This window comes from Streptomyces sp. NPDC052114 (assembly GCF_040680155.1).
Lineage (GTDB): Bacteria > Actinomycetota > Actinomycetes > Streptomycetales > Streptomycetaceae > Streptomyces.
In genome coordinates, this window is the sequence record NZ_JBFAWC010000015.1 from 111405 (window position 1) to 168467 (window position 57063).

General features: G+C 72.7%; 49 protein-coding genes (2 of these 49 running past the window's edge). 21 read left to right on the plus strand and 28 right to left on the minus strand.

The features are described from left to right. Positions 1 to 853, minus strand: the 5' portion of a protein-coding gene (locus tag AB0L89_RS29890; RefSeq protein WP_365147547.1) for a DUF418 domain-containing protein. 380 nt of this gene lie to the left of the window's left edge; 853 of the gene's 1233 nt are visible here — the first part of the coding sequence; the start codon lies at positions 851 to 853; its stop codon lies off the left edge, out of view. Between the two features lie 138 nt (positions 854 to 991). Between AB0L89_RS29890 and AB0L89_RS29895 the strand changes: the two genes are divergently transcribed. Next, positions 992 to 1756, plus strand: a complete 765-nt coding sequence (locus AB0L89_RS29895) for a TetR/AcrR family transcriptional regulator (protein WP_365147550.1) — start codon at positions 992 to 994, stop codon at positions 1754 to 1756. Positions 1757 to 1813: 57 nt separating this feature from the next. Here AB0L89_RS29895 and AB0L89_RS29900 read toward each other — a convergent pair whose 3' ends face one another. Together AB0L89_RS29900 and AB0L89_RS29905 are read right to left on the minus strand one after the other, a co-directional pair. Next, on the minus strand, positions 1814 to 2431 hold the full coding sequence (locus AB0L89_RS29900) for a VTT domain-containing protein (RefSeq protein ID WP_365147553.1): 618 nt from the start codon (positions 2429 to 2431) through the stop codon (positions 1814 to 1816). After that, positions 2428 to 3207, minus strand: coding sequence for an MBL fold metallo-hydrolase (locus tag AB0L89_RS29905; protein ID WP_365147556.1), 780 nt, complete (start codon positions 3205 to 3207; stop codon positions 2428 to 2430). Before AB0L89_RS29905 ends, AB0L89_RS29900 begins: the two co-directional genes overlap by 4 nt. An 84-nt stretch (positions 3208 to 3291) precedes the next feature. Between AB0L89_RS29905 and AB0L89_RS29910 the strand changes: the two genes are divergently transcribed. From AB0L89_RS29910 to AB0L89_RS29920, 3 genes are all read left to right on the plus strand, one after another. Continuing rightward, positions 3292 to 3720 (plus strand): hypothetical protein, encoded by a 429-nt coding sequence (locus tag AB0L89_RS29910; protein ID WP_365147559.1) that lies wholly within the window; start codon positions 3292 to 3294, stop codon positions 3718 to 3720. A gap of 553 nt (positions 3721 to 4273) precedes the next feature. Beyond that, positions 4274 to 6397 (plus strand): phage holin family protein, encoded by a 2124-nt coding sequence (locus AB0L89_RS29915; protein ID WP_365147562.1) that lies wholly within the window; start codon positions 4274 to 4276, stop codon positions 6395 to 6397. A gap of 83 nt (positions 6398 to 6480) precedes the next feature. After that, the gene (locus tag AB0L89_RS29920; RefSeq protein ID WP_365147565.1) at positions 6481 to 7875 is read left to right on the plus strand and encodes an amino acid permease; all 1395 of its coding nucleotides are present in this window, start codon (positions 6481 to 6483) and stop codon (positions 7873 to 7875) included. 72 nt (positions 7876 to 7947) lie between these two features. Here AB0L89_RS29920 and AB0L89_RS29925 read toward each other — a convergent pair whose 3' ends face one another. The 5 genes from AB0L89_RS29925 to AB0L89_RS29945 form a co-directional block, all read right to left on the minus strand. Next, positions 7948 to 9582 carry a DUF6345 domain-containing protein gene (locus tag AB0L89_RS29925; protein ID WP_365147568.1) on the minus strand — a complete coding sequence of 545 codons (1635 nt, stop codon included), beginning with the start codon at positions 9580 to 9582 and terminating at the stop codon, positions 7948 to 7950. A 312-nt stretch (positions 9583 to 9894) separates the two neighbouring features. Beyond that, complete coding sequence (locus tag AB0L89_RS29930) at positions 9895 to 10521, minus strand: hypothetical protein (protein WP_365147571.1); 627 nt, start codon at positions 10519 to 10521, stop codon at positions 9895 to 9897. After that, positions 10506 to 11786 (minus strand): ABC transporter permease, encoded by a 1281-nt coding sequence (locus AB0L89_RS29935; RefSeq protein WP_365147574.1) that lies wholly within the window; start codon positions 11784 to 11786, stop codon positions 10506 to 10508. The genes AB0L89_RS29930 and AB0L89_RS29935 overlap by 16 nt, the downstream gene beginning before the upstream one ends. A 10-nt stretch (positions 11787 to 11796) precedes the next feature. Continuing rightward, on the minus strand, positions 11797 to 12564 hold the full coding sequence (locus tag AB0L89_RS29940; protein WP_365147577.1) for an ATP-binding cassette domain-containing protein: 768 nt from the start codon (positions 12562 to 12564) through the stop codon (positions 11797 to 11799). A 91-nt stretch (positions 12565 to 12655) separates the two neighbouring features. Continuing rightward, on the minus strand, positions 12656 to 12934 hold the full coding sequence (locus AB0L89_RS29945) for a hypothetical protein (RefSeq protein ID WP_365147580.1): 279 nt from the start codon (positions 12932 to 12934) through the stop codon (positions 12656 to 12658). 387 nt (positions 12935 to 13321) lie between these two features. On the opposite strand from AB0L89_RS29945, the gene AB0L89_RS29950 reads away from it, so the two are divergent. Together AB0L89_RS29950 and dnaK are read left to right on the plus strand one after the other, a co-directional pair. Next, on the plus strand, positions 13322 to 13747 hold the full coding sequence (locus AB0L89_RS29950) for an OsmC family protein (RefSeq protein WP_365147583.1): 426 nt from the start codon (positions 13322 to 13324) through the stop codon (positions 13745 to 13747). Positions 13748 to 13896: 149 nt separating this feature from the next. Further along, a complete protein-coding gene (gene dnaK, locus AB0L89_RS29955; protein WP_365147586.1) occupies positions 13897 to 15786 on the plus strand; it encodes a molecular chaperone DnaK in 1890 nt (629 codons plus the stop codon). Positions 15787 to 15813: 27 nt separating this feature from the next. Here the strand turns inward: dnaK and narI are convergent, their stop codons facing one another. From narI to AB0L89_RS29975, 4 genes are read right to left on the minus strand one after another with little or no spacing between them, the layout of a single operon-like run. Next, a complete protein-coding gene (gene narI / locus AB0L89_RS29960) occupies positions 15814 to 16536 on the minus strand; it encodes a respiratory nitrate reductase subunit gamma (protein WP_365147589.1) in 723 nt (240 codons plus the stop codon). Further along, entirely contained in the window at positions 16533 to 17108 is a 576-nt protein-coding gene (narJ, locus tag AB0L89_RS29965) for a nitrate reductase molybdenum cofactor assembly chaperone (protein ID WP_365147592.1), read from the minus strand. Before narJ ends, narI begins: the two co-directional genes overlap by 4 nt. Next, entirely contained in the window at positions 17105 to 18778 is a 1674-nt protein-coding gene (gene narH / locus AB0L89_RS29970; RefSeq protein WP_365147595.1) for a nitrate reductase subunit beta, read from the minus strand. Before narH ends, narJ begins: the two co-directional genes overlap by 4 nt. Then, positions 18778 to 22461 carry a nitrate reductase subunit alpha gene (locus AB0L89_RS29975; RefSeq protein WP_365147598.1) on the minus strand — a complete coding sequence of 1228 codons (3684 nt, stop codon included), beginning with the start codon at positions 22459 to 22461 and terminating at the stop codon, positions 18778 to 18780. Before AB0L89_RS29975 ends, narH begins: the two co-directional genes overlap by 1 nt. 231 nt (positions 22462 to 22692) lie before the next feature. Here AB0L89_RS29975 and AB0L89_RS29980 point away from each other — a divergent pair, with 231 nt between their 5' ends. Beyond that, entirely contained in the window at positions 22693 to 23121 is a 429-nt protein-coding gene (locus tag AB0L89_RS29980) for a hypothetical protein (protein WP_365147601.1), read from the plus strand. Positions 23122 to 23148: 27 nt separating this feature from the next. Here the strand turns inward: AB0L89_RS29980 and AB0L89_RS29985 are convergent, their stop codons facing one another. Then, positions 23149 to 24018, minus strand: coding sequence for a helix-turn-helix transcriptional regulator (locus AB0L89_RS29985; protein ID WP_365147604.1), 870 nt, complete (start codon positions 24016 to 24018; stop codon positions 23149 to 23151). A 95-nt stretch (positions 24019 to 24113) separates the two neighbouring features. Between AB0L89_RS29985 and AB0L89_RS29990 the strand changes: the two genes are divergently transcribed. The 4 genes from AB0L89_RS29990 (at position 24114) to AB0L89_RS30005 (ending at position 26765) form a co-directional block, all read left to right on the plus strand. Next, the gene (locus AB0L89_RS29990) at positions 24114 to 24422 is read left to right on the plus strand and encodes a 4a-hydroxytetrahydrobiopterin dehydratase (protein ID WP_365147607.1); all 309 of its coding nucleotides are present in this window, start codon (positions 24114 to 24116) and stop codon (positions 24420 to 24422) included. 8 nt (positions 24423 to 24430) lie between these two features. Then, positions 24431 to 25171 (plus strand): class I SAM-dependent methyltransferase, encoded by a 741-nt coding sequence (locus AB0L89_RS29995; RefSeq protein WP_365147610.1) that lies wholly within the window; start codon positions 24431 to 24433, stop codon positions 25169 to 25171. A 186-nt stretch (positions 25172 to 25357) separates the two neighbouring features. Further along, complete coding sequence (locus AB0L89_RS30000) at positions 25358 to 26281, plus strand: class I SAM-dependent methyltransferase (protein ID WP_365147613.1); 924 nt, start codon at positions 25358 to 25360, stop codon at positions 26279 to 26281. Positions 26282 to 26393: 112 nt separating this feature from the next. Continuing rightward, positions 26394 to 26765 (plus strand): CU044_2847 family protein, encoded by a 372-nt coding sequence (locus AB0L89_RS30005; RefSeq protein WP_365147616.1) that lies wholly within the window; start codon positions 26394 to 26396, stop codon positions 26763 to 26765. A 99-nt stretch (positions 26766 to 26864) separates the two neighbouring features. Here AB0L89_RS30005 and AB0L89_RS30010 read toward each other — a convergent pair whose 3' ends face one another. Continuing rightward, positions 26865 to 27656: an aldo/keto reductase gene (locus AB0L89_RS30010; RefSeq protein ID WP_365147894.1), complete on the minus strand. Its 792-nt coding sequence runs from the start codon at positions 27654 to 27656 to the stop codon at positions 26865 to 26867. Between the two features lie 400 nt (positions 27657 to 28056). On the opposite strand from AB0L89_RS30010, the gene pqqA reads away from it, so the two are divergent. The 7 genes from pqqA (at position 28057) to AB0L89_RS30045 (ending at position 33540) form a co-directional block, all read left to right on the plus strand. Further along, on the plus strand, positions 28057 to 28197 hold the full coding sequence (gene pqqA, locus AB0L89_RS30015) for a pyrroloquinoline quinone precursor peptide PqqA (RefSeq protein WP_365147619.1): 141 nt from the start codon (positions 28057 to 28059) through the stop codon (positions 28195 to 28197). A gap of 10 nt (positions 28198 to 28207) precedes the next feature. Next, entirely contained in the window at positions 28208 to 29116 is a 909-nt protein-coding gene (pqqB, locus tag AB0L89_RS30020; RefSeq protein WP_365147622.1) for a pyrroloquinoline quinone biosynthesis protein PqqB, read from the plus strand. Beyond that, a complete protein-coding gene (pqqC, locus tag AB0L89_RS30025) occupies positions 29113 to 29859 on the plus strand; it encodes a pyrroloquinoline-quinone synthase PqqC (protein WP_365147625.1) in 747 nt (248 codons plus the stop codon). Before pqqB ends, pqqC begins: the two co-directional genes overlap by 4 nt. Continuing rightward, on the plus strand, positions 29856 to 30146 hold the full coding sequence (pqqD, locus tag AB0L89_RS30030; protein WP_365147628.1) for a pyrroloquinoline quinone biosynthesis peptide chaperone PqqD: 291 nt from the start codon (positions 29856 to 29858) through the stop codon (positions 30144 to 30146). The genes pqqC and pqqD overlap by 4 nt, the downstream gene beginning before the upstream one ends. Further along, a complete protein-coding gene (gene pqqE / locus AB0L89_RS30035; RefSeq protein ID WP_365147630.1) occupies positions 30143 to 31270 on the plus strand; it encodes a pyrroloquinoline quinone biosynthesis protein PqqE in 1128 nt (375 codons plus the stop codon). The genes pqqD and pqqE overlap by 4 nt, the downstream gene beginning before the upstream one ends. Positions 31271 to 31358: 88 nt before the next feature. Next, the gene (locus AB0L89_RS30040; RefSeq protein WP_365147633.1) at positions 31359 to 32375 is read left to right on the plus strand and encodes a chitinase; all 1017 of its coding nucleotides are present in this window, start codon (positions 31359 to 31361) and stop codon (positions 32373 to 32375) included. A gap of 1 nt (position 32376) precedes the next feature. Beyond that, the gene (locus tag AB0L89_RS30045) at positions 32377 to 33540 is read left to right on the plus strand and encodes a PQQ-dependent sugar dehydrogenase (RefSeq protein ID WP_365147636.1); all 1164 of its coding nucleotides are present in this window, start codon (positions 32377 to 32379) and stop codon (positions 33538 to 33540) included. Here AB0L89_RS30045 and AB0L89_RS30050 read toward each other — a convergent pair. The 5 genes from AB0L89_RS30050 to AB0L89_RS30070 form a co-directional block, all read right to left on the minus strand. Then, positions 33537 to 34349 (minus strand): ABC transporter ATP-binding protein, encoded by an 813-nt coding sequence (locus AB0L89_RS30050; protein ID WP_365147639.1) that lies wholly within the window; start codon positions 34347 to 34349, stop codon positions 33537 to 33539. The genes AB0L89_RS30045 and AB0L89_RS30050 overlap by 4 nt on opposite strands. After that, complete coding sequence (locus AB0L89_RS30055; RefSeq protein ID WP_365147642.1) at positions 34346 to 37267, minus strand: ATP-binding cassette domain-containing protein; 2922 nt, start codon at positions 37265 to 37267, stop codon at positions 34346 to 34348. The genes AB0L89_RS30050 and AB0L89_RS30055 overlap by 4 nt, the downstream gene beginning before the upstream one ends. Next, positions 37240 to 38547, minus strand: a complete 1308-nt coding sequence (locus AB0L89_RS30060; protein ID WP_365147645.1) for an ABC transporter substrate-binding protein — start codon at positions 38545 to 38547, stop codon at positions 37240 to 37242. The genes AB0L89_RS30055 and AB0L89_RS30060 overlap by 28 nt, the downstream gene beginning before the upstream one ends. A gap of 135 nt (positions 38548 to 38682) precedes the next feature. Further along, positions 38683 to 40485, minus strand: a complete 1803-nt coding sequence (locus AB0L89_RS30065; protein ID WP_365147897.1) for an AMP-dependent synthetase/ligase — start codon at positions 40483 to 40485, stop codon at positions 38683 to 38685. A 299-nt stretch (positions 40486 to 40784) separates the two neighbouring features. After that, entirely contained in the window at positions 40785 to 42293 is a 1509-nt protein-coding gene (locus AB0L89_RS30070; protein WP_365147648.1) for an MFS transporter, read from the minus strand. 132 nt (positions 42294 to 42425) lie between these two features. On the opposite strand from AB0L89_RS30070, the gene AB0L89_RS30075 reads away from it, so the two are divergent. Further along, the gene (locus AB0L89_RS30075; protein ID WP_365147651.1) at positions 42426 to 43406 is read left to right on the plus strand and encodes an AsnC family transcriptional regulator; all 981 of its coding nucleotides are present in this window, start codon (positions 42426 to 42428) and stop codon (positions 43404 to 43406) included. Between the two features lie 10 nt (positions 43407 to 43416). Here the strand turns inward: AB0L89_RS30075 and AB0L89_RS30080 are convergent, their stop codons facing one another. After that, positions 43417 to 44292, minus strand: a complete 876-nt coding sequence (locus AB0L89_RS30080) for a LysR substrate-binding domain-containing protein (RefSeq protein ID WP_365147900.1) — start codon at positions 44290 to 44292, stop codon at positions 43417 to 43419. 126 nt (positions 44293 to 44418) lie between these two features. Here AB0L89_RS30080 and AB0L89_RS30085 point away from each other — a divergent pair, with 126 nt between their 5' ends. Beyond that, positions 44419 to 45459, plus strand: coding sequence for a bile acid:sodium symporter family protein (locus tag AB0L89_RS30085; RefSeq protein WP_365147654.1), 1041 nt, complete (start codon positions 44419 to 44421; stop codon positions 45457 to 45459). On the opposite strand, the gene AB0L89_RS30090 is transcribed toward AB0L89_RS30085, so the two are convergent. From AB0L89_RS30090 to AB0L89_RS30100, 3 genes are all read right to left on the minus strand, one after another. Further along, positions 45395 to 46645 carry a DUF4185 domain-containing protein gene (locus AB0L89_RS30090; protein WP_365147657.1) on the minus strand — a complete coding sequence of 417 codons (1251 nt, stop codon included), beginning with the start codon at positions 46643 to 46645 and terminating at the stop codon, positions 45395 to 45397. The two genes, AB0L89_RS30085 and AB0L89_RS30090, sit on opposite strands and share 65 nt — an antisense overlap. Positions 46646 to 46655: 10 nt before the next feature. Continuing rightward, positions 46656 to 48545, minus strand: a complete 1890-nt coding sequence (locus AB0L89_RS30095) for a sialidase family protein (RefSeq protein WP_365147660.1) — start codon at positions 48543 to 48545, stop codon at positions 46656 to 46658. Between the two features lie 143 nt (positions 48546 to 48688). After that, positions 48689 to 49612, minus strand: a complete 924-nt coding sequence (locus tag AB0L89_RS30100; protein ID WP_365147663.1) for a zinc-binding dehydrogenase — start codon at positions 49610 to 49612, stop codon at positions 48689 to 48691. Between the two features lie 142 nt (positions 49613 to 49754). Between AB0L89_RS30100 and AB0L89_RS30105 the strand changes: the two genes are divergently transcribed. Further along, on the plus strand, positions 49755 to 50210 hold the full coding sequence (locus AB0L89_RS30105) for a MarR family winged helix-turn-helix transcriptional regulator (protein ID WP_365147666.1): 456 nt from the start codon (positions 49755 to 49757) through the stop codon (positions 50208 to 50210). Between the two features lie 99 nt (positions 50211 to 50309). Here the strand turns inward: AB0L89_RS30105 and fdhD are convergent, their stop codons facing one another. From fdhD to AB0L89_RS30130, 5 genes are all read right to left on the minus strand, one after another. Next, positions 50310 to 51158, minus strand: a complete 849-nt coding sequence (fdhD, locus tag AB0L89_RS30110; RefSeq protein ID WP_365147669.1) for a formate dehydrogenase accessory sulfurtransferase FdhD — start codon at positions 51156 to 51158, stop codon at positions 50310 to 50312. 7 nt (positions 51159 to 51165) lie between these two features. Further along, entirely contained in the window at positions 51166 to 52026 is an 861-nt protein-coding gene (locus tag AB0L89_RS30115) for a 2Fe-2S iron-sulfur cluster-binding protein (RefSeq protein ID WP_365147671.1), read from the minus strand. A gap of 103 nt (positions 52027 to 52129) precedes the next feature. Next, positions 52130 to 54121 (minus strand): NADH-ubiquinone oxidoreductase-F iron-sulfur binding region domain-containing protein, encoded by a 1992-nt coding sequence (locus tag AB0L89_RS30120; protein WP_365147674.1) that lies wholly within the window; start codon positions 54119 to 54121, stop codon positions 52130 to 52132. A 6-nt stretch (positions 54122 to 54127) separates the two neighbouring features. Next, entirely contained in the window at positions 54128 to 56047 is a 1920-nt protein-coding gene (locus tag AB0L89_RS30125) for a molybdopterin-dependent oxidoreductase (RefSeq protein ID WP_365147677.1), read from the minus strand. A gap of 66 nt (positions 56048 to 56113) precedes the next feature. Continuing rightward, positions 56114 to 57063 carry the 3' portion of a 2-dehydropantoate 2-reductase gene (locus AB0L89_RS30130; RefSeq protein WP_365147680.1) on the minus strand. Its footprint extends 22 nt past the window's final position, so only the last 950 of its 972 coding nucleotides appear in the window; its start codon lies beyond the right edge, outside the window; its stop codon occupies positions 56114 to 56116.

Genomic DNA, 57063 nt, shown 5'->3' on the forward strand with positions numbered 1-57063 from the left:
CGTCCGCGGTCCCTTCGTCGACGTGGACGAAGCCCGCGCTGACCAGGCCGATCGGCACGCCGCCCGCGAAGGCGACGCCGAGCGCGACCACGGCGGTGCGGCGCAGCAGCGTCCGGTGCCCGGCCGGATCCTCCAGGACCCGCCGCCGCGCGGCCCACGCGCCCAGCCAGACGATCACCACGAACGGCACGACGGAGAGCGTGTGCAGCGGCCACTCGGCGAGCCGGTCGGCGACGGAGGTGACGTAGTCGGGCGCGGAGAGGGAGGCGACGTCCTCCGAGGGCACGGGAGCGTCGCCCGGACCACCGCGTAGGGCGTGGTGGACGGCGACGCCGGCCAGGGCCACGGCGTACACGGTCGTGCAGGCCCACAGCCACAGCGCGACGCGCTGCACGCGCTCGCCGCGGTGCAGCAGGAAGAGCGTGAAGAGGATGCCGGCGAGGCCGTAGGCCCCCAGGAAGTCGCCGAAGTTGAGCAGGGCGGCGTGGACGGCGCCGAAGGCGAGCAGCCACGCGTTGCGCCGGATCAGCACCGCGCGTGCCGCGCCGGGCCCGGCGCCCGCGGCTTCCTGGCGCCGGGCGAGCTGCACCAGTCCGTAGCCGAACATGACGGCGAACATCGGATACGCGCGGGCGTGCACCAGCACGAACATGACGAGGTTGAAGGGGCGTTCCCAGCCCTGCGGGGAGGCCTCGGCGCCGGGCTGGTCGCCGAAGGTGAACACCGCCGCGTTCGCGAGGGCTATGAGCAGCAGCATCGAGCCGCGGGCCAGATCGGGGGCCAGAGCCCGTTCCGTCCGGAGGACGGGACCCCGCGCGGGGCTCGGACCGTGGGCATGCGTGAGGGCTGTCACCTGGTTCTCTTTCCGCCGGGAGCGCTGACGTCATTAGCGTAAGCCATAATCTATATCTCATATACTAAGTCTGCGTAGGAGATGATGCCCACGAACACATCGGGAAACCGAGGCATCGAGGAACGGAGAGGAGCGCCCATGCCGGCCGACCAGGAGGACGCCCCGGCCGAGCTCGCCCGGCTGTGGAGGCTGCGGCCCTCCGTCTCGGGCCTCGGCCGCCCCGCGGCGCTCGACACGGAGCGCGTCGTGCGCACGGGCGTGGAGCTCGCGGACCGCGACGGGCTGCCGGGCGCGACGCTGCCGAAGATCGCCAAAGAGCTCGACGTCACGCCGATGTCCCTCTACCGCCACGTGGGCTCCAAGGACGAACTGCTCGTCCTGATGCGGGACCTCGCGCTCGGACTGCCGCCCCGGTCGGTGACGGAACCCGAGGGGTGGCGTGCGGGCCTGCGGGAGTGGGCCGTCGCGCAGCGCCTCCTCAACCACCGGCGCCCCTGGCTCCCGCGGCTTCCCCTGTCCGGGCCGCCGCTGGGACCGCACGAGGTCGCCTGGATGGAGGCGGGCCTCGCCGCGCTGACCGGCACGGCGCTGGACTGGGCGGGAAAGGTCGGCTCCCTGACCCTGCTCAGCGGCTACGTGCGCCAGGTCTCGCTGCTCTCCCAGGAACAGGAGCGGGGCAGGAGCGGCACGGGCCTGGGCCAGGCCGAGAGCGAACGGGCCTATGCCAGGACCCTGGCCCGCCTCATCACCCCCGAGCGCTATCCGCAGACGGCCCGGCTGCTGTCCTCGGGCACGTTCGAGGCGGTCCCCGACGACGCCTACGACGACCCGTCGGCCGACCCGGACTTCACCTTCGGCCTCGAACGCGTCCTGGACGGCATCGCGGTGGCGGCAGGGGAGTAGCGCCGGGGCCGGCGCCCGCGAGCGCCGCGCCCGGCAGCCGGGCGCGCCGCGCGGGCCCTACGCGGTGGCGCGCCGCACCCTGCGCCACACCATCGGCGCCAGGCTGATTAGCAGCGTCAGCGCGACCGCCACCGCGACGCCCTCCCACGGCTCCTTGAAGAGGGAGCCGCCGAGAATGCCGATCAACTGGTACGTCACCGCCCACGCCAGACACGCCGGCACGTCCCCGCGGGCGAACCGGCGCAGCGGCATCTTCGCCATCAGGCACGCCAGCATCACCGGGATCCGTCCGGCCGGGACGAGCCGGGAGAGCACCAGGACCAGCACGCCGTGGTCCTTGAGCTTCTCCTGCGCCTGCGCGAGCCGCTCCTCGGGCGCCCGGTCGCGGATCGCCTCCAGCCAGCGCGAGCCGTTCTTCGACCGCATGCCGCGCTGCCCCAGCCAGTACAGGGCGACGTCGCCCACGAACGCCGCGAGCGCCGCGACCCCGAAGACGACGAGCAGCGAGAACGGCGCCGTCTGATGGAAGGCGACCACCGCCGCCGAGCTGACCAGCGCGCCCGTCGGCACCACCGGCACCAGCGCGCCGATCACCACCAGCAGGAACAGCGACGGATAGCCGACCGCCTGCTGGGTGCTCTCCGGCGGCACCTGGGCCGCCACGGCGGGAATCACCGGGCCACCTCCGGCAGCACGCTCTGGCCGTGCGCCAGCCGGTGCACGGTCACGTCGGGGGCGAGCCGGGCCGCCTGGCGCACGAACTCCGGGCCCGGCGCGTGGAACTCGTGGGGGCGCACGGCGTCCAGGCCGATCGGCCAGTACGTTCCGTAGTGCACCGGGACCGCGCTGCGCGGCGCGATCCGGGCGAGCGCCTCGGCGGCACGGCCCGCGTCCAGATGCCCGTGGCCCAGATAAGGGCCCCAGCCGCCGACCGGGAGCAGTGCCACGTCGACGTCGCCGACCTCCTCGGCCATCCCGTCGAAGAGTCCGGTGTCCCCGGCGAAGTACGTACGCGCCTCGCCGCACACCACATAACCGAGGGCCGGCGACCGGTGCGGGCCCACGGGCAGCCGCCGCCCGTCGTGCAGCGCGCGCACCACGCGTACGACGAGGCCGTCGCCGACCGGGACCTCGTCGCCCGGCGCCACCTCGGTGAAGCGCAGATGGGGCAGCCTGCGGGTCAGACCGGGCACCGAACGCGCCGCCCCGCGCGGGACCAGCGCACGGGTGCCGGGCGTGAGCCGGGCGAGCGACGGCACGTGCAGATGGTCGGCGTGCAGATGGGAAAGGAGCACGACGTCGGCGACCGCTGCATCGGGCGGCGGCAGTGCGCCCCTGCGGCGCCGCAGATGCGCGAGGCGGCGGGCGAAGAGGGGGTCGGTCAGTACGCGGACGCCCGAATCCTCGACCGTGCAAGTGGCGTGGCCCCACCATGTGACCTCGACGGGCACCCGGTTCCTCCTTCGTGCGACTGTCTCCGAGCCTACGGCCAGGAGTAGGGTCTTCGGCTGACGCCAGTGGGTGAGGGGGACGCCATGGGAGATGCCGCGGGCACCGGCACCGTCGTGGTGCGTGTGGCGGCGATCGCCAGCCTGACGCCCCTGGAGGAACTGGACGCCGACCCCTTCCTCGTCGATTCCCGCAGCCAGCACGCGATGTGCGCGCGGTGGGCGGCCGCACAGGGGTACGTGATCACGCGCGAGCTCGTCGTACGCGGTCTGCGCACCGACCACGCCCTCCTGTGGGGCGACGTCGAGGCGGGGCTCGTGGACCTGTTCGTCGTGCCGAGCCGCAGGGTCCTGGAGCGGGCGCTGCGGTCCGCGGACGAGTTCACCGCGGAGTGCGCGCGCCGGGGCGTGCGGATCGAGACGGCGGGGCTCGCCGAGCCGGCGTACGACTCGGAGATGAAGGCCCATGTCCATCGTCGGCTCTCCATGCCCACGGCGGGATACGACGGCCGCTGAGCGTTGCGGCGCCGCTCGGACCCTCTCCCTCCGCTGCTCCACGACAGACCTCGGCGCCGCGCGCGGCTGCTCGCCCCGGTCGGTGGCGGGGCCACGTGGAGGTCCCCCTCGCCTGCCGCGCCGCCCGGCGAGGGGGTGTCGCGGTGGTGCGCCCGGCCTTTTCCACCGGCCCACGGTGGGTTGGGGTGATGCCGGGTGCGTCTTTCCCCCGCCGGACGGCGGAGGGCTGTCATGGCGTCGCGTGCGGCTTTCTGTGCCGGTCGGCGGGTCGGTGCGGTGCGGTGCGCGGCTTTCCCTGGGGGCTCTCGGTGGGCCGTCATGGCGCCGCGCGTGGCCGTCGCCGCCGTCGGCGCGGTGCCGTGTGCCGCCTCCTCCGCCGCCCGCCGGTGGTGGTTCGGAGTCCTCCGTGGCGCCGCCTCCTGCGAGCCGCAGCGCGGCAGTCCGCACTCCGCGGGTCGGCGCCCCGCCCCCGTCCGCCGGTCCGCGGCGGGGGCCCGGCGGTTCGTGTGACAGGCTGGTGTCCGGTTCGGGGTGAAACGTGAAGGGGCGCGGTGTGGGGCGAGGGCGATGGCGGCGGGTCGGCAGCGCTCTGTGGCGTGTGGTCGCCGTATGGGCCGTCTCCACACTGACCATGCTGGCCCTCGCCGGCATCCTCCCGGACTTCAAGCTCCAGTCCGACGACGGCGACAGCGCCACCCAGATCGCGGTCACCGCGGCCTTCGGCGCCGGCGCCTTCGGTCTGCTCTCCGCCCTGGTGTGGCCGCTGCTCGTGCGCGCCCTGCTGCTCGTGCCCGCCCTCGTCCTCGGACTGCTCGCCTTCTTCCTCAACGGCTCACTGCTCCTGCTCGCCCTCAGCCTCATCCCGGAGGGGCGCGGGGAAGCCGGTGCCGAGACCGCCGTCGTGGTCGCCGCCGTGATGTCCGCCGTCGCCTCCGCCACCGGAGGCGCCCTCGCCGTCCGGGACGACGACGCCTACCGCCGCCGCCTGTACCGCCTCGCCGACCGCCGCCGGCGGCGCGGCACGGCCGGGCTGCCCGGCCCCACCACCCCCGGCACCGTCTTCATCCAGCTCGACGGCGTGGGCCACGACGTGCTCACCTCCGCCGTCGGCAAGGGCCTCATGCCCACCGTCGCCCGCTGGCTCGGGCACGAGGGCGACCCCACCCACCGCCTCACCCCCTGGCGCACCGACTGGTCCAGCCAGACCGGCGCCAGCCAGCTCGGCATCCTGCACGGCTCCAACCACGACGTGCCCGCCTTCCGGTGGTACGAGAAGGACACCGGCGAGGTGATGGTCAGCAACCGGCCCGCCTCCGCCGCCGAACTGCAGCGCCGCGCCGTCGAGCGCACCGGCGACGGCGGCCTCCTCACCGTCGACGGCGCCAGCCGAGGCAACCTCTTCAGCGGCGGCGCCGACCAGCTCGCCCTGGTCCTCTCCATCGCCGCGCGGCGCGGCAAGGAGAACCGGTCGCGCGCCGGGTACTTCGCCTACTTCTCGGACCCCGCCAACGCCGTCCGCACCGCGCTCTCCTTCGTCGCCGAGGTCTTCCGGGAGATCGGCGAGTCCACCCGCGCCCGCCTCAAGCGGCGCCGCCCCCGCGTCGGACGCGGCGGGCTCTACCCGTTCATCCGCGCCTTCGCCACCGTCGTCGAGCGCGACGTCGTGGTCGCCGCCGTCATAGGGGACATGCTCGCCGGGCGCAGCGCGGTCTACGCCGACCTCGTCGCGTACGACGAGGTGGCCCACCACTCCGGCCCGTCCGGCGGCGACGTGGAGAAGGTCCTCCGGCGCCTGGACCGCTCGCTCGCGCTGCTCGACCAGGTCGCCGACCACGCGCCGCGCGCCTACCGGATCGTGGTCCTCTCCGACCACGGGCAGAGCCCCGGCGAGACCTTCCGCACCCGCTACGGCCTCACCCTCGGCGACCTCGTCCGGGCCGGCTGCGGCCTGCCGGTACCGCGCAGGGCGCAGCGCACGCACAGCGGCGCCGAGGCCCGCTCGGCCGTGCGGGCCGCGCTGCGCAGGCCCGTCGAGGAGGGCGCCGACGAGCACCGCCCGGCCCGCCGCGCCGAACCGGTCGTGCTGGCCTCCGGCAACCTGGGGCTCGTCTCGTTCCCCGATGTACCGCACCGCATGACCCGCGAGGAGATCGACCGCCGCCATCCGGCGCTGCTGCCCACCCTCGCCAACCACCCGGGCATCGGCTTCCTCCTCGTCCGCAGCGCGGAGCGGGGACCGCTCGTGCTCGGGGCGCGCGGCGCCGAGGTGTACCTGGACGAGGACCCGGCCGACCTCGGTCCGCTCGCCGACTTCGGCCCCGGCGCCGCGGACGCCGTGCGCCGCACCGACGGCTTCCCGCACACCGCCGACATCATGGTCAACTCCTGGTACGACCCGCGGGAGGGCGAGGTCCTGGCCTTCGAGGAACAGATCGGCTCGCACGGCGGTCTCGGCGGCGCGCAGTCCCGCCCCTTCCTCCTGTCGCCGCTCGCGCTCTCCGAGCCGGTCGCGGAGGGGGCGGAGCTGGTCGGCGCCGAGCAGGTCCACCGGGTGCTGCGGTGCTGGCTGGACGAGGGCCCGGGGCCGCAGGTTCCGGTGGATGATTCCCCGTCCGAAGTCCCCGGCGGCACAGCATTTGCGGTGCCCGAGGGCGTCGTACAGGACAAAACCCACTGATTTTGAGCAGCGTCCGCCGTGCCCGACCATGGCTTCCGCCCGGCGATCCCGGGCACCTGGCACGACGAGAGGCGCACCACCCCATGCACGACTCCGGAACCGCGGCCGCGCGGCCGGCTCCGGCCCCTGACCAGGGAGAACCGGCCGAGGCGGGGAGCCGGCACTCCCGGCGCTTCGGGCTTCCGATCGCGACCTGTCTCGTCATGGGCAACATCATCGGCGGCGGCATCTTCCTGCTGCCGGCCTCCGTCGCGCCGTTCGGCACCATCAGCCTCGTCGCCTTCGGCGTCCTGACCGCCGGCGCCATCGCCCTCGCGCTCGTCTTCGGGCGGCTCGCCGAGCGCGACCCGCGCACCGGGGGACCCTACGTCTACGCCCGCGCGGCCTTCGGCGACTTCGCCGGATTCCTGGCCGCCTGGTCGTACTGGATCACCACCTGGGTGTCCAACGCCGCCCTGGCCGTCGCCGCCGTCGGCTATCTCGACGTCCTGATCCCGGTCAACGACCACAAGTGGACGGCCTGCCTCGCCGCGCTGGTCATCCAACTGCTGCCCGCGCTCGCGAACTTCGCGGGCACGCGGTACGTGGGCGCCGTCCAGCTGGTCGCCACCGTCCTGAAGTTCCTGCCGCTGCTGCTCGTCGCCGTCGGCGGGCTCTTCTTCTTCGACAGCGCCAACCTCGGGCCCTTCCAGGCGAGCGACGACAGCCCGATGGGCGCCGTCTCCGCGGCCGCCGCGATCCTGCTCTTCTCCTACCTCGGCGTCGAGTCGGCCGCCGTCAGCGCCGGTGAGGTGCGCGACCCGCGGCGCAACGTCGGGCGCGCCACCATCCTCGGCACCCTCGGCGCCGCCGTGGTCTACCTGCTCGGCACGCTCGCCGTCTTCGGCACGGTCGCGCACGACAAGCTGGTCGCGTCCACCGCGCCCTTCTCCGACGCCGTCGACGTCATGTTCGGCGGGTCCTGGGGCGGCACCGCGGTCGCGTTCGCCGCGCTGATCTCGATGGTCGGCGCGCTGAACGGCTGGACCCTGCTCAGTGCCCAGACGCCCTACGCGGCCGCCAAGGACGGGCTCTTCCCGAGCGCGTTCGGCCGCAAGCGGCGCGGGGTGCCCACCGTCGGCGTCCTCGTCACCGTCGTCCTCGCCGGGCTCCTGACCGTCTACAACTACACGGCTGGTGCCGGCGGCGTCTTCGAGTCCCTCGTCCTGATCACCACGTTCACGGCGACCGTGCCCTATCTCCTGGCCACCGTCGCGCAGATCTACTTCCTGGTCTCCGGGCAGCGCGAGCGCGTCCACCGCGGGCGCCTGGTGCGCGACGCGGTCCTCGCGGGCGTCGCGTTCGCCTTCTCCATGTGGCTGGTGGCCGGGTCCGGCTACGCGGCCGTCTACCAGGGCGTGCTGTTCCTGTTCGCGGGCGTGCTCGTGTACGCGTGGATGGCGGCCCGCAAGCAGCGGGCCGCCGGTTCGAACGGCTGACCTTTCCCCGTCCTCCGTCCGAGTGCGGGCCGTCCCCGCCGCCCCCAACGGCGGGGACGGTCCGCGTCGCGCCTACCTCGCCAGAGGCGCGACGACCCAGCGCTGTGTCTTGAACATGCCGTCCTGCGGGCCGATCTCGATGAGCTTGCGGGCCGCGGGGTAGGCCTCGTTGCCCTCCATCTCGTAGCCGACCTCGAAGGTGCCGGGGACGTCCCGCACCTCGGGGGCGCGCTGCGCCGCCGCGCCCCTGCCGCCCTCGTCGCCCGCGGTCGACGCCATGAGGTGGGCGATCAGCCGCTTCTGCGCCGCGTCGAGCGCCTTGCGCGGGTCGCGCTCCAGCGGCGCCGCCGTCGCCTTGCCGCCCTTGGGCGGAGGCGGCGAGATCTCCGTGCTCGGCTCGCGGGTGACGCCGGTGGCCTGCCGGGTCGAGATCTGCGACTGGACGACCGTGCCGTCGTTGTCGAGGCCGACGCGGATCAGGCCGCGGCCCGGGGTGATGACGGGTACGCCGTCGAAGACCTGGCGGAACGTCACGTGCGTCTCCAGGGAGACCGGACGCCCGACCTCGGAACCGTCCTTGGTCCCGGAGTTCTGCATCAGGTCGTGCACGCCGTCGACGACCAGTTCGGCGCCGTCCGCGTACTGCTCGGCGAAGGCGCGCGCCGCCTCGACCGCGCGGTCGGTGGCCAGTTGCTGGGTGTTGCGGTGGTTGGCCTCGGCGAGCCTGACCCAGCGCACGCCCTGCGGCGCGGTGGAGATGACGCGGTCGCCGGAGCCGGCGCTGAGCACGCCCTGCCGCTCGACCTGCACCTCTTGCAGCGCCGCCGACGGGAAGTCGGCCAGCTGCCCGAGCCGGGTGAGTTCGGCGCTCGGGTCGCGGGGCGCGAGCTGCACGATCTGGTGCTGCCCGGGGAGCTGGGTGAGCGGCTCCCTGACGCCCTCGCGGGCGTAGTACCAGCGCCACGCGTACCAGTTGTCCGGCACGTGGTCGCGGACGAAGTTGCGCTCGGTGTTGAGGCGGTTGGTGGCCTCGGCCTGGGTGGCGCCGACGGCGGCGACCGAAGGGGCCTGCCCGTGGTAGATGTCCCAGCTGGCGTTCAGCCACGCGTCGCAGAACGTCTGGCCCGCCCGCCACTTCTCCCAGAACTTCTTGCCGTAGTCCGGGCTGTCGATGCTGACGGTCTCGAAGCCGAAGATCATCCGGAAGCCGATGTTGGGTCCGGCCCAGGTGCGGATGGGGGAGTGGCCGCCGAGGACGCGCAGCGAGGTGCACGTCGACCAGAAGACGTAGTTGGCCTTCTCGTTGCCCAGCGCCATCCGGTTGGAGACGGCGTCGCTGCGGCCGTCCCAGACGGCGCCGAGCGGCGCGAAGAAGACGCCGTTGCCGTCCATGCCGCCGTGGCCCGAGTGGTACACGGCGCAGACCGCGTCCATGCCGTAGCGGTCCTGCCAGTTGTCGTACGTCTCCTCGTACGCCCACACCTGCGCGCCGCCGTCGGCGAACCAGAAGTTGCGGTCGTAGAACTGCTGGAGGTACGCCAGCCAGCCGGTCGCGTCGGCGTGCGTGTGCGAGAGCGGTGACTGGTTGACGAACTTCTGGATGCTGAACGCACCCCACCAGCCGAAGGTCGAGTCGCGGGTGCCCGCCGCTCCGGGCTTCTCCGGTTCGAGCGGGGACGGACCGTGGTCCGAGTAGTTGATGCGCATGGCCATACCCCCTGGGAGGATCTCCTCGTTCCGTGCGCGAGGGGGCCTCAAAGTGTCACCGCGGAAGCGGGTTGCCCAGTTGCCATTCCGGTCATATGGCCCCTGCCACGCCGCTGTTCCCCCACCTCAGCCGCCCCTGTGGCGCGGTCCCGCACACAATGTGTTCGCATCGGGCGACGCTTACCTGCGGGGGATGCTCGAACGTTTCCGGCCACCGAGCGGGAACCGCACGGCCCGTTTTCGCCTGGAGGGCGGAGCGACGGGTGCCGGCGGTGCGCGTTCTGCCCCCGCCCCGGCGCCGTCGGGGCCTCGTCAGGGCAGCCGGTGCTTCAGGGCGTGGGACCGCCACGGCGTCCGGGCCAGGCTCGCGGCGCCCAGGACGAGGGAGGCCGCCGCGAGTCCCCAGAATCCGGCGTCGCCCGCTCCGGCGGCCGTCCAGTCCAGAGCGCCGCCGGTGAACCAGACCAGGGGGAAGGCGGAGCCCAGCGGGAGCACCCAGGCAAGCCGGGAGCCCAACAGCCCCATGGACAGCATGGCAAGTCCCCACCAGATCGCGAAGGACCGGACGAAGACCAGTCCCATCGGCCATCCCACGGCCAGCGCCTCGGTCAGCAGGGAGACGGCGGCCGAGGCGAGGGTCGCCAGCGCCAGGAGGCGTGCGCGCGTGCGGTGGAAGGTGTCCGAACCGCCCTGCTCGTGGGCGGACATCGGCCCCGACCACAGGGCGGTGAGGAACACGGCCGACAGGAGGGGCAGTTCACGCCGGAACGGCACTCCGACGGTCCCGGCACCGCTCTCCAGAGAAGGCACGGGGAAGCGGACCCCTCCCAGGACGGCGGACAGCACCGCGACACCGGTCACGCCCAGCAGCACGGGCCCGACGCGGTGGACCCGCGCGCACCGCAGCACATCACCGTTCAGGATCACCGCCTGCACCACTTGCCCAGCCGATCGCGCTGCTCGGCGGTCCACGCCTCCTGCGCGCGTTCCGACAGGGCGGTCGCCCGGGCCGCGGCCCGCTGCTCCTTGGCCACGCCGACCATGTGGAGCCCGGCGTCGGCGGTCTTCGGGTCGGTGCCCATGGCGCGGTACTCCAGCCACAGATCGAGGCGGTTGGAGGCTTCCCAGGCGCGCCGCTCGTTCTCGGGAGGGGAGCAGCGCCCCATGGACGTGGCCGAGACCTGGGCCGCCATGCCCATGGCGGCGGGACGGACGTGTCCTTCGGCGATGTCGAAGCCGATGTCGCCGAAGGGGGTGGGGCGCAGACCGTACTCGTAGAACGCCGCGGGCTGCTCGACCCAGTCCTGGGGGACCTTGGAGAGGCGATCCGCCATGGCCGCCAGTTCCGGGAGGTACTTGCGGTGCTCGGGCCACACACAGACCCGGGCGGCACGCTCGTGGGGGCGCTCGCACACGGGCGTGACCGCCCCCGGCGGACGCAGGACCCGCACGGGGCCGCTCAGGACGATGAGCGGGACCAGGGCGAAGACGGTGACGGTGGAGGCGGCCATCATCGCGCGGGCGCCGCGGGGCGTGTAGAAGCGGGTCCGGCGGTCGGACTTGGCCACGCGCGTCAGGAACACCGCCATGGCCGACAGGGCCAGCGCCAGGAGGACGCGCAGCCGAAGGGCGCCGGTGTCGATCATCCGGGTGGGATCGCCGCTGAGCACGTAGAGGCCGTAGCCCTTCCCCACGCCCACGTAGGCGACGAAGCCGACCAGGGCGCAGAGCGCCGGGGTGAAGGCGGCCGAGGGCCACAGCCGTCCGGCGAAGTGCCCGAGCGCGGCGAACGTCACCAGGGACGCGAGACCCAGCAACAGGTACGAGGGCCACAGGAACCCCGGCCCCGCGTCACGGAAGGAGACCGCGGCGGCGGTGAGGCAGCCGGCCAGATAGGCGGCGCAGCCCAGCGTCAGCGTGGCCGCGAGGCGGGCGGCCTCGGCGTGCCACGGGGGCCGGGCCGCCCCCTGGAGGAACTCCGGCATCCCGGAACGGGCGCCGCGCCCGGCCTGCCACGCGGAGACGGCGGCCAGGGCGGGGCCCAGGAAGAGGGTGACCACCTGCGCCGCCGCGCTGGCCTCGGGCCACACGCCGATCCAGTGACGGGTGCGGCCGAACAGCACGAGGAGGTCGATGACCACGAGGGCCGGGAGGGTCGGCAGGAGCGGGGAGCGCCGCAGCTCGATGGCGTAGATCTTCAGCATGGGGATGAGGTCACCAAGTGGACGTGGAGCCGTTGTCGAGGACGGTCATGTAGCCGCGTTCCAGGGGGCTGTCGCCCGGCGCGTCCTTCGCCGCGGACAGCGCCAGTTCCTGCGGTGTGCCCCGGTGCACGATGCTCCCGTCCTGAAGGACGAGCACGGTGTCGCACGCGACGCTCACGTCCTCGACGAGGTGGGTGCTCAGGAGAACCGCGGCGCCGTCCTCGGCCAGAGAACGGATCAACTTGCGGAAGTCGAGCCGCTGCGCGGGGTCCAGGCCGACGGTCGGCTCGTCCAGGAGCACGAGCGACGGTTCGCCGACGATGGCCGCGGCGATCCCGGCCCGCCGCAGCATGCCCCCGGACAGGGACTTCATCCTGCTCTCGGCACGGTCGGCCAGTCCTACGGCTGCGAGCGCGTCGCGGGTGGCTTCTCGTGCCGTGCGGCCCGGCACCTCGCGAAGCCACGCGCAGTACCGGACGAAGTCCTGCACGGAGAACGACGGGTAATAGCCGAAGTCCTGCGGCAGATAGCCGATGTGACGGCGTGCGCGTCGGGCGTCCCGCTCGCCGCGGATCCTCTCCCCGAAGAGTTCCACACTGCCGGACCTCGGCGCCGCGATCGTGCTGAGCGTCCGGAGAAGTGTCGTTTTTCCCGCCCCGTTGGGGCCCAGCAGGCCGGTGACGCCCGTGGAGACCGTCAGGTCCAGGTGTTCGATGATCCGGTCGCGTCCATAGCCCTGGGTCAGGGCGGTGAGCCGCGCGGCGGGGGTGGGGGGCATTTCTCTCCTGGAGGGCGTGGGGGAGCCGACATCGATGCGGGGCGGCTCCCCCACGTTCACGACGTACGAACGCCGGCGGCGTATTTCGGTGCTAGTGGCGCACCTTGGTGCTGCGAATGCTGAAAGTGCATTCGTCGCTGTCCCACTTTCCCTTGTAGCCGCCTCTGAGGTGGGCGGATCCGAATCCGTCGACCTCGGCGCTGCAGTCGTACAGGGCGTCGTAGTAGCCGCCCGTCGCGGACTTGCAGTAGGCGTGTCCGGTCGTGCTGTACCAGTAGCCGCGGCAGCCGGCGGTCCAGTGGTCCTCGGCGGAGGCGAACGCCGACGGGACCGCGACGCCGATCGCTGCCGCGGCAGCCGCCGCGATCACGGCACTCTTGCCTGGATTCCCCAGGGCTAATCGCTTGAGGGTCATTCCTGTTGCCCCCCTGCATTGTTGAATTGTGTCCCTTGGGTTCCCGATCGTATCCGAAGGGATTGGTTCGGACGATACGGATCAATCGGATGGAAAAGGGGCGCGAGAGAGGGAATTCGTCTGGTGGGGCCGGGATGCCGTCGTATTCCCGGGTGGTGTCTCCGGCCCTCACGAAGTCCGGATTCCGGCGGACCGTGGCGCGTCCGTGTCGCCGTGGGGCCGCTCCGCGGGCGTGGGTCCGGCCTGTCGTGAGAGGGCCCGCGGCCCGTTTTCGTCCGGAGTGTGATCGGATGGTGGCCACGCAACTTCCGATCACGGAAACGCACTGAAGGGAACTGCATCGTGGCAACCACGCGCTCCGCACACACGGTCTGGGAAGGCTCTCTGACGGAGGGGGCGGGCACCGTCACCTTCGACTCCTCCGGCATCGGGGAGCAGGCTGTCTCCTGGCCGTCGCGCGCCGAGCAGGCGAACGGCAAGACCAGCCCGGAGGAGCTGATCGCCGCCGCGCACTCCAGCTGCTTCTCGATGGCCCTCTCGCACGGCCTGACCGGCGCGGGCACCCCGCCCACCCGGCTCACCACGTCCGCCGACGTGACCTTCCAGCCCGGCACCGGCATCACCGGCATCCACCTCACCGTCGAGGGCGAGGTGCCGGGTCTCGACGAGGCCGCGTTCGTCTCGGCCGCCGAGGACGCCAAGGCGAACTGCCCGGTGAGCCAGGCGCTGACGGGCACGACGATCACGCTTTCGGCCAAGCTGGCCTGACCGAGCGCCTGTTGACGATGCCGTCGTCCCTCCGGGGCGGCGGCATTGTCGCGTCCGGGCATTGACAAGATGCCACTCAAGTTTTGTGATGGAGCATGGAATAGACCTGGAATCGGGGGACTTGGGCTCGCGGCGGAAGGGGCTGGACCATGGCACGTGCGGTCGGGATCGATCTCGGTACGACGAACTCAGTGGTGGCCGTGCTGGAGGGCGGTGACCCCACCGTCGTCGCCAACGCCGAGGGCGCGCGCACCACGCCCTCGGTCGTCGCCTTCGCCAAGAGCGGCGACGTCCTGGTGGGCGAGGTCGCCAAGCGGCAGGCCGTCACGAACGTGGAGCGCACCGCACGCTCCGTCAAACGCCACATGGGCGACGGCAGTTGGCGCTTCCCGGACAGCGGTTCCGTGAACGGCACGCGGTACACCGCGCAGGAGCTGTCCGCGCGCGTCCTGCAGAAGCTCAAGCGCGACGCCGAGTCCTACCTCGGCGAGGACGTCACCGACGCGGTGGTCACCGTGCCCGCCTACTTCGACGACACCCAGCGCCAGGCCACCAAGGAGGCCGGCGAGATCGCGGGCCTGAACGTCCTGCGCATCATCAACGAACCCACCGCGGCGGCCCTCGCGTACGGCCTCGACAAGGGCGACGACCAGACCGTCCTCGTCTTCGACCTCGGCGGCGGCACCTTCGACGTCTCCCTCCTGGAGATGGGCGAGGGCGTCATCGAGGTGAAGGCCACCAACGGCGACACCCAGCTGGGCGGCGACGACTGGGACCAGCGGATCGTCGAGTACCTGGTGCGGCAGTTCAAGAACGCGCACGGAGTGGACCTCGGCAAGGACAAGATGGCGCTCCAACGGCTGCGCGAGGGCGCCGAGAAGGCGAAGATCGAGCTGTCCTCGTCCAGCGAGAGCGACATCAACCTGCCCTACATCACCGCCTCGGCGGAGGGACCGCTGCACCTCGCCGAGAAGCTGACGCGCGCCCAGTTCCAGGAGCTGACCGCCGACCTCCTCGACCGCTGCAAGGAACCCTTCCACCAGGCGGTCAAGGACGCGGGCATCAAGCTTTCCGCCGTCGACCACGTGATCCTCGTCGGCGGCTCCACCCGGATGCCCGCGGTGACGGAGCTGGTCAGGGAGCTCACCGGCAAGGACCCCCACAAGGGCGTCAACCCCGACGAGGTCGTGGCGCTCGGCGCGGCCCTCCAGGCCGGCGTGATCCGCGGCGACGTCAAGGACGTGCTGCTGCTCGACGTGACCCCGCTGTCCCTCGGCATCGAGACCAAGGGCGGCATCATGACCAAGCTCATCGAGCGCAACACCACGATTCCCACGAAGCGTTCGGAGACCTTCTCCACCGCGGAGGACAACCAGCCCTCGGTCGGCATCCAGGTCTTCCAGGGCGAGCGGGAGATCGCCGCGTACAACAAGAAGCTCGGCGTCTTCGACCTCACCGGGCTGCCGCCTGCCCCGCGCGGCGTCCCCAAGATCGAGGTCACCTTCGACATCGACGCCAACGGCATCATGCACGTCTCCGCCAAGGACCAGGCCACCGGGCGCGAGCAGCGCATGACCGTGACCGGCGGCTCCGCGCTGCCCAAGGACGACATCAACCGCATGGTGCGGGAGGCCGAGGAGCACGCGGAGGAGGACCGCAGGCGCCGCGAGGCCGCGGAGACCCGCAACCAGGCCGAGCAGCTCGTCTACCAGACGGAGCGGTTCCTGCGGGAGAACGAGGAGCGCGTACCGGCCGACACGAGGACCGAAGTGGAGTCCGCCGCGGCCGAGTTGAAGGACCTGCTCAAGAACCGGGCCGACGACACGGCCGCCCTGCGCACCGGAGCGGAGAAGCTCGCCGCGGTGAGCCAGAAGATGGGCCAGGCCATGTACGCGGGCGCCGGCGAGGGCGGGCAGGAGCAGCGGCCCCCGGACCCGGCCGCCGAGGAGGGCGTGGTGGACGCGGAGATCGTCGACGAGGAGGACAAGGGCGGCACGGCCGGCAAGGACGGCAAGGACGCCAAGGGCGGCTCCGCCTAACCGGGGCGCGGCTCGCGGGGGCGGGCGTCAGGACCCCGTCCGCTCCCAGCCCCGCCGCTCCGGCCGCGCGCCGACCTGCCGGGGATCCTTGCTGCGGTAGACCACATAGGGCCGGAACAGGTACTGCACCGGCGCGCTGAACATGTGGACGAGCCGGGTGAACGGCACCAGGGCGATCAGGGCCATCCCGACCACCGCGTGGATCTCGTACAGCACGGGCACCCCCGCCATCCGGTCGATGTCCGGCTGGAGCGTGAACAGGCTGCGGGCCCAAGGGGCGATCGACTCGCGGTAGTTGTACCCGTCGCCGGAGGCGTGCGTCAGCTTGGCGACCATGCCGAGCACGATCGCCCCGAAGAGCACCAGGTACATGAGCTTGTCGTTGGCGGTCGTGGCGCGGAAGACCGGCGTGTTGGTCCGCCGCCGGTAGAGCAGCAGCAGGATGCCGAGGACGAGCAGGATCCCGGCCGCCGTACCCCCGTAGAGCGAGAACAGGTGGTACGTGTGCTCGTCGATCCCCAGTTTCTTCGTCCACGACTCCGGGACGAACAGGCCGACCAGATGGCCGACGAGCACGAAGAGGATGCCGTAGTGGAACATCGGCGAGGCGATGTTCAGGAGCCTGGACTCGTAGACCTGCGACGAACGCGTCGTCCAGCCGAACTTGTCGTAGCGGTAGCGCCAGATCGTGCCCGCGACCAGCAGCACGAAGGCGATGTAGGGGAGGGCGCCCCACAGCAGTGTCTTCATGAGCGCTCTCCGATCAGCGCGAACGGTTCCAGGCCGACGTCCTCGCGCGGCGGCCCGGAGCGCGCCAGCGCCTGGGCCTCGGCGCGGTCCTTGGGGGAGGGGCCCGGCAGCGTCGCGCAGACCGCGTCGAGCACGGCGGCGTACGGTGTGCCGAAGTCGGTGAGCGCGAGCCGCAGCAGTTCGAGGCCGCCGCGGTGCTCGGTCAGGAGCACCGGACCCGCCTGCGCGGAGAACTCCAGGACGGCGGGCAGGAAGTCGGGCAGCTCCTCGCCGCTGAACTCCAGGCCGTGGGCGCGGTAGACCTCCTTGAAGCGGACCAGCGCCATCCCGCGCCGCCGGGTGTCGCCGTCCCGCCACCAGCTCAGATACAGGCTGTGCCGGTTCTTGAAGTCGAAGACCTGGACGTAGTGCGCCTGGAGCTCGCCGAGGTCGGTGCCCGCCGCGTACGCGAGGAAGTCGCCGAACTCCGGCGGCGCGGCGGCCGTCAGGAGCGGCAGCCGCTCGCGGAACTCCTCGTCCGGATAGGCGAGGCACAGCGCGGCGGCCTGGTAGAGCACGGCGTGGTCGCTCACTTCTCGTCCTCCTTGGCCGCGTGGGGCTCCTTCGCCGCGTGGGCCTCCTCGACCGCGCTCGGCTGCTCGTCGGCGGTCTGGCGGGCCCGCAGCGCGTGGAAGTTCTCGATCGTCACGAGCGGCAGCTGCTTGCGGCCCGAGTCCTGGCCGAACGGGCCGTCGCCGCCCATGCCGGGACCGTCCTCGTAGTCGAGGCTGCACGAGTCGGGGAGTGCCGACTCCTCCAGCTGCCGGGCGTCCGCGACGGCGGCGGTCGGGATGACGTACCGGTCCTCGTACTTGGCGATCGCCAGCAGGTGGTACATCTCCTCGATCTCGGGGCCCGACATGCCCACCGACGCGGCGACCGAACCGTCGGGCCGGTCACCGAGGTTGATGGAGCGCATGTGGGACCGCATCGCCGCCAGCTTCTCCAGCGAGGAGCGCACCGGGCCGACGTCGCCCGCCGTGAAGATCTCCGCGAGGTACTCCAGCGGGATGCGCAGGGTGTCGATCGCGCCGAAGAGGTTCGCCGCGTCCTCGCCGTCGTGGCCGCTCTCGGTGAGCGCGTCCACCACCGGCGACAGCGGCGGGATGTACCAGACCATCGGCATGGTGCGGTACTCCGGGTGCAGCGGGAGGGCCACCCTGTACCTGCTGATCAGCGCGTGGACGGGGGAGCGGCGAGCCGCCTCGATCCAGTCGTGCGCGATGCCGGACCGCTCCGCGTCCCGGCGCACCTCGGGGTCCTCGGGGTCGAGGAAGACGCCCAACTGTGCTTCGTACAGCTTGTGTTCGTCCGGTTCGGAGGCCGCCGCCGTCACCTTGTCGGGGTCGTAGAGGATCACTCCGAGATAGCGCAGGCGGCCCACGCACGTCTCCGAGCAGACCGTGGGCAGGCCCACCTCGACGCGCGGGTAGCACAGCGTGCACTTCTCGGCCTTGCCCGTGCGGTGGTTGAAGTAGACCTTCTTGTACGGGCAGCCGGTCACGCACTTGCGCCAGCCCCGGCAGTGGTCCTGGTCGACGAGGACGATGCCGTCCTCCTCGCGCTTGTACATCGCGCCGGACGGGCAGGACGCCACGCACGCCGGGTTGAGGCAGTGCTCGCAGATCCGCGGCAGATAGAACATGAAGGTCTGCTCGAAGGCGAACTTCACCTTGTCGGCGGCCTGTTGACGGGTCCTGGCGACCATGGGGTCCAGGTCGCCGTGCTCGGTGGCGCCGCCGAGGTTGTCGTCCCAGTTCGACGACCACTCGATCTTCATCGGCTTGCCCGAGATCAGCGAGCGCGGCTCGGCCACCGGGAAGTCGTCGCCGAGCGGGGCGTCGGTGAGGTTCTTGTACTCGTAGGTCCAGGGCTCGTAGTAGTCCTTGATCTCCGGCAGCTTGGGGTTGGAGAAGATCCCCAGGAGCGACTTGACGCGCCCGCCGTTCTTCAGCTTCAGGGCGCCGCGCTTGTTCAGCTCCCAGCCGCCGCGCCACTTCTCCTGGTCCTCGTAGCGGCGCGGATAGCCCTGGCCCGGCCGGGTCTCGACGTTGTTGAACCAGACGTACTCCATGCCGTCGCGGTTGGTCCACGCCTGCTTGCAGGTGACCGAGCAGGTGTGGCACCCGATGCACTTGTCGAGGTTCATCACCATCGCGATCTGGGCCATGACGCGCCGGCCGGTGGTCTCGCCACGGGGCATCAGTACTGCACCTCCTGGCTGCGGCGACGGATGACCGTCACCTCGTCGCGCTGGTTGCCCGTCGGGCCCAGGTAGTTGAACGCCCACGACAACTGCGCGTATCCGCCGATGAGATGGGACGGTTTGAGGATCAGACGGGTCAGGGAGTTGTGGATGCCGCCGCGTTTTCCGGAGGCCTCCGCCTTGGGGACGTTCACCGTGCGCTCCTGCGCGTGGTGCATGTAGACGGTGCCGGCGGGCATGCGGTGCGAGACGACCGCCCGCGCCACGACCACGCCGTTGCGGTTGACCGCCTCGATCCAGTCGTTGTCCTTCACGCCGATCGCGTCCGCGTCCTGCGGCGCCATCCAGATGCACTGGCCGCCGCGCGACAGCGACAGCATGAAGAGGTTGTCCTGGTACTCGGAGTGGATCGACCACTTGTTGTGCGGGGTCAGATAGCGGACGGTCACCTCCCGCTCGCCGTCCGGGCCGAGCCGTGGCTCCCCGAACAGGCGGTTCATGTCCAGGGGCGGCCGGTAGACGGGCAACGCCTCGCCCAGCTCGTGCATCCAGTCGTGGTCGATGAAGAAGTGCTGGCGTCCGGTCAGGGTGTGCCAGGGCTTCAGATGCTCGGTGTTGAGCGTGAAGGCCGTGTAGCGGCGCCCGCCGGCCTCGCTGCCGCTCCACTCCGGCGAGGTGATCACCGGGACGGGCGCGGCCTGGGTGTCGGCGTACGTGATGCGCTTGCCCTCGTGCTCGGCGGCCAGGTGCGCCATCTCCTGGCCGGTGCGCGCCTCCAGGGTGTGGAAGCCCTGGGTGGCGAGGCGGCCGTTCGTGGTGCCCGACAGCGCGAGGATCGTGTTCGCCGCCTTGACGGCCGTGTCCAGCGCGGGCCGCCCGTCGGCGGGCCCGCCGCGCACCACGCCGTTGCGCTCGCGCAGGTCCTCGACCTCCTGGTCGGGGTGGAAGGCGATGCCCTTGACCGGCAGGCCGAGCCGCTCGACGAGCGGGCCGAGCGAGGCGAACTTCGCGCCGATCGCGGTGTAGTCGCGCTCCACCACCGTGAGGTTCGGCATCGTCTTGCCGGGCACTGCCTCGCACTCGCCCTTGCGCCAGTCCAGGACGACCCCGCCGGGCTGCGCGATCTCGCCCGGTGTGTCGTGCTGGAGCGCGGTGGCGACGACGTCCTTGCGTACGCCGAGGTGGTCGACGGACAGCTCGCTGAGCCGGTCCGCGATCGCACGGAAGGTGTCGAAGTCGGAGCGCGCCTGCCACGGCGGGTCGACCGCCGGGGTGAAGGAGTGCACATAGGGGTGCATGTCCGTGGTCGACAGGTCGTGCTTCTCGTACCAGGTGGCGGCCGGCAGGACCACGTCGGACAGCAGCGTCGAGGAGGTCTGCCGGAAGTCGAGCGAGACGAGCAGGTCGAGCTTGCCCTCGGGGGCCGCCTCGCGCCACGTCACCGTCGAGGGGCGCTCCTCGGGCGCCGCCTCCTCGGCCCGCAGCGAGGAGTGCGTGCCGAGCAGGTGCTTCGTGAAGTACTCGGCGCCCTTGGCGGAGGAGCCGAGGAGGTTGGCGCGCCACAGCGTCAGCACGCGGGGCCAGTTCTCCGGCGCGTCGGGGTCCTCGCAGGCGAACTTGAGGGTGCCCGCCTTCAGCTCGTCGACGACGTTGGCCACCGGATCGCCCGAAGTGGACCCCAGATCCAGGGAGTTGCGGTCGAAGGTCGGATACGACGGCATCCACCCCGAGCGCGCCGACAGGGCCAGGCAGTCGGCGCCCGTCATCCCCGCGAAGCGGCCCTCGCCCAGCGGCGAGGACAGGACGTCCGCCGCGAACCTGTCGTAGCGCCACTGGTCGGTGTTGAGGAACCAGTACGCGGCGCCGATCATCTGCCGCGGCGGCCTGCTCCAGTCGTTGGCGCTCGCCAGCGTCGCCCAGCCGGTGGAGGGGCGGCACTTCTCCTGCCCGACGTAGTGCGCCCACCCGCCGCCGTTGCGGCCCTGACAGCCGGTGAGCTGGAGCAGCGCGAGGAAGGAGCGGTAGATCGTCTCGGAGTGGAACCAGTGGTTCGTCCCCGCGCCCATCAGGATCATGCAGCGCCCGCGCGACTTCTCCGCGGTCCGTGCGAACTCCCGCGCGATCTTGACGCACTTGGCGGCGGGGACGGAGGTGTGGACCTCCTGCCAGCCGGGGGTGCCGGGCGCGTCCGCGTCGTCGTACGAGGCGGGCCATGTGCCCGGCAGCCCCTCGCGCCCGACGCCGTACTGCGCGAGCAGCAGATCGAAGACCGTGGTGACCAGCGGCCTGTCCTGCCCGCCGAGCCGGGTGGCGGGCACCCCGCGCCGCACGACCTCGCCGCGGCCCTGGCCGTGCGTGCCGCCCTCGGTGTCGAAGCGCGGCAGCAGCACCTCGATGCCCGCCGCGACCTGCGTGCCGTACAGGGTCAGCTGCGGCTTGATGGTGCCGAGCTCCAGATTCCACTTGCCCTTGCCGGACTCGGTCCAGCGAAAGCCCATCGAGCCGTTGGGGACGGCGGGCTGCCCGGTCTCCTCGTCGAGGACCGCCGTCTTCCACTCGGCGCCCTCGACGTCCTGGCCCAGGTCACTGGCGCGCAGGAACTTCCCCGGCACGTACGCGCCGTCGCGCTCGGTCAGCGTCACCAGGAAGGGCAGGTCGGTGAACCTGCGTACGTAGTCGGTGAAGAAGTCCGTCGAGCGGTCGACGAAGAACTCCTTGAGGATCACGTGCCCCATCGCGAGGGCGAGCGCCCCGTCCGTGCCCGGATGCGGATGCAGCCACTCGTCGGCGAACTTGGCGTTGTCGGCGTAGTCGGGCGCCACGACCACGACCTTCTGGCCGCGGTAGCGCGCCTCGGCCATCCAGTGCGCGTCGGGCGTGCGGGTCACCGGGACGTTCGAGCCCCACATCATCAGATAGGCCGCGTCCCACCAGTCGCCCGACTCCGGCACGTCGGTCTGGTCGCCGAACACCTGGGGCGAAGCCACCGGCAGGTCCGCGTACCAGTCGTAGAAGGAGAGCATCGGTGCGCCGATGAGACTCATGAAGCGGGCGCCCGCCGCGTGCGAGACCATCGACATCGCGGGGATGGGGGAGAAGCCCGCGACGCGGTCGGGGCCGTACGTCCTGATCGTGTGGACGTGTGCGGCCGCGATGATCTCCACGGCCTCGTCCCAGCTCGCCCGCACCAGGCCGCCCTTGCCGCGCGCCCGCTGGTACGTCCCGCGGCGCTCCGGGTCGCCCTGGATGTCCGCCCAGGCGAGCACCGGGTCCTTCAGGCGCGCCTTCGCCTCGCGGTACATCTCCAACAGGACGCCGCGCAGATACGGGTAGCGCACGCGCGTGGGCGAGTACGTGTACCAGGAGAACGCGGCGCCGCGGGGACAGCCGCGCGGCTCGTACTCGGGCCGGTCGGGACCGACGCTCGGGTAGTCCGTCGCCTGCGTCTCCCAGGTGATGATGCCGTCCTTGACGTACACCTTCCAGCGGCAGGAACCGGTGCAGTTCACCCCGTGTGTGGAGTTCACGACCTTGTCGTGGCTCCAGCGGTCCCGGTAGAAGGTGTCCGCGTCCCGGCCCCCGGTGAGCGCCACGCTGTGCAGGTCGGGGGCGGCGGTGCCGCGCCGGAAGAACTTGCCCGCCCGCAGCAGGGCGGCGGCGGGCTCGGTCGTCTCAGTCACCGTAGGGCTCCCTAGGTCTGCCTCTCATTGAACCTAGGGGCGGTGGGCCCTGTGTACCTGTCGGCTGCCGCCGTACGGGTTGCCGGGCGCCCGGCGCGGCATTACCTGCGACGTAATCGACCAGGTGGGACGGGCCCGGGACAGTGGTGTCACCGAAGCCGGTCGGGCACACCGCCGACCGGGCCGGAGCACCGGAAACCACCCGTCCCCGCCGCCTGGAGGCAGACCGCCATGACCACGTCGACCTACCCCCTCGCCACGCTCGCCCGCACCACCGACCCCCAGGCGATGCTGCGCCGCTTCCTCGGCCTGGACGCGGTCGTGACCGCGGGCAACGGCATCGCCTACGCCGCCGCCTCGGGCCCCCTCGGCCGCTTCCTCGGCATCGACGCCGGGCTGCTGCTCGGCCTCGGCATCGGTCTCGTCCTCTACGCGGCGGGCGTCGGCCTGCTCGCCGCCCGCACCAGCCCGCCGCCGCTCGCCGTCCAGGCCGTCGTCGAGATCAACGCCGTGTGGGCGGTGCTCAGCGTCGTCGCGCTGGTGGCCTGGTTCTCGCCGAGCACGGCCGGGGCGGTGTGGATCCCGCTCCAGGCCGTGACCGTCGGCGGCTTCGCGGTGCTGCAGTACGCGGCGCTGCGGGCGGTGAAGGCCGGGTCCTGAACCGGGCCTCCCGGGAGCACATGCCCGTTAGGACATGTGCTCCTGAAGGAACTTCGCCGTCGCGGGGTCGGCCGGCAGCAGCGTCTCGATGGCCAGCTCGGCGACCGTCACGTCCATCGGGGTGTTGAACGTCGAGATCGACGAGATGAAGGACAGGACGTGCCCCGCGTGCTCGATCCGCAGGGGCAGCGCGAAGTAGGGCACGTCCGTCCCCGCCTCGAAGGCGTCGACGCCGGGGTCCGCCACCGGATAGGCCGCCACCTCGTCGTACACCGCGCGCAGCTCGTCCGAGCGCTGCAGCGCGATCTGCCGCTCCATCTGGTGCAGCAGATGCCCGCGCCACTCGCGCAGATTGCGGATCCTGGGGGCGAGCCCCTCGGGGTGCAGGGTGATCCGCATCGCGTTCAGCGGCTGCGTCAGCAGATGGTCCGGGATGCCGTCCAGCATTATCGCCAGACTGCGGTTCGCGGCGACCACGCCGTACGTCGCGTCGACCACCAGGGCCGGATAGGGCTCGTAGCCCGCCAGGAGCTGTTCGAGGCCCTCGCGCAGCGTGCCCATCGAGGGGTCGTCCAGCGGGGTCTCACGGAAGCGGGGCGCGTAACCGGCCGCCAGCAGCAGGGAGTTGCGCTCCCGCACCGGCACGTCGAGGTGGTCGGCGAGACGCAGCACGAACTCCTCGCTCGGGCGCGCCCGGCCCGTCTCGACGAAGCTGATGTGGCGGGCCGAGGACTCGGCGCGCAGGGCCAGCTCCAGCTGGCTGACGCGGCGTCGCTCGCGCCAGCCGCGCAACAGCGGCCCGACGCCGCTCGCGTTCTCCGGGCTGCTCCCTCTGGACGCGGCCTTTGCCTTGGCCTTTCCTGTGGCGTTCCCCTTGGCGGGCACGGCGGTTGTCATACGTAGACGGTAATCGAAGAGGTTTGTGGCAAGGTGAAATCGATTCCCGCCGGATACATTCCCCCGGATGGATTCCCCCTGGAAGGAGCGTGGCCATGACGACCCCCGAACCGCTCTCGCTGAAGGAGATCGAGGACCGTCTCGCGGAGCTGCCCGGCTGGTCCCTGGACGGCGACCGCATCACCCGTACCTACCGCCTCGGCTCGCACTTCGCGGCGGTCGGCCTGGTCGTCCACGTCGCGCAGACGCAGGAGGAACTGGGCCACCACTCCGATCTGACGCTCGGCTACAACACCGTGACGCTGGCGGTGAACACGCACTCGGCGGGCGGCGCGCTCACCGACCTCGACTTCGAACTCGCCCGCAGGGTCGAGGGGTTCGCGCCCTCGCACGGGGCCGAGTGAGCCGGGGGATGCTCGACTACGGCAAGGAGGCCGACCGGTACGACGCCTCGCGCGGCGGTGAGCCCCGGGCCGCCGCGGCGGCGTCCGCCGTCCTCGGCCTGGTGCCGGCCGACGCCCGCACGCTGCTGGACGTGGCCTGCGGCACCGGCCTGGTCACCCGGCGCCTCGCCGACCGGGACGGGCTCCGGGTGACCGGGGTGGACGCCGCGTACCGCATGGCGCGGATGGCGGCGGGCCGGGTGCCGGGCTCCGTCGTCCTCGGCGACAGCCGCAGGCTGCCGTTTCCCGACGGGGCGTTCGACGCGGTGAACACCGTATGGCTGCTGCACCTGCTGTCCGGCGCCGAGGAGACCCGGTCGGTCGTCACCGAGTGCGCGCGCGTGCTGCGGCCCGGCGGGGTCTACGTCACCACGGTCGACAAGGCCGCCTCGCACGACGTGGGAAGCGACATCGACGCGGTGCTCGCGCCGCGCCCGGTGCGGCTCGCCGTCGACCGGGCCGACGCCGTGACGGAGTACGCGGCCGAGCAGGGCCTGGTCCCCGTGGGGAAGGCCGGGTTCCGCGGCCATGGGCAGGGCCGCACGCCCCGCTCCACGGTCGACGACCTGCGCCGCGGCTGGTTCACGCGGATCCCGCCCGACGGTCCGCTGGCCGAGCGCCTCGCGGCGGGGCTCGCACGGCTCCCGGACCAGGACGTGGCGCGGGCGGACCCGCGGTTCCACCTGCGGGCGTTCCGCAAGGAGGGGTGAGCGGCGCCGGGGCGGCCGGGGCCGCTGAGGCGTCGGCCCCCGCTGCCCGAGGCCACTTTTGCACTTCCGGCAACACCATTTGTCGAACGGCGGGATCCGGTCGCAGGCTGGTGGTCGGGTTGCCCCACGAGGGCGCATACCTGGACACAGCGGCACCAGCAGAGGACCGGAAGGCGGCACAAGGCGATGGGTCACGACCATGGACAGGGCCACGGCGAGGGTCACGGACAGGGCCATGGGCATGGCCACGGGCACGGGCACGGCCACGGCGGCGACCTGGACTGGACCGGCATGGTCGGCCGGCTGGAGCGCTACGCGCGCCTCGCCGCGCCCATGTACGGCGAGGTGGCGGCCTGGCTGCGCCGCTGGGTCCCCGAACCCGGCGTCGTCGCCGACATCGGCAGCGGTCCGGGCGCCGTCTCCTTCGTGCTGGCCGACGCGTTCCCCAAGGCGCGGATCGTCGCGGCCGACCCCGAGGCGCAGCTCCTGGAGCGCGCCCGGGAGCGCGCGGCGGACGAAGGCCTGACCGACCGCTTCCGGACGGTGCGCGCCGCGCTCCCTGACGACATCGACGACGTGCCCCAGGCGGACCTCCTGTGGCTGTGCAAGTCGCTGCACCACGTCGGCGACCAGGGCGCCGCGCTCACCGCCCTCGCGGACCACCTGGCGCCCGGCGGTGCCATCGCCCTCCTGGAGGGCGGCCTGAACGCCCGCAACCTGCCCCGCGACATCGGCTTCGGCCGCCCCGGCCTCCTCGCCCGCCTGGAGGCGTCCGACGAGTCGTGGTTCAACGGCATGCGGGCGGGCCTGGACGGCTCGAAGGACGCGACGGAGGACTGGCCGGCCCTCCTGAAGGCCGCGGGCCTGCGGTACGAGGCCACCCGCAGCTTCCTCCTCGACCTGCCCGCGCCCCTCTCGGAGGAGGCCCGCGCCTACGTGGTGGAGGAGTTCACCCTGCGCCGCGAGATGCACGAGGGCCGGATCGACCCGGAGGACCTCGCCACGTTCGACCGCCTCCTGGACGCGGACGACCCGCAGAGCCTGCACCGGCGCCCCGACCTCTTCCTGCTGACGGCGCAGACGGTGCACGTGGCGGTCAAGGAGGCGTAGGCCGCACCAGAAGTGATGATCCGTCAACCGGTCTGTGGGAGCAGGCCGGTTGGCGTACGTTCGGGGCAGCGCCGTGCTGCCGGGCCCGGCCGACCGAACAGGGAGCCGCCCCGTGAGCGAACTGATGCGATGGGAGTCCGACGAAGGGCCCGTCGTGGTGGAGGTGGACTCCAGGGACCCGGGGTTCAGGTCCGTCTCGCGGCGCGGCGACGGCGAGGTGCACGAGGTCGAGGGCCGGTTCGAGTCGGCGCTGCACAATGTGCGCGGTGCGGCGATGTCCGCGCTGCGGACGTTCCGGGACCGTGCGCTGGACCCCGACGCGATCGAGCTGGAATTCGGCGTGAAGCTCAGCGCCGCCGCGGGAGCGGTCATCGCCAAGACGGCGACCGAGGGCCACCTGACGGTCAAGCTGACCTGGTCGCGCCCTGCGGTGGCGCAGGACGCGCAGAGCGATGTGCCGGGGCAGCGGGCCGGGGGTCAGTGAGCGACGCGGGCACGGGTGCTCCCGGACGCGCGTGGCCCGCCCGCCCCCCCCCGAAGGGGCGGCGCGGGCGGGCCACCGGGTGGAGCGGAGGCGTAGGCCTCAGACCACGTCGAACGTCGCCGGGTCCGGGCCCAGGCGGCGGTCCTCGTTCAGGGCCGAGATCGCGGCCATGTCCTCGGGGTCCAGCTCGAAGCCGAAGACGTCGATGTTCTCCTTGATCCGCGACGGCGTCACGGACTTCGGGATCACGACGTTGCCCAGCTGGATGTGCCAGCGGAGCACGATCTGCGCGGGCGTGCGCCCGTGCTTCCGGGCGATCGCGACGATCGCCGGGACCTCCAGGAGGCCCTTGCCTTGGCCGAGCGGCGACCAGGCCTCGGTCGCGATGCCCTGCTCGGCGTGGACCTCGCGGGAGGCGTGCTGCTGGAGGTGCGGGTGCAGCTCGATCTGGTTGACGGCGGGGACGACCGACGTCTCGGCGATGAGCCGCTCCAGGTGCTCGGGCAGGAAGTTCGACACGCCGATCGACTTCGCGCGGCCGTCGGCCTGGATCTTCTCGAAGGCCTTGTACGTGTCGACGTAGCTGTCCTTGGAGGGCAGCGGCCAGTGGATCAGGTAGAGGTCCACATAGTCGAGGCCCAGCTTCTCCAGCGAGGTGTCGAAGGCGCGCAGCGTCGAGTCGTGGCCCTGGTCGGCGTTCCACAGCTTCGTGGTGACGAAGAGTTCCTCGCGGGGGATGCCGGAGGCGGCGACCGCCCTGCCGGTGCCCTCTTCGTTGCCGTAGACGGCCGCGGTGTCGATGCTGCGGTACCCGGCCTCCAGGGCGGTCGCGACGGCCTTCTCGGCCTCGTCGTCCGGCACCTGCCAGACACCGAAACCGAGCTGGGGCATCTCGACGCCGTTGTTCAGGATGATCGGGGGGACCTTGCTCACGAGCTCTCGATCCTTAAGTCGTCGGGTGGTACTCCCATGGTCAACGATCAGGGGCGGTGCCGCATTCCTGGCCCGGCGGGTGATCTCCGCCGGATTGCCGGATCCTTCGGCCCCGGGCCCGCCGCCCCGGAAGGGCCGGCCCCGGCTCCGCCGCCCTTTTGGCCGGATGTCGCGCCGAGAACAGGAATTGATCGGTCCGGACCATTGACGGTGTCCCGTCATCCCGGGACCCTATGGCACAACAGTGAACGCAGGACACCCATATGAACGCGTGCGACGCCCGCGCCGCACCGCGCCGTCCCACCCGTGCCCCCACCGGCTCGCCCCTGAACCCCACATCTTCAGGAAAGGCACCGACATGCACAGCGACGACCAGCACCAGACCACCCATGAGCCCGTGCGTCGGCCCGACGCCGACGCCACCGCCTGGCAGACCCCCGAGTACGCGATCGTCGACACCGCCCTCGAGGTCACCGCCTACCGCCTCGCCGACCGGTAGACCCGCCGCCATGCAGCTGCAGGTGCTCGGCACCGCGGCGGGCGGCGGACTGCCCCAGTGGAACTGCGCGTGCCCCGGGTGCACCGGGGCGCGCGCCCACCCGGAGCGCCGCCGCCGGCACGCCGCGCTCGCCGTCCACGCGGGCGAGGACCGCTGGTACCTCGTCAACGCCACGCCCGACCTCGGCGACCAGATCGAGGCCACCCCGGCCCTGCACCCCGGCGCGGGCCCCGACGCACGGCGCACCCCGCTCGCCGGGGTCGTCCTGACCGACGCCGAACTCGACCACACCCTGGGCCTGGCCCGGCTGCGCGAGGCCCGCGACGGCGTCGAGGTCCTCGCGACCGCGCCCGTGCGCGACGCCGTGCGCGCAGGGCTGCGGCTCGACGCCCTCCTGGAGCCCTACACGCGCGTACGGTGGCGGGAACTGACACCCGGACACGCCCTGCCGCTGGGCGCGGGCTCGGCCGTCCACGTCGACGCCGTACCCATTTCGGCCAAGCGCCCGCGGTACGCCGCGGGCACGGGGCCCGACACGGACACCTGGTCCGTCGCGCTGCGCCTGACCGACTCCGGCACCGGCGCCGTCGCCCTCTACGCCCCCTCCCTCGCCGTCTGGAGCGACGCCTTCGAGGCAGCCGCACGCGGCGCCGACTGCGTCCTCGTCGACGGCACCTTCTGGGACGACGACGAACCGGTGCACGCCGGATTCACCGCCCGCACCGCCACCGCCATGGGCCACCGCCCCATCGCCGGCCCCACCGGCACGGCCCACCGCCTGGCCCGGCTGCCCGGCCGCGTCCTCTACACCCACCTCAACAACACCAACCCCCTCGGCGACCCGCACGCCGAGCAGTACAAGCTCCTCGCGGAGTGGGGCCTGGAGGTCGCCGTGGACGGGATGGTGATCGAGCTGTGACGACCACGGCCCCGGCGGCGCCCGCGGACCCCTGGACCCCGGACGAGCTCACGGACCGGCTGCGCGCCGTCTCCGCCGCGCGCTACCACGACCGCCACCCCTTCAACGTACGCATGCACGAAGGCGCCCTCACCCGCGAGGAGGTCCGCCGCTGGATCGCCAACCGCTTCCACTACCAGCGGCACATCCCCGTCAAGGACGCCCTGATCCTCGCCAAGTTCGACGACCCGGCGCTGCGCCGCTCCTGGCTGCGCAGGATCCGCGACCACGACGGGGAACGGGACGGCGAGGGCGGCATCGAGCGCTGGCTGCGGCTCGGTGAGGCCGCCGGGCTCGCGCGGGCGGAACTCCTGGACTCCGCACGGGTGCTGCCCGGGGTGCGGCTCGCCGTCGACGGCTACGTCACCTTCTGCCGGCTCCGGCCCGCGCTCGACGCCGTCGCCGCCTCGCTCACCGAACTCTCCGCGCCCGATCTGATGCGGACCAGGATCTCCGCCTTCGAGCGGCACTACCCCTGGCTCGACGCCGAGGGGCTCGGGTACTTCCGCACGCGCGTCGGGCAGGGCGGCCGCGACGGGCAGGAGGCGCTCGGCCTCGTCCGGGCGTGGGCCCGCACCCGCGAGGAGCAGGAACGGGCCGTCGCCGCCCTCGCGTTCAAGTGCGACGTGCTGTGGTCGCTGCTCGACGCCGTCGACCGCGGGCCCGCCGCCGAGTGGGCGGCCACGGCGGGAGGTGCCGGGTGAGCGGCCGCGACGCCGTACGCGACGCGACACGCGGCGACTGGCGCCCCGAGCTGGTCCGCTCGGTGCTGCTGCGGCACGACCGGGTGCGCGGCGTCGACCTGCTGGTGCTCCCCGAGCGGGTGGTCGTCCTGCGCGGGGCCGCGGGCTCCATCGTCGGGCTGTGCGACGGCGAGCGCGATGTCGCGGGCATCGTCGCGGAACTCCTGCGACGCCATCCCGACGCGCCGGTCGCCGAGGAAGTGCCGTCGTTCCTCGCGCGGTTGAGGTCCGAGGGGTGGCTGCGATGACCGAGCCCACGGGGCCTGCGCCCATCGCCCCGAACCCCGAGCCGCCCTGGGCGCTCCTCGCCGAGCTCACCCACGGCTGCCCCCTGCGCTGCGCCTACTGCTCCAACCCTCTCGAACTCACCACCAGAGCGGCGGAGTTGACGTCAGGGCAGTGGGCCGACGTCTTCGCGCAGGCCGCGGGCCTCGGCGTCGTACAGACCCATCTGTCCGGCGGGGAGCCCCTGCTGCGCCGCGACCTCGCCGAGATCGTCGCGGCGGCCGACGGCGCGGGCATCCACACCCAGCTCGTGACCAGCGGCGTCGGCCTGCACCCGGAGCGCCTCGATCGGCTCGTCGGGGCCGGGCTGCGCAGCGTCCAGCTCTCCGTCCAGCACGCCGACCCCGCGGCGGCCGAACGCATCGCGGGCGCCCGCGCGTTCACCGCCAAGGAACGCGCGGCGCGGATCATCGGTGAGGCCGGACTGCCGCTCGGGCTCAACGCCGTCCTGCACCGCGGAAACCTCGACGCGCTCGACGCCCTCGTCGAACTCGCCCTCTCCTGGGGTGCCGACCGCATCGAGCTGGCCCATGCCCAGTTCTACGGCTGGGCGCTGCGCAACCGCGACGCCCTGCTGCCCGGTCGCGCCCAGGTCGCGCGGGCCCGCGCCCGGGTCGAGCGGTGGCGGGAGCGGCTCGCGGGGCGCATGGAGCTGGTGTGGGTGGCGCCCGACTACGTCGACGGCGTCGCGAAACCCTGCATGGGCGGCTGGGGCGCCCTGTCGCTGACGGTCGCCCCCGACGGCACCGTGCTGCCCTGCCCCGCCGCGGCCGACCTGCTCGGCTCGGCCGCACCCAACGTCACCGAGCACGAACTCTCCTGGATCTGGCGGGAGTCGGACGCGTTCAACCGCCATCGCGGCGAGGCCTGGATGCGGGACCCCTGCCGGAGCTGCGAGCTGCGCGCGGTCGACTTCGGCGGCTGCCGCTGCCAGGCGTACGCCCTGACCGGCGACGCCACCCGCACCGACCCCGCCTGCCACCGTTCGCCGGACCACGGCGCGGTGCGCGCGCTGGTGGACGGCGTGCGCGACTCCATGAAGGACCCGCCCCAGTACGCGTACCGCACGCACACCGGCCTCTTGTAACTCCCCATCCCCGCAAGGGCCTTGGGGTCCTTGCGTTCATCGACTGTCAGGAAACCTTCCTGACATTGCAGAGAGGTAGGCCCACGTCATGTCCCGCACTCCCCGCAGAAGGACCGTCGCCCTGGCCGCCGCCGGCGCGCTGACCGGCGCGGCGGCGCTGACCCTGGCCGGACTCCCCGCCGCGCAGGCCACCCCGGCGCCCGCCGCGAAGGCGTCCGGCACCCTCCACGCCGCCCCCTACGAGTACCTCGGCTGGGGCGACCCGCAGAAGCCCACGGACGTGATGGCCGCGACCGGCGTCAAGTGGTTCACGCTCGCCTTCATCCTGTCCGACGGCGGCTGCAACCCGGCGTGGGACGGCACCCGCCCGCTGAAGGGCGGCTCCGACGAGGCCGCCATCAAGTCCATCCGCGGCGCGGGCGGCGACATCGTCGTCTCCGTCGGCGGCTGGAGCGGCGCCAAGCTCGGCGAGAAGTGCGGCAGTGCCACCGCGCTCGCGGGCGCTTACCAAAAGGTCATCGATGCCTACAAGTTGAAGGCGTTCGACATCGACATCGAGAACACCGAGTTCGGCAACGCCACCGTGCGCCAGCGCGTCGTCGACGCCCTGAAGATCGTCAAGACGAAGAACCCGGGTCTCGTCACCTATGTGACCCTGGGGACGACCCCGCAGGGCCCGGACGCCACCGGCAAGGACCTCATCAAGCGGGGCGCCGCCGCCGGACTGGCCAACGACGCCTGGGTGATCATGCCGTTCGACTTCGGCGGGCACAGCGGCACCATGGGCGACGCCTCCGTCAGTGCCATGGAGGGCCTCAAGAGCACGGTCAAGAGCGCCTACGGCTACAGCGACGCCGACGCGTACAAGCACACCGGCATCTCCTCGATGAACGGCAAGACCGACGTGGCGGGCGAGACGGTCACCACGGCCGACTTCAAGAAGATCCTCGCGTACGCCAAGGAGCACCACATCGCGCGCTTCGCCTACTGGGCCGTCAACCGCGACCGCGCCTGCGGCTCGGGCGGAGACGCCGGGGACTCCTGCAGCGGCGTCTCGCAGGCCCCGTACGACTTCACCAAGATCGTCGCCCAGTACGGAGGCTGAGATGAGGCATCGCAGGCAGACCACGAGGAGAGCGGTGCTCGTGGCGGCGGGCGCCGCCGTGGCGGCCGGCGCGCTGGCCGTCGGCGTCGTCCCGGCGGCGACGGCGGGACCGGCGCCGGTCGCCCCGGCCGCCGCGGCCGGCGAGCCGGGCGCCCCCACCACCCTCTCCACCGGCTGGACCATCCCCTGGGGCACCTCGTGGCTGCCCGACGGGTCGGGCGCGCTGGTCACCGAGCGCGACGACTTCCGGGTGTGGCGGGTCTCCGAGGACGGCAAGGACAAGAAGCAGCTCGGCACCGTCCCCGAGTCGCAGACCACCGGCGGCGAGGGCGGCCTGATGGGCGTCGCCGTCGACCCGGACTGGGCCACCAACCACTACGTGTACGTGATGCACACCTCGTCCGAGGGCAACCGCGTCGCCCGCATGACGTACGACGGGTCGACCCTCACCGGCTACAAGCCGCTGCTCAAGGGCATCAAGAAGAACAAGTACCACAACGGCGGACGCCTGGCCTTCGGGCCCGACGGCTACCTCTACGCCACCACGGGCGATGCCCAGGACAAGCCGCTCGCCCAGGACAAGGACTCCCTCAACGGCAAGATCCTGCGCATGACGCGGGACGGCGAACCGGCCCCCGGCAACCCCTTCGGCAACCACGTCTACAGCCTGGGCCACCGCAACCCCCAGGGCATCGCCTTCGACGACCGGGGCAGGCTCTGGGAGGCCGAGCTGGGCGATGCCAAGAAGGACGAGCTGAACCTCATCAAGCCGGGCAAGAACTACGGCTGGCCCACCTGCGAAGGCGACTGCTCCGTCGCCGGCATGACCAACCCCAAGAAGACCTGGGGCGTGGCGGAGGCCTCGCCGAGCGGTGTCGCGGTCGTCGACGGTGCCGTCTACATGGCGGCGCTGAAGGGCAAGCGCCTGTGGCGCATCCCCATCAACGCCGACAACGAGGACGTCGGCACCGCGAAGGCCTACTACGTCGGTGAGTACGGCCGCCTGCGCGCGGTCACCGCCGTGCCCGGGGCCAAGGCGCTGTGGCTGTCCACCACCAACGCCGACGCCAACGGCGGACAGCCGGACGGCTCCGACAAGATGTTCCTGGTTCCGATCGGCCAGGCGGCGGTTCCGATCGGCAAGGCGTCGCTGCCGGTCGGCTAGACGGCGGTGCCGGTCGTGCCGCTCGTACCGGTCGTCGTGCCGAGGTACGCGTCCCGCACCCGCGGGTCGGCGCGCACCTCGGCCGCCGTGCCCTGGGCGAGGACCCGGCCCAGGTCGAGCACGACCACGCGGGCGCACAGTTCCATGACGAAGGCGACGTTGTGCTCGACGAGCAGCACGGCGCAGCCTTCCTCGTCCGCCAGATGACGGATGACGGCCGACAGATAGCGGTGTTCGTCGGCCGTCATCCCGGACGCGGGCTCGTCCAGGAGCAGCACCCGGGGCGGGTCCGCGACCGCGCGCGCCAGCTCCACCATGCGGGCGAGGCCCGTCGGCAGCGCGCCCGCGTACTGCCCGGCGAGCGTGTCGAGGCCGCATTCGCGCAGTACGGCGGCGGCCCGTTCGCGCCGGGCCGCCTCGTGCCCGCGCCGGGTGGGCGCGGCCAGCAGGTCGGCGGCGAACCCGCCGCCTCCGCCCCGCCACTCCTGGGCGACCAGGAGGTTGTCGGCGACGGTCAGCTGGCCGAACAGCTGCTGGCGCTGGAAGGTGCGGCGCATGCCGTGCCGGGCGCGCCACACGGGGGAGCGGCGGGTGACATCGGTCCCGTCGAGCAGGACCCGCCCTCCGTCGGGCCTGCGGATGCCCGACAGGACGTCGAACAGGGTCGTCTTTCCCGCGCCATTGGGCCCGATGAGCCCGCACACCTCGCCCGGGCGGACGGCCAGGTCCACCCCGTCGAGGGCGCGGATCCCGCCGAAGCGGACGCCGACGCCCGCGGCTTCGAGGACGTGACCGCGCTGTTCGTTCACGGCCGCCCCACTCCCTTCGTCGTCGGTTCCCCTTCGCCCGCCGCCATGCCCAGATACGCCTCCGTGAGCCGGTCGGCGCGCACCTCGGAACGGGGACCGCACCAGGAGACGCGGCCCTGCGCGAGATACGCCACGGTGTCGGCGACCCCGAGGATCTCGGCGGCCTTCTCCTCCACGAGCAGCAACCCGGTCCCCGCGTCACGGAGTTCGACCAGGAGCCGGAACACGTCGTCGACCACGCGCGGCGCGAGGCCGAGCGAGGGTTCGTCGGCGATCAGCGCCTTCGGCGGGCGGTGCAGCAGCGGGGCGAGGGCGAGCAGTTGCTGCTCTCCTCCGGAGAGGGAGCCCGCGGCGACCCCGCGCCGGGCGGCGAGGCCCGCGAACCGCTCGTACACGGCGTCGCGTTCGGCGCGGTCCTTCAGGTGCAGGGCGAGGTTCTCGTCGATGGTGAGCGCGGGGAAGATGCCGCGGCCCTCGGGGGCGAGGAGGACGCCTGTGCGGGAGCGGCGGACGGGGCCGTCGTGGGTGGCGTCGCGACCGGCGACGTACACCTGGCCGTGCCGCGGTGTGATCAGCCCTGCGGCGGCCTTGCAGGTCGTCGACTTGCCCGCTCCGTTGGGGCCGAGCAGGGCGACGATCTCCCCGGGGCGGACGGTGAGGTCCACGCCGTGGAGGACGGGGGTGCCGTCGTATCCGGCGTGGAGGTCGCGCAGGGCGAGGACGGGAGGGCGCTCTTCCCTGGTCCCGGCAGGATGCTCTTCCCCGGTACGCGGAGGGCGTTCCTCGGCGATCCCTGGACGGCGTTCCTCCGCGGTCCCCGGAGGGCGTTCCTTCGCGGTCCCCGGAGGGCGTTCCTTCGCGGTCCCCGGACGGTGTTCCTTCGCGGTCCCCGGACGGTGTTCCTCCGTCCTCCCGCCCCTTCCCCGTTCCCAGGAGCTCCGTCCCCTGGACCTCCGCGATCGCCCTTCGGTCTCGTCCGCGACCGCCGGACCGGCCGGATCCTGGCGGCTTCGGCGCCGGTGCAACCGCACCGATACCGCCGCGCAGTACCCGTCCGGATCGTTCGCCAGGGCCAGGCCCGCCAGGCCGAACAGGATCACCGGGAGCTGGACGGACTCGGTCACGTACTCCGCCATCAGGTGGGGGACGATCGCGAAGACCAGGCCCGCCACCACCGCGAACTGCGGTCTGCGCACGCCCGCCGCGACCGCCACCGCCACCGCCAGCCAGATCAGACCGGTCATCGAGGTGAAGTCGGTGGCCGTGATACGGGTGTTGAAGGACGCGTACATCACGCCGCCGAACCCCGCGAGCCCCGCCGACAGGGTGAACAGGAGCAGCTTCGTGCGGACCACGGAGACCCCCGACGCCATCGCCGCCGCCGGGGCGGACCGCACCGCCAGCATCGCCCGCCCCGACGGGGAGTTGCGCAGCGCGGCGAGCGAGGCGACCGCGGCCGTGACGAGGACGACCATCGCGACGCCTATCGCGCGGTCGTCGGAGAGGTCGACGGGACCGGCGACCGGCCGGGGGATCTCCCAGCCCGTGTCGCCGTTCCTCAGCCACCCCAGCTGGAAGAGCACGTGATCGGCGAGGAGGGCGAGCGCGAGCGTCGCGAGGGCGAGCGAGCGTCCGCCGAGCCGCAGCGCGGGCAGCGCCACGAGCGCGCCGAGCGCCGCCGCGGCGCAGGTGCCGGCCAGCGCCGCCCCGGCGAACGGCCAGCCGTGGCTCATCAGGAGCCCGGCGACCAGCGCCGCCCCCGTCACGAACGTGGCCTGCGCCAGCGACACCATCGCGCCGAGCCCCGTCACCACGGTGAAGGAGACGAACACCAGCGAGATCGCGAGGCCTTGGGCGAGGATGCCGCTCCAGAAGGGGGTCGTGACCGTGTAGAAGGAGAGCGCGAGGAGCGCCGCCGCCACCACCCACGGGCCCCATCGGTGCGCCCACGGGCGGCCGGCGAGGTAGTCGACGGGCGGCGCGTCCACCGCCGCCGTGCCCGCGGTCCGCTGCCGCCGGGTCAGCAGGAGCAGCCCGGCGAAGAGGATCAGGAAGGGCACGGCGGTGCGGAAGCCGGTGATCCGCTCGGCGAAGTCGGCGTACCCCGCGACGAGGTTCTGCAGCACCCCGAGCCCGAGACCCCCGGCGAAGGCGAGCGGGACGGAGAGGAAGCGGCCGAGGACGGCCGCCGTCGCGGAGACGAAGAGGAACAGGGTGAAGTCGTGCGAGGACAGGCCGAGCAGGGGCGTCGCGAGCACGCCCGCCAGGCCCGCGAGGCCCGACGACAGCATCCACGCCACCGACGAGAGCCGGTCCGCGCTGATGCCGCGCAGCTCCACCAGGGAGCGGTTGTCGACGGCGGCCCGCAGCCGCAGGCCGAGCGGCGTGTGCCGCATCAGGATCCACAGGCCCACGGCGACCACCGCCGTGGTCACCCAGGTGATGAGCTGGTCGGAGTCGATGCCGACGCCGTCGGTCAGCTGCCAGGACGTGGCGGGGCTCGGCCCGACGCCCGGCAGGCCGAACTGGTTCTCGGCGGGTTCGACGGGGGCGCCCGCGTCCGCCAGGAGCTCCACCACCCACAGGCCGAGCGCGGGCAGGGCCACGAGCAGGCCGATGGTCGCCACGATCTGCGCGGTCTCGCCGACCTTCGCCAGCTTGCGGAACATCAGCCGGTCCAGGCCCCAGCCGAGCGCGGGGGCCACCACGACGACCAGGAGCAGCGCGGTGGGCACGGCGGGCCAGCCGAAGCCGGAGTGCAGTTCGTAGAAGGCGAGCGCGCAGAGGTAGGCGGTCGCGCCGTGCGCGAAGTTGAACAGGCCCGAGGCGGCGTAGGACAGGACGAGGCCCGTCGCGAGCAGGGCGTACAGCGCGCCCGAGACGAGTCCGCTCAGCACGAATCCCAGGAGGTCCGACATGGCGGCCCGCCCCTACTTGAAGGGGATCGGTTCGTAGCACGTGAACGGCGACGACACCGTGTACGCCCCTCCTTGAGCCGGACGAGGGCACCGCAGCCGAAGGACTCCTTCTGCCCCTTCGGCAGCCGGCGGTCACCGACCAGGGTGCCGGTGTCGGAGTAGCCGTCCGCGGCCCGCTGGAAGGAGTCGACGGTGAGGTCCTTGCCGGCCTTCTCGGCGATGGCGAGGAAGAGGTCGGCGGACATGTAGCCGGTCATCATGTGCATGTTGAGCGGCACGTCCTTGCCCGCCGCCTTCCTGATGTCCTTCTTGAACTGCCGCATGGCGGCGCTGTCCTGCTCGAAGGGCTGGAAGGTCAGCAGGACGTGCACGCCGTCCAGGGCCTTCTTCGTCGCGCTCTTGGCGAGCAGCCCCGGGTCGTAGTCGGTGGGGTCGGTGATGACGCCCTTGAACCCGGCGCGCTTGACGGCGGTGAACAGCCCGATGTTGTACGGGGTCTGCATGACGGAGACGACCACGTCCGGCGCCTTGCCGCCGTCGGAGCGCAGGATCTCCTTGGTGTACGCCGACCAGTCGCTCGGCACCGAGGTGGCGGGGACCGTCGACTTGGCGTACGTCACCTCGTACCCGGCCGCCGCGAAGGACTGCTTGTAGGTGCGGATGGCGAAGGTGCCCGCGTCGTTGTCGTTGGCGAGGATGGCGACCGACTTGCCCTTGGCGCCGCCCGTCACCTTCTTCAGGCCCTCGGGCCAGCTCTGGGTGATGGTGCCGCCGGGCATCGGCACCATGCAGCCGCCGAAGCCGTACATGTACGTCGGGCCGCAGAAGGGCGGGATGGTGCCCCAGCCGAACGTGGGCACCTTCTGCTGCTGCAGGAAGTCCGCGCCGGAGAAGGTGACCGAGCTCATCGGGGAGACGGCGAACACCTTCTCGCGCTGGACGAGCTTGCGGGCCGCCGCGAGGTTCTTGCCGGGGTCCTGCCCGTCGTCCTCCGCGCCCAGGTAGTCGATCTTCCGCCCGTGCACGCCGCCCTCGGCGTTGGCGCGGTCGAAGCGGGCCTTCGCGCCGAGGTCGGTGTCCTTCTTGCTGTAGCCGCTGGCGGTCGTCATGGAGACGATGCCGCCCACCTTGATGGAGTCGTCGGTCACCCCGCGTACGGAGCTGCCGTCCTTCGCCCCGCCGGAGCCGCCCGAACCGCCGCTGTTGGAGGCGGAGTTGCAGGCGGTGGCGAGCAGCAGGGCCGCCACGGCGGCGGTGATGGTGCGGATCGATCGCGACACGTTCGAGCCCCCTGAAGTCGAAGTGGGGCTGATTCTGAGCGCGACCTGACGAGGCGTCAATAACTGACGCGTCGGTAACTGATGAACCGTCAGGTTTGGGCGGCGGTCGTCCGCGACCGCCGCCGGGCGACCGCCTCAGGAGCGGTACAGCGCCTCGACCTCGGCCTCGTAGGCCTGCTCGATGGCCTTGCGCTTGAGCTTCAGGGACGGCGTCAGCAGCCCGTGCTCCTCGCTGAACTGATGGGCCAGTATGCGGAACGTACGAATCGATTCGGCCTGCGAGACCAGCGTGTTGGCGGCGACGACGGCCCGCCGCACCTCCGTCTCCAGGTCCGGGTCGCGCACCAGCTCGCCCGGCGGCAGCATCGGCTTGCGGCGCATGGTCAGCCAGTGCTCCACGGCCTCCGCGTCCAGCGTGACCAGTGCCGCGATGTAGGGCCTGTCGTTGCCGACGACGATGCACTGGGCGACCAGCGGGTGGTCGCGCACCCGCTCCTCCAGCTGGGCCGGCGAGACGCTCTTGCCGCCGGACGTCACCAGGATCTCCTTCTTGCGCCCGGTGATCGTCAGATAGCCGTCCTCGTCGAGCGAGCCGAGGTCACCGGTGGCCAGCCAGCCGTCGTGCACGGTGGCGTCGGTGGCCTTGGGGTCGTTCAAGTAGCCCTGGAAGACGTTCGCGCCGTGCAGCCACACCTCGCCGTCCTCCGCGATGTGCACCGTCGTGCCGGGGATGGCCTGGCCGACCGTGCCGTAGCGGGTGCGCTCGGGGGGATTGGCGGTCGCGGCGGCCGTCGACTCGGTGAGGCCGTACCCCTCGTAGATCGTCACGCCCGCGCCCGCGAAGAACAGGCCGAGCCTGCGGTCCATGCCCGAGCCGCCGGACATCGCGTGCCGCACCCGGCCGCCCATCGCCTCGCGCACCTTGGAGTAGACGAGCTTGTCGAAGAGCTGGTGCTGCATGCGCAGTCCCGCCGAGGGGCCGGGCCCCGTGCCGAAGGCCCTCGCCTCCATCGCGTCCGCGTACCGCACGGCGCACTCCACGGCCTTGTCGAACGCGCCCGCCTTGCCGTCCTTCTCCGCCTTGCGCCGCGCCGCGTTGAAGACCTTCTCGAAGATGTACGGCACGGCCAGGATGAACGAGGGCCGGAACGCGGCGAGGTCGGGCAGCAGCGCCGCCGCGTTGAGGTTGGGCTGGTGGCCGAGCTTGACCCGGCCGCGGACCCCCGCGACCTGCACCATGCGGCCGAAGACGTGCGCCAGCGGCAGGAAGAGGAGCGTGGTCGCCTCGTCGCCGCGCTTGGAGTGGAAGACCGGCTCCCAGCGCGCCACCATCACGTCCGCCTCGAACATGAAGTTGGCGTGCGAGATCAGACAGCCCTTGGGGCGGCCCGTGGTGCCGGAGGTGTAGATGATCGTGGCGATCGAGTCGGGCGTGACCGCGCGGCGGTGGCGGTGCACCACGTCGTCGTCGATGTTCCGCCCCGCGCCGTTCAGTTCGCCCAGCGCGTCGGCGTCCAGCTGCCACAGCCGGCGCAGCTGCGGCAGCCGGTCGATCACCGAGCCGATCGTCATCGCGTGGTCCTCGTGCTCGACCATCGCGGCCGAGACCTGCGCGTCGTGCAGCATCCAGAAGACCTGCTCGGCCGAGGAGGTCGGGTAGACCGGCACGACCTGGGCGCCGATGCTCCACAGGGCGAAGTCGAACAGCGTCCACTCGTAGCGGGTGCGGGACATGATCGCCACGCGGTCGCCGAACCGCACGCCCTGGGCTATCAGCCCCTTGGCCAGGCCCAGCACCTCGTCACGGAACTCGCCGGAGGTCACATCGCGCCACACGCCCCCGGCGTCCTTGCGGCCGAACGCGATGCGCAGCGGGTCCTCGAGGGCATGGTCGAACACGGCGTCGGCCAGGCCGCCCACCAGCGGCGCCGACGCCATCGGAGGGTTCGTGAACTCGCGCAATGATGCTCCTTGTGGCGCTCCGCACAGCGCCGTGACCGTACCCCACGGCGCGCGCCTCCGGGAGAGGGTTCAAGCGCGCTCGGTACGGACCATCGGCACTGGTCAGCCGCTGAAATACGGCCACAAGGGGAAGGGCCGGACAACTTACTTACGCAGGAGTAAGTTCCGGAGGCGTAATCTCCACCGAATCTGTACGCAGCAGTCACGGGGTTCGGGGGAAATCCGTACGAGGCGGTCACGTCGTACGAGGCGGGCGGCGCTGCCGTGGCGGCAGGTCACCGCGCCTCCTCCTGAACGCGCGGGACCCGCTCGGGAGTTCCCGAGGCCGCGACCGGCTCAGCCGCGGCCGTCGGCCGCCCCGCCGAGCGCACCATCACCAGCACCAGGACCCCCGCCACCAGCCCCGCCGCGCCCGCCGCCAGCGACGCCCCGTTCAGGCCCGACGCGAAGGCCGCGCGCACGGTGTGCTCGGGGACCGCGCCCCGCAGCGCCTCGGCGCCGCCGCCCGCGACGGCGTGCGCCGCGTCGCGGCCGAGCGAGTCCTGCATGCCCGAGGTCAGCACCGTCCCGAACAGGGCGACCCCGACCGCGTACCCGAGCTGGCGGAACGTGTTGACCGCGCCGCCCGCCATCCCGGAGTTCGCCGGCGGCACCGCGGCGAGTGCCGCCCCCGCCAGGGCGGGCGCCACCAGACCCGTGCCGATCCCCGCGAGCGTGAGCCCCGGCGTGAGGGCCGCCCACGACGACCCGGCGTCCAGCACCGCCATGCACAGCCCGCCCGCCCCGATCAGCAGCAGCCCCACGCCGATGAGCAGGCGCGGCGCCACCCCGTGCAGCAGCCGACCGCCCACCGCGGCCACCACGAAGGACGTCGCGGCCAGCGGCAGCAGCACCAGACTGCCGCGCACCGGGCTCATGCCGAGCACGGTCTGCAACCAGATGGAGAGGTACGGGATGACGCCGAAGGCCGCCGCGTTGTAGCCGACCGCGCCGAGCAGCACCCCGGTGAACGCGGGCTTGCGCAGCAGCCGCAGGTCCAGGAGCGGGTGCGCCACGCGCCGTTCGACCAGGACGAAGCAGAGCAGCGCGAGCGCCGAGACGGCGAACGAGGTGCCGGTGACCGCCGACGCCCAGCCGTCCGCGCCGCCGCGCAGCACCCCGTACGTACCCGCCCCCGCGAAGCACGCGAACGCCGCCGTGCCCGCCCAGTCGACCCGCCGCCCCGCGGGTCCCCGCGACTCCGGCACCACGCGCAGCGTCAGCCAGACCGACGCCACGCTCACCGGCAGGTTCACGAAGAAGATCCAGCGCCAGCCCGGCCCCTCGGTGAGCAGTCCGCCCACGATCGGCCCGAGCGCGGCCGACGCCCCGCTCACCGCGCCCCACACGCCGAGCGCGACCGACCGGTCCCGGCCCTGGTAGGCGGCGCCGAGCAGCGGCAGCGTCGTGGCGAACATCGCGGCGGCGCCCAGACCCTGGAGGGCGCGCGCCGCGACCAGCGCGTCCGCGTCCGACGCCAGTCCGCAGCCCAGCGAGGCCAGCGCGAACAGCGCGGTGCCCACGACGTTCAGCCGTCGTCTGCCGAGCACGTCGGCCGCGGCGCCGACGCCCAGGAGCAGCGCGGCCAGCGCGAGCGCGTACCCGTCGATCACCCATTGCAGATCGCTCAGCGAGGCGTCCAGCGCCCGTGCCATGTCGGGCAGTGCCACGACCACGATCGTCACGTCCAGCAGGAGCATGAACGTCCCGAGCGACACCGCTGTGAGCGGCCCCCATCTGCGCATTGCCTTCTTCTTCCTTCATCGTCCTCGTGGCGCGCACCGGGTGTGCGTGCCCTCGTACGATGGGGCGACGGCGGGCGAAACCGGTGCCCGGGAATCACCGAGCGCCGGAATTCGACATCAAGGGGGCCTTCGATGGGTGAATCCGAAGTCTTCGACGAGCTGGACCTCAAGCTTCTGCATGCCCTGGAGATCGACGGCAGGGCCCCCTTCAGCCGGATCGCCGCGGTCCTCGGGGTCTCCGACCAGACGGTGGCCCGCCGCTACCGCCGCATGGGCGCGGAGGCGGGCCTGCGCGTCGTCGGCGTCCGCGACACCGACCGGCTCGGCCGCGACCAGTGGATGCTGCGCCTGCGCTGCGCCCCGGAGGGCGCCGAGGCCGTCGCGGCCGCCCTGGCCCGCCGCCCCGACACGGCCTGGGTGCACCTCATGTCGGCCGGCACCGAAGTGGTCTGCATGACGCTGCCCCGCACCCGGGGCGACCACGACGACCTCGTCCTCGGCAAGCTCCTGCGCACCCGGCAGGTCGTCGAGATCACCGCGCACCAGCTGCTGCACCGCTTCTACGGCGGCCGCACCGGCTGGATCGGCAAGCACCGCCCCCTCACCGACGAGCAGGCCGCGGCCCTGCGCCCCGCGGCACGGCCGGGCGAGGCGGGCCCGGTCCGCCTCACGCCCGAGGACGACCCCCTCATCGCCGCGCTGAAGGCCGACGGCCGCGTCACCTACCCCGAACTCCAGCGCCTCACCGGCCGTTCCGAGTCCTCCGTCAAGCGCCGGGTCGCGACGCTCCTCGACTCGGGCGCGCTGTACATCGACACCGAGTACGACGCCGAACGGTTCGGCTTCACGGCCGCCGCCATGCTCTGGGTCACCGCCGAGCCCGCGGCCCTCGACGCGGTCGGCCGGGCGATGGCCGAGCACCCCGAGGTCGCCCACGTCTCCGCCATCACCGGCACCGCCAACCTGATGGCGAGCGTCGTCACCCGCGACACCGCCGGGCTCTACGCCTATCTGAGCGCGCGGCTCGGCGCGCTGGAGGGGGTGCGGCACGTGGAGTCGGCGCCCTACCTGCGCCGCTTCAAACAGCTCACCTACCCGCGCCCGGCACGCTAGCCCGCGGGGCTCAGCCCCGGCGCCGCCCCCGGTGCAGCCGGTCGCCGCCCGCCAGGATCGCCGCCGCCAGGGCGTCCGCCGCGTCCTGCGCGGACGCGCGCCGCTCGCCGTGCAGGAGCACGAAGTCGACCGAGCCGAGCTCCGGCAGGCCCGCCCGGTCGGGCACCCGGACCAGACCCGGCGGGATCAGCCCGCGCGAGTGCGCCATCACGCCGAGACCGGCGCGCGCCGCCGCCACCAGGCCGTTCAGGCTGCCGCTCGTGCAGGCCACCCGCCAGGCCCGGCCGCGCCGCTCCAGCGCCTCGAAGGCGAGCGCACGGGTGATGCCGGGCGGCGGATAGACGATCAGCGGCACCGGACGCTCGGGGTCGAGCCGCAGCCGCTCGGCGCCGATCCAGACCAGGTCGTCGTGCCAGACCAGCTCGCCGCGCGGGTCCTCCGGGCGCCGCTTGGCGAGCACCAGGTCGAGCCTGCCCGCGTCCAGCTGCTTGTGCAGCGTGCCCGACAGCTCGACGGTCAGCTCCAGGTCGACGTCCGGGTGCTCCTGCCGGAAGGACTCCAGGATGTCGGTGAGGTGCGTCAGGACGAAGTCCTCCGACGCCCCGAACCGCAGCCGCCCGCGCAGGCGGCGCCCGGTGAAGAACGCCGCCGCCTGCTCGTGCGCCGCGAGGATCCGGCGGGCGAAGCCGAGCAGCGCCTCGCCGTCCTCGGTCAGCTCCACGCTGTGCGTGTCGCGGGTGAAGAGCTGGCGCCCGGTGGCGTCCTCCAGGCGGCGCACGTGCTGGCTGACGGTCGACTGGCGCAGGCCGAGGCGGCGGGCGGCCCGCGTGAAGCTCAGCGTCTGGGCGACCGCGAGGAACGTACGGAGCTGCGCGGGGTCGTACACGGTGACCAGCCTAGACCCGCTCATCGCGAAACGTGATGACAGTCAGAGCGGTATGCGGGATTCCCGATCACACCCGGCAGGAGGATCATGGAAAGGGCACGTCCCGCACCGAGAGCATGGAGCACCGTGAAACGCCTGAAGTGGCCGTCGTGGATGCCGGTCGACCCGTACATCGTGGCGTTGCTCGCGACCGTGGGCGTCGCGGCCCTGCTGCCCGCGCGCGGCACCCCGGCCGATGTCGCCTCCGGCGCCTCCACCGCCGCCGTCTCGCTGCTCTTCTTCCTCTACGGCGCCCGGCTCTCCACCCGCGAGGCGCTCGACGGACTCAAGCACTGGCGGCTGCACCTCACGGTCCTGCTCTGCACGTTCGTCGCGTTCCCGCTGCTCGGGCTCGCGGCGAAGGGGCTCGTCCCGTACGTCCTGACGCCCGCCCTCTACAGCGGTTTCCTCTTCCTCACCCTGGTGCCCTCGACGATCCAGTCGTCCATCGCCTTCACCTCGATGGCCCGCGGCAACGTCCCCGCGGCGATCTGCGCGGGCTCCTTCTCCTCGCTCGCCGGCATCGTGCTCACCCCGCTGCTCGCCGCGGCGCTGCTCGGCGGCAGCGGGGCCGGGTTCTCCGCCGACTCGCTCCTCAAGATCGTGCTGCAACTGCTCGTGCCGTTCCTCGCGGGGCAGTTCCTGCGCCGGTGGGTGGGCGGCTTCATCGCCCGCCACAAGAAGATCCTCGGGTACGTCGACCGCGGGTCGATCCTGCTCGTCGTCTACACCGCGTTCAGCGAAGGCATGGTGCAGGGCATCTGGCACCAGGTGCACCCGCTGCGGCTGCTCGCCCTGCTCGGCGTCGAGGCGGTGCTGCTCGCGGCCATGCTGGCACTGACCTGGTTCGGCGCGAAGCGGCTCGGCTTCGGGCGCGCCGACCGCATCGCCGTCCAGTTCGCGGGGTCGAAGAAGTCGCTGGCCGCCGGGCTGCCCATGGCGAGCGTCCTGTTCGGCGCGCAGGCCTCGCTGGCCGTGCTGCCGCTGATGCTCTTCCACCAGATGCAGCTGATGGTCTGCGCGGTCATCGCCAAGCGCCGCTCCCGCGACCCGGAGGAGTTCGTCAGCGAGCCGCCGCGAGCCGCAGAGACACGAACCGCGGCCGGTACAGCGACACGTTCCGGCTGATGTTCGCCTGCGCGTTGGCGGGCGTCGCGTCCAGCCAGTTCACGTCGTAGCTGAGGACGACGCGGCCGTTGCCGCCGAGCGCCGGGTGGGCCTGCGGGTTGTAGGCGGCCGTGTCCTGGCGGGGCGCGCCGTCCTTCGGCAGCGGCGCCTCGAAGGCCTTGGCCGGGCCGTGCCAGGGCCCGGTGGGGGAGCAGGACCAGTACGACGTGACGTTCGTCAGGCCCTCGGTGCCCGCTGCCATCGTGAACAGCACATAGGTCCCCTCGTCCCGCACCACCGTGAACGCGCTGCCCACCCCCTTGCGCTCGCCGTCCCCGAGGACCGGCCGGGGCGTGACGTCGTGCCCCCACTCCTCGCCGTCCCAGTACTCCCAAGCGGAGGTCTCCGCGAGCCTGCCGTGCGGGACGCGCGCGACGTAGGCGTGGGAGGTCCGGCGCGCGGTCGCCTGGGCGTCCGTGCCGCCGAACACGTACGTCCAGCCGTCGTCGTCGACCGTCGTCGTGCCGTACAGGACCCGCTTGGCCGGATCGCCGACCGACTGCTGGTCGGAGACCTTCACGATGCCCTCGACCCGCAGGTCGGGCAGCGAGAGCGTGGCGACCTCCGTGGCGAGCGGCACGCCGTAGATCCAGGGGCCCTGGCTCGCCATGCGGTTCCACAGCAGCACGCGCACGACCTGCTCGTCGGAGCCGGGGGAGCGGGGCTCCACGCGCGCCGCGACCGGCCAGCGCCACTGCTGGGGCGCCGGGTCGGGGAAGAGCGGGGCGGTGAGGGTCCGCCCGAGAGTGCCCGAACGGGACATCACCACGGCCGAGTTGCGGACCATGGGCGCGTTCGTGTCGCGCCAGGTGTGCGGCTGTCCTGCCGGGTTCGGCGGCGCGTGGACCTGTCCGAGGAAGGTGTCGGAGAACAGCCACAGCAGGCGCCCGTCGGGCAGGCGCACCGAGTGGGTGCCGTCGCCGCCGGTCCAGTCGTCGGTGCGGGCCGTGTCGTCGCCGTAGCGCGCGAACTCCCCGGTGACCTCGTCGTCGGCGGCCCAGGACGCCACGGTGCGCGGGCGGCACGCCGCACCGCCCTCCCGGTCGTCCGGGAGGGCGATGAGCAGCACGGCCGCGCAGGCCAGGGCGAGCAGCAGGACCAACAGGACCCTGCGCGGCCCCGGGGCGGGACGTTCTCGGGCGGACACGCCCGGGACGTTAGTTGCTGTCGCGCACGCGGTCCATGGGGAGTCGGACGACGGTGTCCCGCGTCACAGCGGCCCCATTGGTGCGCAGGGCTTCCATCTCGGCGTCGCTCAACGCCCGGTCGTACAAGCGGACTTCATCCAGTGATCCGGCGAAGTGGGCGCGGCTGTCGAGGCGTTGGCCGACGTGGACGCCGAAGGGTGAGTTGCGGCTGACCGAGCCCGGCACGTCGGCGGCGGTGACCTGGGCGCCGTCGAGGAACAGCGTGAGGTGCCCGGCGCCCCGGCGCAGCGCGATGTGGTGCCACTGGCCGTCGTTGTACGCGCTCGTGGTGCGCACGGACGCGGACCGCGGGGCGGCGGCGCCGTCGCGGGTGGTGATCAGGCCGGTGACGCGGTTGCTCGCGGGCTCGCCGCGCAGCCACACCTGCGGCTGGTTGGTGCCGATGCCCCCCATCCACAACAGCGGCTGCTCGCCGCTCGTCGCGGTGTAGCGGAACCACAGCGAGGCGGTGAAGTCCTTGGTACCGAGCGGCAGTCGGTCGCTGTAGGGCAGGCGTACGGCGTCGTCGGTGCCGTCGAGGGCGAGCGCGCCGCCGAAGCGGCCCTCGGTCGCGCGGGCCCCGCCGAGCACGGCCGCGGGAGGGGCCTTCGGGGCGAGGTCGGGGGTCGTGGGGTCCGGGCCCCGGCGCGGCGCGAGCCAGTCCTCGGTGAAGCGGGCGAAGCGGATCTCGTCGCGCGCGTCGACCGCGCCGCCCTCGTACAGCAGGCCCACGTGCGCGGCGTCGGCCCGCACCATGTCGGAGTAGCCGGACCAGTCCGTCGTCACCGTGGTGCCGCGGTCGACGCTGTCCCAGGTGCGGCCGCCGTCGTAGGAGGAGCGGATCTGCATCGTGCGGCGGCGGTCGGGGTCGCCGGGGCAGGCGAGCAGCATCCGGCGGCCGAACTGGAGCGTGGAGCCCTGCACTTGCGGGGTGTAGAGGTCGGGGATCGCCCGGAAGGGCGCGGCGAAGGAGTCGCCGCCGTCGCGGCTGAGCGCGTGCGTGCGATGCCCCAGGTCGGTGCCGTCCTGCTCGCGTCCGCTGACGTACACGGCCCCGTCGGGCCGCTCGGTGACCGTCATCTCGGAGGGCTTCTGGCGGAACGTGCCGTCGGCGGCGATCGGGTACGAGTCCGTCGCGCCGATCCGCCAGCGGTCGCCGCCGTCGTCGCTCACGATCAGCGCGGCGTGGTTGGCGGTGACCCGACCGCCGTCCCAGGTCTCGGCGTTGACGGCGAAGACGAGCCGTCCCGCGTGCCGGCCGCGGGTCAGCTGGACGCCGTGCACGGGCCCGGTCGCGTACCAGGAGTTCCAGTCGTCGGGCAGGATCTCCTCGCTCAGGTCGCGCGGCTCCGACCAGCTGCTGCCGTCGTCGTCGCTGTACTGGAGGTGGGGCGTGCGGTCGCACGGCACGTCGCAGTTCTTCCCGTCCGTGCGCCCGGTGTTGTACGTCTCCGCGAGGAGGACGCGGCCGCTCTCGCGGTCCACGACGGGCGCGGGGTTGCCGTGGGTGTCGCCCCCGCCCTCGTTGACGACCTGGAGCGGCCCCCAGGTGCGGCCGCCGTCGTGCGACCGCTTGAGCACCAGGTCGATGTCGCCGGCGTCGCTGCAGTCGTTGACCCGGCCCTCGGCGAAGGCGAGGAGCGTGCCCTTGGCCGTCTTCACCACGGCAGGGATGCGGAAGCAGGCGTACCCGGGGTCCTGGGAGGCCTTGAACAGCACCTGTTGCTCGAACGGCGGGGTCTGCGGCGACGGCGCCGCCTGGGTGGCGGGCGCGGGGAGCAGGACGCCCAGGGCCGCCGCGGTCAGGGCGGCGACGGCGGTGCGGAGGGATCTGCGGCGTACACGGAGACTCGATGGCATGGTGCGGCCCGCCTTTCTGGCGACGGCGACTCATGGCGATGACGACCCCGGACGCGGAGTGACCGGACATCCTGACATCCCACGTCCAACGTGTGCGCCACAGACGCTACTTGGGGCGTCAGGACCCCACAAGGACCCGTACGTCAGGGGATCAGCACGACCTTTCCGAGGTTGCCCCGCGACGCGATCGCCCCGTGCGCCTTCGCCGCGTCCTCCAGCGCGAACTCGGCGTGCACGGCGGGCCGCAGCGCGCCCTCGGCGAACAGCCGCCACAGCTCCCGCCGCCAGGCCTCGTACACCTCGGGCCGCCCGCGCGCGACGAGCGCCATCTGGAAGCCGACGACCGCCTTCGCGCCGACGAGCAGGTCGTACGCCGCCACGGTGCCGCCGCCCGAGCTGTAGGCGACCAGGCGGCCGTGCGGGGCGAGGGACCGCACGGCGGGCGTGAGCAGATCGCCGCCGACCGCGTCCAGGACGTAGTCGACGGGCTCGCCCCACTCCTCGCGGTCGTACGTGACGACCTCGTCGGCGCCGAGCCCGCGCACGAAGCCGGCCTTGGCGGTGTCGGAGACGGCGCCGACGACACGCGAGGCGCCCTTCAGCCGCGCGAGCCGCACGGCGAGATGACCGACGCCGCCGGCCGCGGCAGTGATCAGCGCCGCTTCGCCGGGCGCGGGCCGCGCGGCGTCCAGGGCGCCGAGGGCGACGAGGCCGGAGCGGACCAGGGCGACCGCGTCCACGGCGCTCGCGCCGTCCGGGACGGGCGAGGCCATCGCGGCGCGGAGCAGGGCGAACTCGGCGTACCCGTGCCCGAACACGAGCCCGGTGACGCGGTCGCCCGGCGCGTGGCCGGTGACGCCGTCGCCGAGTGCGACGACCCGCCCGGCGATCTCCCCGCCGAGGGCGATCGGCTCCCGGTCCTCGCCGACCTTGCGGACGACGGGCAGGGTCACCCCGATGGCCTCGACCCGCACGAGGAGCTCGCCGGGGCCGGGTTCGGGGGCGGGGACGTCCTCCAGGAACAGGACCTCGGGGCCACCGCTGCGCTCGTAGCGGACACGACGCATCCGCACCACCTCCATGGGTCGGGGAGCCGACCGGACGCGCGGGCCGACTCCCAGGCGGGAAACCGTTGGGGACTCCAACGATGTACCTCACCGTAGAGGCTATTCATTGGGAAGTCCAACGACTATTCGCTAGGCTTGCCCCATGCCCACGACACCGCCCGCACCCAGCACCATCCGCACCCTGCCCAGCTGGCTGCTCGGCCGCGCGGCGGCCCGGGGCCGCGGCCTGGTCGCCGAGGCGCTGGCCCGCGAGGGCCTGAAGATGTGGCACCACGTGGTGCTGTCCGCCGTCGCGGACCTCGGCCCCGTCGCCCAGGCGGAACTGGGCCGCAGCGTCTCGCTCGACCCCAAGGACATGGTCGGCGTCATCAACGACCTCCAGTCCGAGGGCCTCGTCGACCGCGCCCCGGACCCCAAGGACCGCCGCAAGAACGCGATCACGATCACGCCGAAGGGAAAGCGCCTGGTGGCCCGCTGCGCGGAGGCGGCCGCACGCGCCAACGACGAACTCCTCGCGCCGCTTTCGGCGGCCGAGCGGGAGCGGTTCCTGGAGATGCTGACGCGGATCTCCGGCGTCGGGGGCGGGCCGGAGGCGTAGCGGGAGGGGGAGCCGGGGCGCGGCGGGCAGGGGCCCGGCCGGCGCAGGGGGCGCTCCCCGCCGGCCGGGGCGCCGCCGCCGTGCGGCGGGCGGCCCGGGTCAGCCCTGGGCGGCCGCGGCCCGCAGGGCGACGCGGTGCTCGCCCGCGTACACGTTCATGGAAGAGCCGCGCAGGAAGCCGACGAGCGTCAGGCCCGTCTCGGCGGCCAGGTCGACGGCGAGCGAGGACGGCGCGGAGACCGCCGCGAGCACCGGGATGCCCGCCATCACCGCCTTCTGGGCGAGCTCGAAGGAGGCGCGGCCCGAGACGAGCAGGATCGCCCGGGACAGCGGGAGGCCGCCGTTCTGGAGGGCGCGCCCGACCAGCTTGTCCACGGCGTTGTGCCGCCCCACGTCCTCCCTTATGTCGAGCAGCTCGCCCGTCTCGGAGAAGAGCGCCGCCGCGTGCAGGCCCCCGGTGCGGTCGAAGACCCGCTGGTCCGCGCGGAGCCGGTCGGGCAGGCTCGCGAGCAGCTCGGTCCCGACGCGGACCGGGGGAGCGTCGGCGATCGGGAACCGGGCCGTGGTGCGGACCGCGTCCAGGCTCGCCTTGCCGCACAGGCCGCACGACGAGGTCGTGTAGACGTTGCGCTCCAGCGTGATGTCGGGCAGGACGACACCGGGCGCCGTGCGCACGTCCACCACGTTGTACGTGTTCGAACCGTCCTGGGTGGCGCCCGCGCAGTACACGATGTTCAGCAGGTCCGCCGCGCCCCCGAGGACCCCCTCGCTCACCAGGAAGCCCGCCGCGAGCGCGAAGTCGTCGCCCGGCGTGCGCATGGTGATGGCGAGCGGCTTGCCGTTGAGCCGGATCTCCAGGGGTTCCTCGGCGACGAGCGTGTCGGGCCGCTCCGAGACGTGCCCGTCCCGGATCCGGATCACCTTGCGTCGTTCCGTGACTCGTCCCATGTCTTGATCAGTCCCGGTTCTGTACGTGCTGGTAGCCGAAGCGGCCCTTGATGCAGAGGTTGCCGTGGGTCACCGGGTTGTCGTGCGGCGAGGTGACCTTGACGATCTCATTGTCCTGCACATGGAGCGTGAGGTTGCAGCCGACTCCGCAGTACGCGCACACGGTCGTCGTCTCGGACTGCGCGGACTCGTCCCAGGTGCCGGCCGCCCGCATGTCGAACTCCGACGTGAAGCTGAGCGCGCCCGTCGGGCAGACCTCGATGCAGTTGCCGCAGTACACGCACGCCGATTCGGTCAGCGGCGCGTCGTGCTCGACGGCGATACGGGCGTCGAAGCCGCGTCCGGCGACGGAGATCGCGAAGGTGTTCTGCCACTGCTCGCCACAGGCGTCGACGCACTTGTAGCAGAGGATGCACTTGTCGTAGTCGCGCACGTAGAGGTCGTTGTCGACCCTCGGCTCCTCGTTCAGGCGCGCCGCGTCCGGGCCGAAGCGGTCGGGCTTCGCCCCGTACTCCTTCAGCCAGTCCGCCACCTTCGGCGTGGTCGACAAGTCGACCGAGGAGGCGAGGAGTTCCAGGACGAGCCTGCGGCTGTGGCGGGTGCGCCCGGTGTCCGTGCGGACGCGCATGCCGGGCTCGGCACGCCGGGAACAGGCGGGCGCGAGCGTACGGGCGCCCTCCACCTCCACGACGCACACCCGGCAGGCGTTCTTGGGCGTGAGCGTGTCGCCCGCGCAGAGGGTGGGGACGTCCGTGCCCGCCGCGCGGCAGGCGTCCAGGATCGTGGCCCCCTCCGGGACCCGGGCCTCCGCGCCGTCCAGGGTGAACTCGACGAGGCGGCGCGGCGGTTGGAGCGGGATCGCGGTCATGCGGCGGTCGCCTCCCTGCGGCGGTTCGCGGTCATGGGGCGGTTCGCGGTCATGGGGCGGTCGCCCCCGACGAACGGTTCGCTGTCGCCCGGACGGTTCACTGTCACTCGTACGCCCCCAAGCGGTCGATGGCGGACTCCACGGCGTTCCACGCGGTCTGCCCCAGACCGCAGATCGAGGCGTCCCGCATGGCCCGCCCCACGTCCCGCAGCAGCGCGATGTCGGCGGCGGCGTCGGCGCCGGTCCGCTCGGCGATGCGGCGCAGCGCCTCCTCCTGACGGACGGTGCCGACCCGGCAGGGCACGCACTGGCCGCACGACTCCTCGCGGAAGAACTCCGCGATGCGCAGCAGGACGCGCGGGAGCGGCACGCTGTCGTCGAGGGCGAGCACGACGCCGGAACCGAGCGTGGTCCCGGCCTCGCGGGTGCCCTCGAAAGTGAGCGGGACGTCCAGCTCGTCGGGCCGTACGAACCCGCCGGCCGCGCCGCCCAGGAGAACGGCGCGCAGCCGGTCGCGCACCCCCGCGAGGGCGAGCAGCTCCCCGAGCGTCGCCCCGAAGGGCAGTTCGTAGACACCGGGCCTGGCCACGGCCCCGGAGACGCAGAACAGCTTGGGGCCGGTGGACCGGGCCGTGCCGATGGCGGCGTAGGCGGCGGCGCCCATGGTGAGGATCGGCAGGACGTTCACGAGGGTCTCGACGTTGTTCTCGGCGGTCGGCTTCCCGAAGAGCCCCTTCTCCACGGGGAAGGGCGGCTTGGCGCGCGGCTCGCCCCGGTAGCCCTCGATGGAGTTGAACAGGGCGGTCTCCTCGCCGCAGATGTACGCGCCCGCGCCGCGCCGGATCTCGATGTCGAAGGCGTACCCCTGACCGAGCACGTCGTCGCCGAGGAAGCCGCGGGCGCGGGCCTGCGCGACGGCGTGTTCGAGCCGGTGGAGCGCGCGGGGGTACTCGCCGCGCAGGTACAGGTAGCCGCGGTGGGCGCCGACCGCGTACCCGGCGACGGTCATCGCCTCGACGAGCGCGTACGGATCGCCCTCCATGATCACGCGGTCCTTGAAGGTCCCGGGCTCCGACTCGTCGGCGTTGCAGACGAGGTGATGCGGGTGGTCGGGCTGGGCGGCGGTGGACTGCCACTTCCGCCCCGTGGGGAAGGCGGCGCCGCCCCGCCCGACGAGCCCGGACTCGGTGACCTCACGGATGACCTCGGCGGGCCCGATGGCGAAGGCGCGACGCAGGGCGGTGTAGCCGCCGTGGGCGCGGTAGTCGTCGAGGGAGGCGGGGTCGACGGTGCCGATGCGCTGGAGCAGGAGGAGGGCGGGGTCACCGGCTTGGGGGACGGCGCGGGACGCCGGGGGCTCGGCGGGGGTGGACTCGGGGTCGGCGGCGGCGAGGGCGATCGTGCCGGGTGCGGCGGGGGCGAGGGTGGCGGTGGCGTGGACCTTCTCCCCGCTCCCGCCCCTCCCCGAATCCAGTGGCCCCACCGCCACGGGGGCGCCGTTCTCGGGGCTCCGCCCCGGACCCCGCTCCTCACACACCGGAGGGGCTGGATTTCCAGCCGGTCCGGCGTGTGAGGCCGAACGCGGCGAAGCCGGTGACGGCGTCAGCCCTTTGCCGGGGTCCGCCGGAGGCCCCGCCCGCACCACCACCGCCGCCGGAGCCCGCTCGCAGAGCCCCAGGCAGGGGCTCGCCTCGACCGTCGCCCCCGCTACGGAGCCCAGCCGTTCCATCAGCCCCGCGCCCCCGCACACCACATCCGTGCACACCCGCACCACGGTCGAGGCCCTGGGCCGCACCGAGAACATGGAGTAGAACGTCGCCACCCCGTAGCCCTCCGCGGGAGGCACCGTCAGCCGCCTGCACAGATAGTCCAGGCCCCCCTCGCTCACCCACCCCACCCGGTCGTTGAGCGCGTGCAGCCCCGGCAGCAGCAGGTCACGCCGCTCCCGCGCCGCACGGCCACCCCGAGCCCACCGCAGATCCGCCTCGCTGCGGGACCCGCCCCCCTCCCACGCGGACGCCGGCGGCCCCAGCACCGCGTCGACGGCGGCCCGCTCCTCGTCCGTCGGCTCGGTGTCACCGAAGTGCAGATCCATGCCACGTCACCCCACCGCTGCGGTCAGCTTGTCGATCCGGATCGCCGAGGCCTTGAACTCCGCCGTCCCCGCGATCGGACAGTTCGCCTCGATCGTCAGCTGGTTGGTGTCGACCTCGTCGGGAAAGTGCATCGTCATGAAGGCGAGTCCGGGCCGCAGCCCCGGGTCCACCCACACCGGTGCCACCACCGCGCCCCGCCGCGAGGAGACCCGCACCTCCTCGCCCACCGCGACCCCGTACCGCTCGGCGTCCTCCGGACACAGCTCGACGTACTCGCCGCGCCGCAGCGGGGAGGCGTAACCACCGCTCTGCACACCGGTGTTGTAGGAGTCGAGCCGACGGCCCGTGGTCAGGCGGATCGGATACGTCTCGTCGGTGAGGTCCACCGGAGGGTCGTGCGCGACGAGCCCGAAGGGCGCGAGCGGGCCCCGCCGCGCCGGGTCCGCGTCCCACAACCTGCCGTGCAGATACGTCGGTTCGAGCCGGTCGTCGTCGGGACACGGCCACTGGATGCCCTGAAGCTCCTCCAGGCGTTCGTACGTCATGCCGCGGTGGTCCGGCGACACCGACCGCAGCTCGTCCCAGACCGCCCGCGCGTCCGCGTACTTCCAGTCGTGCCCGAGCAGCCCGGCGAGCTCGCAGAGGATGTCGATGTCCTCGCGCGCCTCACCGGGCGGCCGCACCGCCCTGCGCACCCGCTGCACGCGCCGCTCGCTGTTGGTCGTCGTGCCGTCGGTCTCGGCCCACGCGGCGGTCGCGGGCAGCACCACGTCCGCCAGTTCGGCGGTCTTCGTCAGGAAGATGTCCTGCACGACCAGGAAGTCCAGGGCGCGCAGGCGCCGCGTCGCCTGTTCGCTGTCCGCCTCCGACTGCGCGGGATTCTCGCCGATGCAGTAGACCGCCTTGAGGGTGCCCTCCTCCATCGCCTCGAACATCTCGGTGAGGTTCAGTCCGTAGCGGGGCTGGATGACCGTGTCCCAGGCCGACTCGAACTTCCCGCGCGCGTCCGCGTCGAGGATGTCCTGGAAGCCGGGCAGCCGGTTGGGGATGGCGCCCATGTCGCCGCCGCCCTGGACGTTGTTCTGGCCGCGCAGCGGTTGCAGGCCCGAGCCGTAGCGGCCGACGTGGCCGGTCAGGAGCGACAGATTGATCAGGGCGCGTACGTTGTCGGTGCCGTTGTGGTGCTCGGTGATGCCGAGCGTCCAGCACAGCTGGGCCCGCTCGGCGCGCGCGTAGGCGTGCGCCAACTCCCGTATCGCCGCGGCCGGTACGCCCGTCACCTGCTCGGCGAGCGACAGGGTCCACGGTTCGACGAGGGCCGCGTACTCCGCGTACTCCGTCGTCGCGCGCTCGACGAACGCGCGGTTGGCCAGGCCCGCGTGGATGATCTCGCGGCCGATCGCGTGCGCGAGGGGGATGTCCGTGCCGACGTTCGGGCCGAGCCAGCTCTCCGCCCATTCGGCGGTCTTCGTGCGGCGCGGGTCGACCGCGTACATCCGGGCGCCGTTCCTGATCCCCTTCAGGACGTGCTGGAAGAAGATCGGGTGCGCGAAGCGGGCGTTGGAGCCCCACATCACGATCACGTCCGTGTGCTCGACCTCTTCGTACGAGGACGTCCCGCCGCCCGACCCGAAGGCGGCGGACAGACCGGCGACGCTCGGCGCGTGACAGGTGCGGTTGCAGGAGTCGACGTTGTTCGTGCCCATCACGACGCGCGCGAACTTCTGGGCCACGTAGTTCATCTCGTTGGTCGCGCGGGCGCAGGAGAACATCCCGAAGGCGCCGCGCGCGGCCCGCAGTCCGGCCGCCGTGCGGGCCAGGGCCTCCTCCCAGGTGGCCCGGCGCAGCGGCTCGCCGCGGGAGTCGCGGACCAGTGGGTGGGTGAGTCGGGTGTAGGTCTTGGGGGTACGGGCGCGTGGGCTCATGATGCGGTCCTCACGGGGCTCATGCGGTGGTCCTCAAGGGGCTGATACGGCGGTCCTCGAAGGGGCTCATGCGGCGGTCCTCAGGGCGAGCAGGTCCGCGATGGCGTGCACGGTGCGGAGCGTGGGCACCGGGACCCCGGTGACGTCCGCCAGTTCGACGACGGCCGCGAGCAGCACGTCGAGTTCGAGGGGCCTGCCGCGCTCCAGGTCCTGGAGCGTGGAGGTGCGGTGGTCGCCGACGCGCTCGGCGCCCGCCAGGCGGCGCTCCACGGAGACGCCGGGTGCGCAGCCGAGGGCCGCGGCCACCGCGAGCGTCTCGTTCATCATGATCTCGATGACGCGCCGGGTGCCGCCGTGGCGGCACATCTCGCGCATCGTGGCGCGGGCCAGCGCGCTGATCGGGTTGAAGGAGATGTTGCCGAGCAGCTTGATCCAGATGTCGGCGCGCAGCTCCGGTTCGACCGGGCACTTCAGGCCGCCCGCGACCATCGCCTCGCTGAACGCGGCGCAGCGCGCCGAGCGGGTCCGGTCGGGCTCGCCGACGGAGAACCGCGTGCCCTCCAAGTGGCGTACCACGCCCGGACCTTCGAGCTCCGTCGCCGCGTAGACCACGCAGCCGACGGCCCGTTCGGGCGCGAGCACGGCACTGACCGTGCCGCCCGGGTCCACGCTCTCGACGCGCCGCCCGTCGTGCGGGCCGCCGTGCCGGTGGAAGTACCACCAGGGGATGCCGTTCTGCGCGGCGACCACCGCGGTCGCCTCGTGCAGGAGCGGCTCGATCAGCGGCCCGCACGCCGCGTACGCGTGGGCCTTCAGGCCCAGGAAGACGAAGTCGACGGGGCCGATCTCGGCCGGGTCGTCGGTGGCACGGGCCCGCGCGGTGAAGTCGCCGCGCGGGCTCAGCACCCGTACTCCGTGCTGCCTCATGGCCGCCAGATGCGGTCCACGGGCGACGAGATGGACGTCGGCGCCCGCGCGGTGCAGCGCGGCTCCGACATAGGCGCCGATCGCACCGG

Bases quoted from the DNA above. Each gene is read 5' to 3' on its own strand.
- AB0L89_RS29980 (WP_365147601.1), top strand. From the start codon at position 22,693: ATGACCACGTCGACCTACCCCCTCGCCACGCTCGCCCGCACCACCGAC.
- dnaK (WP_365147586.1), top strand. From the start codon at position 13,897: ATGGCACGTGCGGTCGGGATCGATCTCGGTACGACGAACTCAGTGGTG.
- AB0L89_RS30105 (WP_365147666.1), top strand. From the start codon at position 49,755: ATGCCCACGACACCGCCCGCACCCAGCACCATCCGCACCCTGCCCAGC.
- AB0L89_RS29995 (WP_365147610.1), top strand. From the start codon at position 24,431: ATGCTCGACTACGGCAAGGAGGCCGACCGGTACGACGCCTCGCGCGGC.
- AB0L89_RS30070 (WP_365147648.1), bottom strand. From the start codon at position 42,293: ATGCGCAGATGGGGGCCGCTCACAGCGGTGTCGCTCGGGACGTTCATG.
- fdhD (WP_365147669.1), bottom strand. From the start codon at position 51,158: ATGGGACGAGTCACGGAACGACGCAAGGTGATCCGGATCCGGGACGGG.
- AB0L89_RS30100 (WP_365147663.1), bottom strand. From the start codon at position 49,612: ATGCGTCGTGTCCGCTACGAGCGCAGCGGTGGCCCCGAGGTCCTGTTC.
- AB0L89_RS30045 (WP_365147636.1), top strand. From the start codon at position 32,377: ATGAGGCATCGCAGGCAGACCACGAGGAGAGCGGTGCTCGTGGCGGCG.
- AB0L89_RS30065 (WP_365147897.1), bottom strand. From the start codon at position 40,485: ATGGCGTCGGCGCCGCTGGTGGGCGGCCTGGCCGACGCCGTGTTCGAC.
- AB0L89_RS29985 (WP_365147604.1), bottom strand. From the start codon at position 24,018: ATGACAACCGCCGTGCCCGCCAAGGGGAACGCCACAGGAAAGGCCAAG.
- AB0L89_RS30040 (WP_365147633.1), top strand. From the start codon at position 31,359: ATGTCCCGCACTCCCCGCAGAAGGACCGTCGCCCTGGCCGCCGCCGGC.
- AB0L89_RS30120 (WP_365147674.1), bottom strand. From the start codon at position 54,121: ATGGATCTGCACTTCGGTGACACCGAGCCGACGGACGAGGAGCGGGCC.
- AB0L89_RS30075 (WP_365147651.1), top strand. From the start codon at position 42,426: ATGGGTGAATCCGAAGTCTTCGACGAGCTGGACCTCAAGCTTCTGCAT.
- AB0L89_RS30055 (WP_365147642.1), bottom strand. From the start codon at position 37,267: ATGTCGGACCTCCTGGGATTCGTGCTGAGCGGACTCGTCTCGGGCGCG.
- AB0L89_RS30000 (WP_365147613.1), top strand. From the start codon at position 25,358: ATGGGTCACGACCATGGACAGGGCCACGGCGAGGGTCACGGACAGGGC.
- pqqA (WP_365147619.1), top strand. From the start codon at position 28,057: ATGCACAGCGACGACCAGCACCAGACCACCCATGAGCCCGTGCGTCGG.
- pqqB (WP_365147622.1), top strand. From the start codon at position 28,208: ATGCAGCTGCAGGTGCTCGGCACCGCGGCGGGCGGCGGACTGCCCCAG.
- AB0L89_RS30010 (WP_365147894.1), bottom strand. From the start codon at position 27,656: ATGCCCCAGCTCGGTTTCGGTGTCTGGCAGGTGCCGGACGACGAGGCC.
- AB0L89_RS29920 (WP_365147565.1), top strand. From the start codon at position 6,481: ATGCACGACTCCGGAACCGCGGCCGCGCGGCCGGCTCCGGCCCCTGAC.
- AB0L89_RS29940 (WP_365147577.1), bottom strand. From the start codon at position 12,564: ATGCCCCCCACCCCCGCCGCGCGGCTCACCGCCCTGACCCAGGGCTAT.
- narH (WP_365147595.1), bottom strand. From the start codon at position 18,778: ATGCCCCGTGGCGAGACCACCGGCCGGCGCGTCATGGCCCAGATCGCG.
- AB0L89_RS30115 (WP_365147671.1), bottom strand. From the start codon at position 52,026: ATGACCGCGATCCCGCTCCAACCGCCGCGCCGCCTCGTCGAGTTCACC.
- AB0L89_RS29990 (WP_365147607.1), top strand. From the start codon at position 24,114: ATGACGACCCCCGAACCGCTCTCGCTGAAGGAGATCGAGGACCGTCTC.
- pqqE (WP_365147630.1), top strand. From the start codon at position 30,143: ATGACCGAGCCCACGGGGCCTGCGCCCATCGCCCCGAACCCCGAGCCG.
- narI (WP_365147589.1), bottom strand. From the start codon at position 16,536: ATGAAGACACTGCTGTGGGGCGCCCTCCCCTACATCGCCTTCGTGCTG.
- AB0L89_RS29925 (WP_365147568.1), bottom strand. From the start codon at position 9,582: ATGCGCATCAACTACTCGGACCACGGTCCGTCCCCGCTCGAACCGGAG.
- AB0L89_RS30095 (WP_365147660.1), bottom strand. From the start codon at position 48,545: ATGCCATCGAGTCTCCGTGTACGCCGCAGATCCCTCCGCACCGCCGTC.
- AB0L89_RS29895 (WP_365147550.1), top strand. From the start codon at position 992: ATGCCGGCCGACCAGGAGGACGCCCCGGCCGAGCTCGCCCGGCTGTGG.
- AB0L89_RS30125 (WP_365147677.1), bottom strand. From the start codon at position 56,047: ATGAGCCCACGCGCCCGTACCCCCAAGACCTACACCCGACTCACCCAC.
- AB0L89_RS29935 (WP_365147574.1), bottom strand. From the start codon at position 11,786: ATGCTGAAGATCTACGCCATCGAGCTGCGGCGCTCCCCGCTCCTGCCG.
- AB0L89_RS29910 (WP_365147559.1), top strand. From the start codon at position 3,292: ATGGGAGATGCCGCGGGCACCGGCACCGTCGTGGTGCGTGTGGCGGCG.